Source organism: Methylobacterium sp. OAE515, from assembly GCF_041806315.1.
Lineage (GTDB): Bacteria > Pseudomonadota > Alphaproteobacteria > Rhizobiales > Beijerinckiaceae > Methylobacterium > Methylobacterium tardum.
Genome location: NZ_JBGMUV010000002.1, coordinates 171,243 through 224,397, shown reverse-complemented (window position 1 = coordinate 224,397; position 53,155 = coordinate 171,243). Strand labels below are relative to the sequence as shown.

42 protein-coding genes, 9 pseudogenes and 1 other annotated feature (1 of these 52 running past the window's edge) are annotated in these 53,155 nt (G+C 62.4%); of the genes and pseudogenes, 25 read left to right on the top strand and 26 right to left on the bottom strand.

Features of this window, described 5'->3' with window-relative positions:
• The first annotated feature begins 526 nt into the window (after positions 1-526).
• Complete coding sequence (locus tag ABIE45_RS31310; RefSeq protein WP_373622938.1) at positions 527-1,798, top strand: OprO/OprP family phosphate-selective porin; 1,272 nt, start codon at positions 527-529, stop codon at positions 1,796-1,798.
• Between the two features lie 68 nt (positions 1,799-1,866).
• On the opposite strand, the pseudogene ABIE45_RS31305 reads toward ABIE45_RS31310, so the two are convergent.
• The 3 genes and pseudogenes from ABIE45_RS31305 to ABIE45_RS31295 form a co-directional block, all read right to left on the bottom strand.
• Positions 1,867-2,161, bottom strand: a pseudogene (locus ABIE45_RS31305) (transposase); the annotation flags it as partial.
• A 54-nt stretch (positions 2,162-2,215) separates the two neighbouring features.
• A protein-coding gene (locus ABIE45_RS31300) for an IS630 family transposase (protein ID WP_373622937.1) occupies positions 2,216-3,162 on the bottom strand; the annotation gives its coding sequence in 2 pieces (ribosomal slippage) (positions 2,216-2,814 and positions 2,814-3,162; 948 coding nt in all).
• A 569-nt stretch (positions 3,163-3,731) separates the two neighbouring features.
• Positions 3,732-4,298, bottom strand: a complete 567-nt coding sequence (locus ABIE45_RS31295) for a helix-turn-helix transcriptional regulator (RefSeq protein ID WP_192711629.1) — start codon at positions 4,296-4,298, stop codon at positions 3,732-3,734.
• A 734-nt stretch (positions 4,299-5,032) separates the two neighbouring features.
• Between ABIE45_RS31295 and ABIE45_RS31290 the strand changes: the two genes are divergently transcribed.
• Positions 5,033-5,764 carry a winged helix-turn-helix domain-containing protein gene (locus ABIE45_RS31290; protein WP_192711628.1) on the top strand — a complete coding sequence of 244 codons (732 nt, stop codon included), beginning with the start codon at positions 5,033-5,035 and terminating at the stop codon, positions 5,762-5,764.
• Positions 5,765-5,831: 67 nt separating this feature from the next.
• Here the strand turns inward: ABIE45_RS31290 and ABIE45_RS31285 are convergent.
• A pseudogene (locus tag ABIE45_RS31285) lies at positions 5,832-6,104 on the bottom strand (IS5/IS1182 family transposase); the annotation flags it as partial.
• Positions 6,105-6,318: 214 nt separating this feature from the next.
• A complete protein-coding gene (locus tag ABIE45_RS31280) occupies positions 6,319-7,260 on the bottom strand; it encodes a LysR family transcriptional regulator (protein WP_373622936.1) in 942 nt (313 codons plus the stop codon).
• 36 nt (positions 7,261-7,296) lie between these two features.
• Here ABIE45_RS31280 and ABIE45_RS31275 point away from each other — a divergent pair, with 36 nt between their 5' ends.
• Both ABIE45_RS31275 and ABIE45_RS31270 read left to right on the top strand, forming a co-directional pair.
• A complete protein-coding gene (locus ABIE45_RS31275; RefSeq protein WP_192711627.1) occupies positions 7,297-8,007 on the top strand; it encodes an SDR family oxidoreductase in 711 nt (236 codons plus the stop codon).
• Positions 8,008-8,059: 52 nt separating this feature from the next.
• Positions 8,060-8,323, top strand: a complete 264-nt coding sequence (locus ABIE45_RS31270; protein ID WP_192711626.1) for a 4-oxalocrotonate tautomerase family protein — start codon at positions 8,060-8,062, stop codon at positions 8,321-8,323.
• Between the two features lie 113 nt (positions 8,324-8,436).
• Here ABIE45_RS31270 and ABIE45_RS31265 read toward each other — a convergent pair.
• Positions 8,437-8,670: pseudogene (locus ABIE45_RS31265) on the bottom strand (IS5/IS1182 family transposase); the annotation flags it as partial.
• A 1,202-nt stretch (positions 8,671-9,872) separates the two neighbouring features.
• Positions 9,873-11,110 (bottom strand): IS3 family transposase gene (locus ABIE45_RS31260; protein ID WP_192711625.1). Its coding sequence is split into 2 segments (ribosomal slippage): positions 9,873-10,750 and positions 10,750-11,110, totalling 1,239 coding nucleotides; the frame shifts between segments, so codons are not numbered across the junction.
• A gap of 20 nt (positions 11,111-11,130) precedes the next feature.
• Here ABIE45_RS31260 and ABIE45_RS31255 point away from each other — a divergent pair.
• Complete coding sequence (locus ABIE45_RS31255; RefSeq protein ID WP_192711624.1) at positions 11,131-11,676, top strand: ParA family protein; 546 nt, start codon at positions 11,131-11,133, stop codon at positions 11,674-11,676.
• Between the two features lie 15 nt (positions 11,677-11,691).
• Here ABIE45_RS31255 and ABIE45_RS31250 read toward each other — a convergent pair whose 3' ends face one another.
• Entirely contained in the window at positions 11,692-12,504 is an 813-nt protein-coding gene (locus tag ABIE45_RS31250; RefSeq protein WP_192711632.1) for an IS5 family transposase, read from the bottom strand.
• A 228-nt stretch (positions 12,505-12,732) separates the two neighbouring features.
• Here ABIE45_RS31250 and ABIE45_RS31245 point away from each other — a divergent pair, with 228 nt between their 5' ends.
• Both ABIE45_RS31245 and ABIE45_RS31240 read left to right on the top strand, forming a co-directional pair.
• On the top strand, positions 12,733-13,101 hold the full coding sequence (locus ABIE45_RS31245) for a stability/partitioning determinant (protein ID WP_192711623.1): 369 nt from the start codon (positions 12,733-12,735) through the stop codon (positions 13,099-13,101).
• Positions 13,102-13,651: 550 nt separating this feature from the next.
• Positions 13,652-14,880 (top strand): IS3 family transposase gene (locus tag ABIE45_RS31240; RefSeq protein WP_192711622.1). Its coding sequence is split into 2 segments (ribosomal slippage): positions 13,652-13,940 and positions 13,940-14,880, totalling 1,230 coding nucleotides; the frame shifts between segments, so codons are not numbered across the junction.
• Positions 13,933-14,049: a sequence feature (AL1L pseudoknot), on the top strand. (Overlaps the previous gene by 117 nt.)
• On the opposite strand, the gene ABIE45_RS31235 is transcribed toward ABIE45_RS31240, so the two are convergent.
• Positions 14,844-15,119 carry a hypothetical protein gene (locus ABIE45_RS31235; protein WP_192711621.1) on the bottom strand — a complete coding sequence of 92 codons (276 nt, stop codon included), beginning with the start codon at positions 15,117-15,119 and terminating at the stop codon, positions 14,844-14,846. The two genes, ABIE45_RS31240 and ABIE45_RS31235, sit on opposite strands and share 37 nt — an antisense overlap.
• Positions 15,120-15,165: 46 nt before the next feature.
• Between ABIE45_RS31235 and ABIE45_RS31230 the strand changes: the two genes are divergently transcribed.
• The 8 genes and pseudogenes from ABIE45_RS31230 to ABIE45_RS31195 all read left to right on the top strand — a co-directional run.
• A complete protein-coding gene (locus ABIE45_RS31230) occupies positions 15,166-16,503 on the top strand; it encodes a HEAT repeat domain-containing protein (protein ID WP_192711620.1) in 1,338 nt (445 codons plus the stop codon).
• Positions 16,500-17,291, top strand: coding sequence for a hypothetical protein (locus ABIE45_RS31225; RefSeq protein WP_373622935.1), 792 nt, complete (start codon positions 16,500-16,502; stop codon positions 17,289-17,291). The genes ABIE45_RS31230 and ABIE45_RS31225 overlap by 4 nt, the downstream gene beginning before the upstream one ends.
• Positions 17,284-18,207 (top strand): hypothetical protein, encoded by a 924-nt coding sequence (locus ABIE45_RS31220; protein ID WP_373622934.1) that lies wholly within the window; start codon positions 17,284-17,286, stop codon positions 18,205-18,207. Before ABIE45_RS31225 ends, ABIE45_RS31220 begins: the two co-directional genes overlap by 8 nt.
• Before the next feature lie 116 nt (positions 18,208-18,323).
• Positions 18,324-18,761, top strand: coding sequence for a hypothetical protein (locus tag ABIE45_RS31215; RefSeq protein ID WP_192711619.1), 438 nt, complete (start codon positions 18,324-18,326; stop codon positions 18,759-18,761).
• Between the two features lie 245 nt (positions 18,762-19,006).
• Positions 19,007-19,489, top strand: coding sequence for a hypothetical protein (locus ABIE45_RS31210; protein ID WP_192711618.1), 483 nt, complete (start codon positions 19,007-19,009; stop codon positions 19,487-19,489).
• Between the two features lie 215 nt (positions 19,490-19,704).
• Positions 19,705-19,965: pseudogene (locus ABIE45_RS31205) on the top strand (transposase); the annotation flags it as partial.
• A gap of 62 nt (positions 19,966-20,027) precedes the next feature.
• Positions 20,028-21,211, top strand: a protein-coding gene (locus tag ABIE45_RS31200; RefSeq protein WP_373622916.1) for an IS3 family transposase whose coding sequence is annotated in 2 segments (ribosomal slippage) — positions 20,028-20,325 and positions 20,325-21,211 — 1,185 coding nt in all. Because the reading frame shifts where the segments join, the coding sequence is not laid out codon by codon here.
• 45 nt (positions 21,212-21,256) lie between these two features.
• Positions 21,257-22,149: pseudogene (locus ABIE45_RS31195) on the top strand (IS3 family transposase); the annotation flags it as partial.
• A gap of 181 nt (positions 22,150-22,330) precedes the next feature.
• On the opposite strand, the gene ABIE45_RS31190 reads toward ABIE45_RS31195, so the two are convergent.
• Both ABIE45_RS31190 and ABIE45_RS31185 read right to left on the bottom strand, forming a co-directional pair.
• Complete coding sequence (locus ABIE45_RS31190; RefSeq protein WP_210332098.1) at positions 22,331-22,798, bottom strand: hypothetical protein; 468 nt, start codon at positions 22,796-22,798, stop codon at positions 22,331-22,333.
• Positions 22,799-22,900: 102 nt separating this feature from the next.
• Positions 22,901-23,482, bottom strand: a complete 582-nt coding sequence (locus tag ABIE45_RS31185; RefSeq protein WP_192711641.1) for a recombinase family protein — start codon at positions 23,480-23,482, stop codon at positions 22,901-22,903.
• Positions 23,483-24,010: 528 nt separating this feature from the next.
• Between ABIE45_RS31185 and ABIE45_RS31180 the strand changes: the two genes are divergently transcribed.
• From ABIE45_RS31180 to ABIE45_RS31170, 3 genes and pseudogenes are all read left to right on the top strand, one after another.
• Positions 24,011-24,538, top strand: coding sequence for a DUF3291 domain-containing protein (locus ABIE45_RS31180; protein WP_192711640.1), 528 nt, complete (start codon positions 24,011-24,013; stop codon positions 24,536-24,538).
• Between the two features lie 235 nt (positions 24,539-24,773).
• Entirely contained in the window at positions 24,774-25,526 is a 753-nt protein-coding gene (locus ABIE45_RS31175) for an IS6 family transposase (protein ID WP_192711639.1), read from the top strand.
• Positions 25,527-25,767: 241 nt separating this feature from the next.
• Positions 25,768-26,941 (top strand): annotated as a pseudogene (locus ABIE45_RS31170) (IS701 family transposase); the annotation flags it as partial.
• Positions 26,942-27,484: 543 nt separating this feature from the next.
• On the opposite strand, the gene ABIE45_RS31165 reads toward ABIE45_RS31170, so the two are convergent.
• The 3 genes from ABIE45_RS31165 to ABIE45_RS31155 all read right to left on the bottom strand — a co-directional run bounded on the left by ABIE45_RS31165 (position 27,485) and on the right by ABIE45_RS31155 (position 32,571).
• Entirely contained in the window at positions 27,485-28,792 is a 1,308-nt protein-coding gene (locus ABIE45_RS31165) for an MFS transporter (protein WP_192711638.1), read from the bottom strand.
• A gap of 156 nt (positions 28,793-28,948) precedes the next feature.
• Entirely contained in the window at positions 28,949-31,732 is a 2,784-nt protein-coding gene (locus tag ABIE45_RS31160; RefSeq protein WP_373622933.1) for a molybdopterin-dependent oxidoreductase, read from the bottom strand.
• Positions 31,732-32,571, bottom strand: a complete 840-nt coding sequence (locus ABIE45_RS31155) for an FAD binding domain-containing protein (protein WP_192711637.1) — start codon at positions 32,569-32,571, stop codon at positions 31,732-31,734. The genes ABIE45_RS31160 and ABIE45_RS31155 overlap by 1 nt, the downstream gene beginning before the upstream one ends.
• Before the next feature lie 968 nt (positions 32,572-33,539).
• Between ABIE45_RS31155 and ABIE45_RS31150 the strand changes: the two are divergent.
• Positions 33,540-34,140, top strand: a pseudogene (locus ABIE45_RS31150) (IS701 family transposase); the annotation flags it as partial.
• A 79-nt stretch (positions 34,141-34,219) separates the two neighbouring features.
• Here ABIE45_RS31150 and ABIE45_RS31145 read toward each other — a convergent pair.
• Positions 34,220-35,116 carry a helix-turn-helix domain-containing protein gene (locus ABIE45_RS31145; protein WP_192711636.1) on the bottom strand — a complete coding sequence of 299 codons (897 nt, stop codon included), beginning with the start codon at positions 35,114-35,116 and terminating at the stop codon, positions 34,220-34,222.
• Between the two features lie 225 nt (positions 35,117-35,341).
• Here ABIE45_RS31145 and ABIE45_RS31140 point away from each other — a divergent pair, with 225 nt between their 5' ends.
• Entirely contained in the window at positions 35,342-36,499 is a 1,158-nt protein-coding gene (locus ABIE45_RS31140) for an MFS transporter (RefSeq protein WP_192711635.1), read from the top strand.
• A gap of 217 nt (positions 36,500-36,716) precedes the next feature.
• Here ABIE45_RS31140 and ABIE45_RS31135 read toward each other — a convergent pair.
• Positions 36,717-36,830: pseudogene (locus tag ABIE45_RS31135) on the bottom strand (transposase); the annotation flags it as partial.
• Between the two features lie 110 nt (positions 36,831-36,940).
• A protein-coding gene (locus ABIE45_RS31130) for an IS5 family transposase (RefSeq protein WP_373622932.1) occupies positions 36,941-37,746 on the bottom strand; the annotation gives its coding sequence in 2 pieces (ribosomal slippage) (positions 36,941-37,416 and positions 37,416-37,746; 807 coding nt in all).
• A gap of 520 nt (positions 37,747-38,266) precedes the next feature.
• Here ABIE45_RS31130 and ABIE45_RS31125 point away from each other — a divergent pair.
• The 3 genes from ABIE45_RS31125 to ABIE45_RS31115 are packed head-to-tail and all read left to right on the top strand — an operon-like array spanning position 38,267 to position 42,967.
• On the top strand, positions 38,267-39,550 hold the full coding sequence (locus tag ABIE45_RS31125; protein WP_192711413.1) for a flagellar hook-basal body complex protein: 1,284 nt from the start codon (positions 38,267-38,269) through the stop codon (positions 39,548-39,550).
• A gap of 34 nt (positions 39,551-39,584) precedes the next feature.
• Positions 39,585-41,420 (top strand): flagellar hook-associated protein FlgK, encoded by a 1,836-nt coding sequence (gene flgK / locus ABIE45_RS31120; RefSeq protein ID WP_192711381.1) that lies wholly within the window; start codon positions 39,585-39,587, stop codon positions 41,418-41,420.
• A gap of 2 nt (positions 41,421-41,422) precedes the next feature.
• On the top strand, positions 41,423-42,967 hold the full coding sequence (locus ABIE45_RS31115; RefSeq protein ID WP_192711382.1) for a flagellin: 1,545 nt from the start codon (positions 41,423-41,425) through the stop codon (positions 42,965-42,967).
• Positions 42,968-43,716: 749 nt separating this feature from the next.
• On the opposite strand, the pseudogene ABIE45_RS31110 reads toward ABIE45_RS31115, so the two are convergent.
• The 9 genes and pseudogenes from ABIE45_RS31110 to ABIE45_RS31070 form a co-directional block, all read right to left on the bottom strand.
• Positions 43,717-44,931: pseudogene (locus tag ABIE45_RS31110) on the bottom strand (ABC transporter substrate-binding protein).
• A gap of 145 nt (positions 44,932-45,076) precedes the next feature.
• Positions 45,077-45,373, bottom strand: a complete 297-nt coding sequence (locus tag ABIE45_RS31105) for a YciI family protein (RefSeq protein ID WP_192711383.1) — start codon at positions 45,371-45,373, stop codon at positions 45,077-45,079.
• A 13-nt stretch (positions 45,374-45,386) separates the two neighbouring features.
• Entirely contained in the window at positions 45,387-45,671 is a 285-nt protein-coding gene (gene catC / locus ABIE45_RS31100; protein WP_192711384.1) for a muconolactone Delta-isomerase, read from the bottom strand.
• A 163-nt stretch (positions 45,672-45,834) separates the two neighbouring features.
• Complete coding sequence (locus tag ABIE45_RS31095) at positions 45,835-47,469, bottom strand: GMC family oxidoreductase N-terminal domain-containing protein (protein WP_192711385.1); 1,635 nt, start codon at positions 47,467-47,469, stop codon at positions 45,835-45,837.
• Between the two features lie 21 nt (positions 47,470-47,490).
• Positions 47,491-48,300, bottom strand: coding sequence for a shikimate dehydrogenase (locus tag ABIE45_RS31090; RefSeq protein ID WP_192711386.1), 810 nt, complete (start codon positions 48,298-48,300; stop codon positions 47,491-47,493).
• Positions 48,301-48,342: 42 nt separating this feature from the next.
• Positions 48,343-49,068: an SDR family NAD(P)-dependent oxidoreductase gene (locus ABIE45_RS31085; RefSeq protein ID WP_192711387.1), complete on the bottom strand. Its 726-nt coding sequence runs from the start codon at positions 49,066-49,068 to the stop codon at positions 48,343-48,345.
• A 34-nt stretch (positions 49,069-49,102) separates the two neighbouring features.
• A complete protein-coding gene (locus tag ABIE45_RS31080; protein ID WP_192711388.1) occupies positions 49,103-50,122 on the bottom strand; it encodes a GntR family transcriptional regulator in 1,020 nt (339 codons plus the stop codon).
• 62 nt (positions 50,123-50,184) lie between these two features.
• Positions 50,185-51,723, bottom strand: coding sequence for an altronate dehydratase family protein (locus tag ABIE45_RS31075; RefSeq protein ID WP_192711389.1), 1,539 nt, complete (start codon positions 51,721-51,723; stop codon positions 50,185-50,187).
• 100 nt (positions 51,724-51,823) lie between these two features.
• Positions 51,824-51,979: a hypothetical protein gene (locus ABIE45_RS31070; RefSeq protein ID WP_192711390.1), complete on the bottom strand. Its 156-nt coding sequence runs from the start codon at positions 51,977-51,979 to the stop codon at positions 51,824-51,826.
• Between the two features lie 11 nt (positions 51,980-51,990).
• Between ABIE45_RS31070 and ABIE45_RS31065 the strand changes: the two genes are divergently transcribed.
• Together ABIE45_RS31065 and ABIE45_RS31060 are read left to right on the top strand one after the other, a co-directional pair.
• Positions 51,991-52,674: an amino acid ABC transporter permease gene (locus ABIE45_RS31065; RefSeq protein WP_192711391.1), complete on the top strand. Its 684-nt coding sequence runs from the start codon at positions 51,991-51,993 to the stop codon at positions 52,672-52,674.
• Between the two features lie 10 nt (positions 52,675-52,684).
• Positions 52,685-53,155 carry the 5' portion of an amino acid ABC transporter permease gene (locus ABIE45_RS31060; protein WP_192711392.1) on the top strand. Its footprint extends 204 nt past the window's final position, so only the first 471 of its 675 coding nucleotides appear in the window; it begins with the start codon at positions 52,685-52,687; its stop codon lies beyond the right edge, outside the window.

Here is a 53,155-nt window from a genome sequence, read left to right as displayed (position 1 = left end):
TTCGCCGCTGCACGGGCCAAAGCCGATGCCATCGTCCGCAGCATGCTCATGGTCGTTGCAAACATTCAGGTCCGCGGACAGGAAATAAACGATTACATCGCAGCTGAGTTGCATGTTGGCCATGTCTGCACCTCTCGCGGCATTCGATGTAGCGCAATCAAGGCTCGGCAAGTGCTAGGGCGGTCCGTCCCGTATTGCGAGGATCGGCCGTGCTAGCGAACGAGCCCCTCTTTCAACACTGCCGAGCAAGTCAATGCGTTTCGCAAAAAGCCAATTCTACAAGGCTCACGGCTCGTTAGCCACGATAGCCCGGCCTGCCGCTCAGACAGGAAGTCCGCTCACGAACCTCGACGCCTTTGCCCTTGATCTGTACGTGGACTGTTACTTTCAAGCCACCGCGAGCCGGGCAAAGCAGCTACACGACTGATGAGAGATGACTTCGCGGATGCGAAGCTAGATAGTCCGTCACACGCTTCCCTGGTCGAATATTAACATGTACTATATATTTCTTAGCAACTGCAGCCGGTTGACCCCTGCAACGATCGGCCTTGCTGGGTTGGTAGGCTCCGTCCATCCTGGATTGGCGGCGGAGATTGAAGCACCTGCCCCTTCGCTGCCGCACTTCGCACAGGTCGATCTTGGCATATCGGGCGTGACTCTCGACGAGAGAGGTATCACGGTGACGTCGCCGGACGATGCAGTTCGGCTCCGCGTCGGCGGGCGGCTGCAGCTCGATCCCGCTATCGGCGGTACCAGACCGCGCTTAGCCAATGGGTTCGGCTCCAACATCGAAGTCCGGCGCGCTTGGGTTGAGACTTACCTCTCCGCCAACAACGTTATCGATCTCGCCTTTCAATACGACCTCAACACCGACCGCACACCGATCAACGATGCAGCTATCGCCTATCACGGCATTGATGGGCTGGTGATTTCGCTAGGTAATTTCAAGGAGCCGTTCAGCCTTCAGCAGCTGATCAGCGACAACAATACGACCTTTGTTGAGCGTGCCCTGCCTGACGCACTTGTCCCGGCTCGCAACACAGGCTTCGCTATCGCAACCTACGGTGATCGCTGGACACTGACCGGGGGGGTGTTCGCGGGTAACATAAACACTGGGATTGAACTCGGCGGCGTTGCTGGAACTATGCGGGCAACCTATGCACCAATTTTGAACGACACTGAAGTCTTGCACTTCGGTGTCGCCGGTAGCTTCCGCTCCTACGATGAAACCGGCCGCGGTCTCTCTTTCTCCACTAAGCCCGAGGCCTTCGTTTTCCAAAGCTCGCTCATCAATACGAGCACAATCCGTGATGCGGCCAATCTAGCGCGACTTGGGGCCGAGGTGGCTTATCAAAATGGGCCACTCCGCATTCAAGGAGAGTACATCCGAGCCGACGTCGGGCGGAGCGACGGCCTCGCGAGGGCAAGCTTCGGGAGTGGCTACCTCGAGGGCGCCTGGATCATCAATGGAAAGGGGCGCCGATACACAGTTAATACCAATTACGGCGCAGATCTGGCGATCTTCAAGGGCGTTCAAGTCGGCGAAGCGGAACGGGTGACTCGAGGCGGCGTGGGCGTGTTCGAACTGGCAGCCCGCTATAGCATGCTGAACCTCAGTGACGGCAGCGTAAGGGGCGGGGTCGAGCATGACTGGACCGCCGGCTTGAATTGGTATCCAGACAGGAACATCCGTCTCATGGCCGACTACATCCTTGCGAAGGTCGACGGCTCGCCGCCCGCTAGTCACAGAAACATCAAGGCGAACATTGCTGAATTCCGACTACAACTCTATTGGTAAGCAAGGTAAAATCCTGGCAAACCTAAATGAAAGCCACAAAAGGACGTTTACGGTTCTGCTTCCAAAATTTATTCGTCAAGACCATTTTCGATTTGATCGAGATCGTATTCTGCGACCGCAAAGAAATTGGCACTATCATCTGACGTGATGGTGTCGACGAGCCGACCGATGGCTGCTCACAATCCCTCGATGGTACGCTCGGCTGCCTTGCGCAGGAGCGCCTAGAGCTTTGAGAAGGCCATCTCGATCGGCTTGAAGTCGGACGAGGAGGGCGGAAGGAAGAGCAGCCCGGGCGCCGGCTGCCTCGATGGCCGCACGCACGGCCGACGGTTTGTGGCCGCCAAGGCCGTCTATGACGACAACGCGCTGGAAGCGAGTTCGGGCACGAGCGCGCTCTCGACCTAGAGCGGCATCCGATCAGATTGCATCGTATCCTGCAGCGGCAAGGTAGGCTCGACATTCAGCTGGCGCTAAGCGGGTTAGGCTGCGGTGTATGGTGTCCCAGAGGTCTGGGATGGTTCGCGCCGCGGCGCAGCGCAGCAACGCCTTCAGCTTCGCAAAGGCCATCTCGATCAGGTTGAAGTCGGGCGAGTAGGCCGGGAGGTAGAGCAGCCGGGCTCCCACCGCCTCGATCCGCTCGCGGACGCCGCTGACCTTGTGAGCCGGCAGGTTGTCCATGACGACCGTGTCGCCGGGCTGGAGCGTTGGAGCGAGCACGTCGGCCACGTAGGTGCGGAAGGCCTGTCCGTTCATGGCACCGTCCAGCAGCCAGGGTGCGGTGATGCCGCTGGTGCGCAGACCCGCCGTGACGGTGGTTGTTTTCCAATGGCCCTGCGGCACGCTCATCCGGCAGCGTTCGCCCCGTGGAGCGCGCCCGTAGCGCCGGGCCATGGCGGTGTTGACTGCGGTCTCGTCGATGAACACGAGGCGATCCGGGTCGAGGTCGAGTTGGCCCTCGAACCACGCCTCGCGCGCAGCTCTCACGTCCTCCCGGTCCTGCTCGGCCGCGTGGCCTGTCGTTTTTTTCGCGAGATGCCGTGGCGCTTGAAGAAGCGCGAGAGGCTACTCTGAGCCACGCAGATGCCGTGCTCGGCCAGAGCCGCATGGAGTTCGTGCAGGTAGATGCCGGGCTGCGCCTCGTAGAGGGAGACGATCAGGTCCGCCTGGGCCTCGATCTGGTGCGAGCGCTGATCGCCGCCCATCGGCTTGGGCGCGACGTGGCCCTCACGGGTGAAGCGCTCACACCACCGACTGGCGCTCGCCAGGCTGACCCCAAAGCGTTCGGCAGCTTTGTGCCGGGAGGCGCCGGCCGCGATGGCACCGACCACGCGCTGACGCAGATCGACGGACAGGGCTGAGGACATCGGCGCTCTCCTTCGCCGACCAACCCTTCACCTCGCCAGGCGTTTCATCACGCTCGGATGGTGCTCTAAGTCCGGAAAACGTCGCGGTTGATCTGCCTGTTCGTGTCTTCCAGTCCCAAGACCACGGGTCCGCGTTGCGCGAATGCGTCGATGCGGAGCCGATGCGAAGCCGTAGCAAGATATGGCGGCCATTGCGTGGGCACCTCGCGGCTCTTCGAAGATACCGCGAATGTTCCCGAACCGCCACTCCTGCATGCGGCCCGTGATGCGAAGGACCCTCGTCAACGTGCGCCGCTCCGGCGCGAGGCTAGCCCCATCTGCACGTGTCACCATGAGCAATGCACGAACGAACGGCTCACTGCGAGAGCACACCTTTTCCGCATCAGAAAGGGGACTTGCGCCTCCTCGGGCACCGATATGTCCATCGCCCCGTCCCGACCCGATCGGGAGCGGCTCTAAGAGCGTTTGGAAGCCACGACGGCCGGCTTTGCTCGCCAATGACCGTTACAAATGGCAAGGTCACTCGGGCCGCCGTCTGATACCAATCCGCCGCGCTAAGACTTGGGCATTCACGGAGGCGGGTCGTCGGCAATTTCATCCCAGAAGTCCCGGCATGCCTCAGCCAGTCTTATCCCGAGCCGCAGAGGTGCCATCCGACGTGTCCGGTCAATACGCTTACCGTTCGCGACCTCGATTGAGGCGTAAGTTTCTAAACGGCTGCGATATAAATTCGCCTGCTTACGCGCAAGCGCCGACAATTCTTGCTCCGTCATGAACTCACCGAAGAAGAGCTGTAACACTGCCATATCGTGCATTTCAAAAATATCGTCCGGCGGCACCTGCAACCAAGTCACGAGCGTTTTTCGTCCAGCTTCTGTCAATGCGTAGCGTTTCCGGCGACGTCCGCCATATTCGTCTTCCCGTGAAAGCAGCCCAGCTTTTGCCAGCCGTTCCGGCTCTCCATAAAGCTGCGAATGCGGAAACGGCCAGAAGTAGCTGACTGAGCGTTCCGCCGCTTTTTTCAGATCGTATGGGGTCGAAGGGCCCCGCAGGCCGATCATCCCAAGCACGAGGCATGAGACGGGACCAAGGCGCAGCTCGACGCCAACTTTGTTCACGGATTCGTCAGCAGACATAGTTCGAATCAGACCGTATGTTTCGGATCTAAGGGCGAGGCTGGCTAGACATGGCAGAAGCCATTCAACGGACGCTGCGCTACAAGGGTTTAGCACATGAAAACGCGGGTTTGGCCAACCACGGCCATAGCCTACACCGGTCGACCGATCGAAGCCGTCCTCGACCGAACGGTAGGTGAAGCACCTCGAGCAGCAGCTGAATTTTGGCCAGATTGCCGAGCGCTTATCGACGTGAGCCCTTCCGAAAGCGCCAGCCAGCGATTGAAGTTCGCCGATTTACCGGAACAAGCCGTGCGCTGCTCGCCCGATTTGCGCCGGGCGACCACGTCGCCATTGGGCAGCCTATGGACCTGAGTGTATCTTCCTCATGTTCGGCGCAGAGCTAGGAGATCTTATTCTTATTCCCGCAAATTCAGTCAACCCAGAAGAATAAATCGGCGCTTCCTTTCGATTTTTAGTGTGAGCGCGATCCCAATTCCCTGCATGAAAGAAACTTAACTACCAGATCCGCGGTTTCGCAGCCAAAATAGTCAGATTTAATATAAGCGGACACTCAATAATTAGTCCCCAATGAGTAAAGACCTTCAGAATGATTTAGCTTTCAATTAACGCGATATTTTGGCCGAAATTCAATCAGTATAAGTCCTATTTTTTTAGATTTGACACAGAACTGAACCCAGCCTGAGTTTTGATGCGTGGTACGGCAAACGACCCAACAAATTCCTGGAAGGACCATGAAGCTTTTGCTCATTGATGAAGATCTCGACATCCGGCAACAAGTGGCAAAGCATTTTGCTGATTACGATGTCGATTTGGTTGCAGTAGCGGACACAGCCACCGCCCGCAGAGTGTCATCAGGACTTGTGCTAGATTTAATAGTTTTGGATCTTACTTCAGCGTCTCGTTGCAAACTCGATGTGGTAATTAAAACTCTGCGGGATTTCAAGCTTCCGGTCATAGTGACCAATCGCTACCATGTTGATGAAGACGAAAAGATTTCGACTCTGGAGGCTGGAGCTGACGACTTTATAATAAAACCATACAGTCCAAGAGAATTATTGGCGCGCATTCGCGTCATTCTCCGGCGATCTGCAAGCGCGAAATACGATCTTAATACTGCAATTACAGCAGATAACAAAAAACGGCGATACAGCTATTTCGGGGAATGGAAGTTAGATCGACTCAGGCGCCGCGTGATCGGATCTACCGGCAATGAAGTTTCTTTGAGTAGCAGAGAATATACTCTTCTTCTGGCCTTTCTAGATGCGCCGCAGCGGCCTCTTAGTCGAGAAACTCTGATTCAGTGGACCCGCGTTCACGAGGATGTATCTGACCGCAGTATTGATGTAACAGTCCTAAGGCTCAGACGCAAGTTTCAGCTGTTTTCAAGTAGTACAAATGTTATCAAGACTGAATGGGGCGCCGGATATATTTTCTTATTGGCGGTCACTCACGAATCGCGATAAATAGAGTTTCAAAAAAGTTTATTCGCATTGGAAAAAGCCGGAGAGTCCGTCCGAGAAGTCAGGTGGATTAGGCGAGGCGTCTGACAAGGATCATGACGGTTGCGGCATGGAGGAAAGCATTGGCGGAGGCGAGGGTCGCTTTCGGATCCTTCTAGAGGCGTCGGTTGCGGCTGATCTATCCAAAGAACCGTTCAACGACTCAACGGCCGGGATGAACAGCATAGCGGACCTGATCCGGCGGTTTACGTACGATCTCGACGGCGTTGACCATCGCAATTGCTGGCTTGTCGCGGGCATAGCCCGCGTTGGCGAAAGCTTTGATGATGAACGGGAAGGTCCGTGCCATTCAGCTCCCACAGGTCGTCCACGCGCATGTTGCCGCACACATTAGTCGGCAGAAGCGGTTCGATCGCCGCTCACGCCGCATTTGTCAAATCAAATCGCACCATCAAGACCTTCCTGCTCAGAGTCCTAAAGATATCGCGGCTCAACTATGCCAGCCGTTATTGTTTAGCGACTAGTCCGTGCCTACGCGTCGAGGCTTCAAGAGGGGTTCATAGAAACAGACTACGATCTTGCTCAAACATATTGGTTAATTCATCGCCGACGGTGCGGATCCGCGGGTCCTTTCTGTCGCGACTGCGCGTGAGCAGGAAGACATCCTTGCTCGGCGGTACAGGCCCGAACGCGGTGATGCGCAAGAGCGGGTCGTTACGCCCGATGTAGTGGGGAAGAAGCACAAGCCCGGCACCCGAGCGCGCGGCGATTGATTGTGCGAATTGATCGTGCGCTCGGAAGGCTATACGCGCGCGTGGGAAATGGTGCGTCATCCAGGCCGCCTCGGGCAAATACGCATCTGCCTCATCGAACCCGATGAAAACCGGATTGCGGCCCGTCTCGACCAAACGGCAGGCTTCCTCCGTGCCGTAGAAGCCGTAGCCGACGGTCGTGAGGGGACGCGCGACCACGTCGCCATCGACTGGTCGTCCGAAGCGGACCGCGAGGTCCGCCTGATGGCGCTCCAGGCTGACGGAGCGATGGTTGGCCGCCAGGTCGATATTGAGCCTGGGATAGCGGGAGGCCAACGTAGCGAGGCGCGGGGCGAGGAAGCCGTTCGACATCGCAGGCGATGCGTTGATCCGCACCAGACCGCTCAGGCCTCCATCCACGGCGCCGCGAGCGAGGATCTCGGCCGCCTGTTCCATGTCGCTGGCCGCTTCAAGCGCGTGCGTACCCACCGGCGTCAGGACATACCCCTCGGACCGTCGCTCGACGAGCTTCTCGCCCAGGCTCTCTTCGAGGGAGCGGAGCCTCCGTGAAACCGTCCCGTGGTTCACGCAGAGCGTTCGGGCCGCCGCGGACAAGCTGCCATGCCGCGCGAGCGCCAGGAAAACTCGCACGTCTTGCCAATCGAGTTCTGTGCGTTTTTTATCAGCCATTGATCGAAAATAGCGAATTCTTTGGCTGACGTCAGCGCCGTACATGCTGGCGGGCAAGGCGGCCCCGCACTCGGCCACCGAGGAAATACAGCCATGTCGGACGTCAAGAAGGTTGCCATCGTCACCGGGGCCTCGCAGGGGCTCGGCGAGGGCATCGTGCAGGGCTTCCGGGCTCGCGGTTACGGCGTCGTCGCGACGTCGCGCTCGATCCAGCCCTCGACCGAGCCGGACCTGGTGACGGTCGCCGGCGACATCGGCGACCCCGAGACGGGCAAGCGGCTGGTTGCGGCGGCGCTGGAGAGGTTCGGCCGCGTGGACACCCTGGTGAACAACGCAGGCATCTTCATCGGCAAGCCGTTCACCGAGTACACCGAGGAGGACTACCGGCTGAAGCTGAGAACCAACCTCGACGGCTTCTTCTTCACGACCCAGCAGGTCATCCCGGTGATGCTCCAGCAGGGCAGCGGCCACGTCGTGCAGATCACGGCGTCAACGGCTGAATTCGCCAGTTCGCTTTCGCCCGCTTTCATCGCCATGCTGACCAAGGGCGGGATGAACTCGGCCACGAAGAGCTTGGCCATCGAGTATGTCAAGCGCGGCATCCGCGTGAACGCGGTCGCACCCGGTGTCATCATGACGCCGATGCACTCGCCGGAGAACTACGATGCCTTGGCCGCCTTCCATCCCATGAACAAGGTGGGCGCGATTGAGGACATCGTTCGCGCCGTGCTCTATCTTGAGGACGCTGCCTTCACCACCGGCGAGATCCTCCACGTCGACGGCGGTCTGATCGCCGGCCGCTGATCCATGCAGGGGGAGCGCACCTGGCGCCCCCCCGTTTGTCTTGGAGAGCCACATGCCAATCGTGAATGTTCTCGTGACCCGCGAAGGGACCAGTCCGGGCGCAGACCGCACCACAGATGAGCAGAAAGCCGCCGTCTACAAGGGCATCGCGGACTTGCTTTTTGACGTAATGGGCAAGCCGCGCGAGGATACGACCGTCATCTTCCACGAGCACGAGATCGGGGACCTTGGGCAAGGCGGTCTGCCCCTGCGCGACTACCGTGCATCCAGAGCGGCATCCAATCAGACTGCGTTGCAGCCAGCAGCAGCTAGATAGGCTCTCTAATCCGTCGGCGCGAAGGAGTTCGTGCTCTGCCGTGTGACGCCCGGAGGCCCCGGATGGTCCGCGCCACCGTGCCGCGCAGACAACCTTTCAGCCTCTTAGAGCGCCTAACAAAGCCATCGTTCGATGAAGCGCCAGATGATGAGGGCTGCGGCCAGCGTCGAGAAGGCGAGATGGATGTCGGCCCGTCGCTCGTAGCGAATGGCGAGGCGACGGAACTGGGCGAACCACGCCAGGGTCCGATCGACGACCCATCTGTGCCGTCCCAGCCGCTGGCTGCTCTCGATCCCGCGCCGGGCGATGCGGTGCTGGATGCGACGGCGGGTCAGCGCCTGACGACAGCGGCCTGGCAGATGCTGTGTTATCCTGAGCGGCTTGGATATCGCCCGACTTAGAGGTTCCTGGCGCGGCCAGAGTAAGCCGCCGAGCAGTTGGCGCCTCGGTGCGTGTCTCGATCAGGCCAGACAGCACCTCGGCCTCGGCCTCAGTGACCCTCCCCTCCCCATAAGCGCGCCAGAGCAGCGCCGTCACCTGGGGCAAGGTGAGTTGGGTGGCCGCTTCGATCGCGCGGCGGATCTCCTCTGCAAACACGTGTCTCGGCCCTTATCCACAGGGCCACAGGGGGACGTTCGGCGGCGCAGGCTGTGCGCTCCGTTCAAGACAAGCCGGTATCGTCGCGGGAATTGGCGTTCCCGCTTGACGCCAGGGGCGTCTTCATGGCTTGTGAGGGAGTGTCAGCGGCCTCACAGGCCATTTCGATTTTCGACGGGCTCCTCGTTTGGCGACGGGGGGCCCGTTGGCTTTTCAGGGTCCTACTGCGGCGGTTGCTCTCCTGAATGGCCGGCTCACGACTCGCCGAGGCGAGCATGGCTGGGACTACCCATGTCGGCCGGGCGACACGGCTAAGTCAAAGTTGCGGGTGGCTGATGACGTTCTTCTTGCCGTCCCGAGCCACCCCATATTTTGACAGCCGCCTCACGTCGTTCGATGAACGTACCGCGCATGCCGCTCTGCAAGACGAGGATATGCGGCTAGTGGGGACTAATGCCACGACGGCCTTGGAGTTGGTGCATAGCGTCTCCGCCAAAAGCTCCCCCCGATTGAGCCGAGGGACAGGCCTCGTTCACCTTATAGAACGGACGGCCAAGATTTTTGACGCTTCCTAGGAACCAGACAGCTTCCTGACAGCTGTCTGGTTCCCGTAGTCGAACCTTGGGCAGCCCTCCGATTGGTGTTCAGCCAAACACACCAGAGGGGTCAGACAGCTTTCCGAAAGCCATCAGCTATCCGACAGCTTTCTGGTGCCAAACAGGCGTTGCTAGGTTAACGTGATGCTTACCGCTTAGCTGGCAGCTTCCCGGAACCGGATAGCTTTCCGACAGCTTCCCGGCACCTAACAGCCGTCCGGTAGCTTCCCGAAGCCAGACAGCTTCCAACGAGGTGTCTACGCCTGTCATCACATTCTCATCGCCCAAGGGGGGTGCCGGCAAAACTACAGCTGCTGGAGTGCACCCTGTTTGCCCGGACAGGCAGCGGGGTGGGTTTAGGCAGTCCGGCTGAGGAACTCTCGGGGTGAGAGCATGCGCAGGCTGGAGTGCGGGTGGATCGTGTTGTAGTCCTCGAACCAAGCCGGCAGAAGCCGCATCACGGTCTCGGCGTCGGCCAAGATCGCCAAGCGGGCATAGTCGCGCTTGAGCGTCTTCACGAACGCCTCCGCGATGCCGTTGCTCTGCGGCGAGCGCACCGGGGTGAACAGCAGCCGTAGACCAAGCGCGGCGGCCGTCTGCGCTGTCTCCTTGGCGATGTAAGCGGCGCCGTTGTCGGACAGCCACTCGACCGGGTGCGGGGTCTTCGTCGCGCCGAACCGGCGCTCGCAGCAGGCGATCATCAGGTTGCAGACCATCTCGGCCGAGACGCCTGCCGTGATCGCGGACCATGCCATGATCTCGCGGTCGCAAGCGTCGATGGCGAACAGCACGCGGACGATCGCACCGTCCCGGCAGCGCAGTTCGAGGTGGTCCGAGCACCAGCGCACGTTCGAGCGCAACGCCACTACGATGCCGTCATGGGTTCGGCCGGGACGGCGGGCGGTGTGTGGCGCGAGGGTGAGCCCATTCGCCCGCAGGATGCGCAGCACCCGCTTGGCATTGACGCTCGCCTCGCCGCGCGAGTGCAGCACACGGTTCACCAGCGCGGTGACGCGGCGATAGCCGTAACTCGGGCGGGCATCGACGACCGTGCGGATCGTCGGCAACAGCAGCGCATCCTCGGGCTTGCGGTAGGGACCGCGCGGCTGGGCGGGGCGGCTTAGGCGCTCGGCCAGGTGGGAGCGGGCCACACCGAGCGTGTCGGCGACCGCCTTCACCGCGAACCGCCCGTCGAACCGCTCCAGGAGGTGAGCGGCGAGGTCGGTTTTTTTGCGCGCGCGAGGTCGAGCGCCTCCTTCAGGATCTCGACCTCCATTGTCTTGCGCCCGAGCAGGCGTTCGAGGTCGCGCACGCGCCGCTCCAGCTCGCGAACCCGGCTGGTTCCGACGACCTCCTCGTCGGCGTGCACGGCCTGATGGCCGCCCTCCAGCATGCGCCGCTTCCACGAGAACAGCAGGCTGGGCGAAATGCCATAGCGGCGGGCGACGAACGACACGGACGAGCCGGGCTGCTGACTCTCCTCAACGAGGCGGATCTTCTCGGTGGTGGACCAGCGACGGCGACGCTGAACGCCGGTCAGGATCTCGCCGTGCACCGGCGGGGTGGTCGGATCGGATGACATAGCCTTACCCATAGGCCAACGCCTATGCCTTCGTGAGCTATGCTGCCTGTCCGGTCAAAACGGGGTGCGGTTCAGCTGCCTGCATCCTCGCAGGCATGCTGGCGGAGCAGGGGGCGACCGTCACCATCATCGACGCCGATCCCAATCAGTTCGTTCAGGAGTGGGCGCAGCTGCCGGGTCTGCCCGCCAGCCTTCAGGTTGTGGGCGGCGCGACGGAAGAGACAATCATGGATAAAATTGAGGAGGCGGCCAGCATCACCGCATTCGTGATCGTAGATCTGGAGGGCTTAGCTAGCCTCATGGTCAGCCACGCAATTTCGATGTCTGATCTAGTAGTAATCCCCGTGCAGGGCTCGCAGTTCGATGCCTCGCAGGCTGCTCGTCAGATTGGGCTTATAAAGCGCACGGAGAAGCGCGGGGGGAAGGCCATTCCCTACACGGTGTTGATCTCACGCACGAACCCCGCGATCATGCCCCACACCCTCAAGCATATCTTGCAGAGCTTTGACGAGCGCGCGATCCCGGTACTGAAAACCCGTTTGTGCGACCGCGAGGCCTATAGGGCCATGTTCTCTTAGAGTCCGTCCGAGAAGTCAGGTTGATCGGGCGAGGCGTCGGACGAGGATCATGACGGCTGCGGCGTAGAGGAAGGCTCGTGCGGAGGCGAGTGTCGCTTCCGGATCCTTCCAGAGGCGTCGGTTGCGGCTGATCCAGGCGAAGAACCTCTCAACGACCCACCGGCGTGGATGAACAGCAAAGCCAACCTGATCCGGCGGCTTGCGCACGATGTCGACGGCGATGTTCGTCGCGCTCGCTGGCTTGTCGCCGGCATAGCCGGCGTCGGCGAAGGCCTTGGCGATGAACGGGAAGGTCCGGCGCGACAGGCGCAGGACCGGAACGGCTCCGTCCCGGTCCTGTACGTCGGCAGGCTGCGGATCGAGGACGAGCGCACGCCCGTCCGTGTCGACCAGCGCCTGGCGCTTGCGGCCTTTGACCTTCTTGCCAGCGTCGTAGCCGCGCGGCCCGCCGCTATCCATCGTTTTGACGGTCTGGCTGTCGAGCACTGCTGCAGACGGCGAGGCTTCCCGTCCGACACGCTCGCGATCAGCCATGACGAGGTGGTGGTTGATCCGGCAGAACAAGCCGGTGTCGCGCCAGCGGCTGAAGTAGCCGAACGTCGTCGAACGCGGCGGCAGATCCTTGGGGATCAACCGCCAGGAGATCCCACCTCTCAGAACGCAGAAGATGGCGTTCAGGACCTTCCGTGTCGTCCAGAGCGGAGGCCGACCACAGGGCGCCGGCCTCGGCATCAGTGGCGCGATCACCGCCCACTCGGCGTCGGTCAGGTCGGTTTCATAGCGAAGGCCCGTGCGGCTATGCTGCCGCCGGGTGGTCGGGGTCCACATGGCGCTTCCAAGGTCAGGCTTCAGCACCCGCCTGGAATCATCGCCATCCCGGCCACTCAACCCCGCCTCAGACCCTTATCGGACGGGCTCTTATGGTGGCACGCTGCAGGGCCTAGCAAGTAAGGGAGTCGCCAACACGACCGTAGCAATCAACAACGCGGCGGAGTTTGCCGCGGAGGTGGTGCAGTGCCTGCGCGACAGGCGCGAGCAGGCCAAGGAGGTTGCTTGATGCCCAGCCAGACCAAGCCGGAACGCACCGATCCGCTCGGAAAGCTCGACCTCGGCGGACTGGACGACTTCAGGCCCACACCGCGCGCAGCCCAGCAGCCAAAGCCGCCAGTCGAGGCAATCCGTGCCGTCTCTGAAGCGGAGGGCTTCCCCAGCCGTCAGTCCGCCCCACGCGAAAAGGTGAAGGCGACACCGGCCAAGGTCGAACAGCGCCGCTACCGCACCGGCCGCAACAAACAGCTCAGCCTCAAGGTGACGGAAGAGACCGCCCAACGCTTCACTCGCCTCGCCGACGAGCAGCGTTTGGTGCTCGGCGAGCTGCTTGAAAGGGCACTGGATGCTTATGAGGAGATCCGCAAGAAGGGGTGATCTCGCCAAAACCTGTTGGGCATCAAATAGCAAGCTAAAAGAAACCAGACAGCTTTCAGAAAGCCGTCGGTTCGTCACTCTTCGCATAAGGGCAGGTTACGGAGTGGCCCAGAGCGCCCTGGGCAGGCCTCCTTCCAAGTCGTCGATGCGGCAGAGGTCTATCACCTGGACAGGTAGATTTCCGCCAGTCCGCTTTCAGGCGGCAACAAGAGCGGACGTTGCCGCGCCCGCCCACGTGTCCAAGCAGACATCATTCGACACTGATCATACCCGCCCGATAGCACACGGTGATCGTTCGAGAACCGTGCCGGTCGAACAGTGTCCACGCCGGATCGCCCTCCGCCGTCATGAACGACGCCACGCGCAGGTCGCCTCCCAGCTATAGCACCACCTCCGGTGGGCGGCCGAACGTCGAGAGATCTTCGACCGTTCGGCCGGCGAGACGGGCAAAGGCCGGGGGCCACAGATCCTCGTCACTCCAACTGCCGCAGGCGATCGACTGAACCGCCCCGGGTTTTCAGGAGGCTCCAACTCTTGAGAGACTGGAGCCATGACGAAGCATACCCCACCCTTCTCCCCCGAGGTCCGCGAGCGCGCGGTCCGGCTGGTGCGGGAGCACGAGAGCGAGCACGGCTCGCAATGGTCTGCGATCCAGTCGATTGCCGCCAAGATCGGCTGCTCGGGTGAGACGCTGCGCAACTGGATCCGGCAGGCCGAGCGGAACCGAGGTGTGCGGCCCGGCCCCACGAGCGAAGAGCGCGAGCGGATCAAGGTGCTGGAGTGGGAGGTTCGCGAACTGCGGCAGGCCAATGAGATCCTGAGGAAGGCATCGGCGTATTTTGCCCAGGCGGAGCTCGACCGCCGGTTCAAGCCGTGATCGCCTTCATCGACGATCACCGCGCGCTCTACGGGGTCGAGCCGATCTGCAGGGTGCTGCCGATCGCCCCGTCGACGTACCACGCCCATGCCGCGCGGCGGCTCGATTCCGGAAGGCTGCCGGCTCGGGCCAAGCGGGACGCAACGCTCGCGGCCGAGATCCGGCGTGTGCACGCGGCCAATTTCGGCGTCTACGGGGTCCGGAAAGTCTGGCGGCAGCTCGCCCGCGAGGGGATCGCAGTGGCACGCTGCACGGTAGCCCGACTGATGCGAGCGATGGGCTTGGCCGGCGTCGTCCGGGGGCGCAGGGTCCGTACGACCGCTCCCGATCCGGCGGCGGCTTGCCCGCTCGATCGGGTCAATCGGCAGTTCAAGGCCGAATGCCCGAACCGGCTATGGGTCGCGGATTTTACCTACGTCGCCACATGGGGCGGATTCGTCTACGTGGCCTTCGTGATCGACGTGTTCGCCCGCAGGATCGTGGGCTGGCGCGTGTCCCGATCGGCCCGGGCGGACTTTGTGCTCGATGCTCTGGAGCAGGCCCTGCACGAGCGCCACCCCTCCGCCGGCAGCGGCTTGGTCTGCCATTCCGACCGAGGGTCGCAATACGTGAGTATCCGGTACACCGAGCGCCTCGCCGAGGCGGGCATCGAGCCCTCCGTCGGCAGCGTCGGCGACAGCTACGATAATGCCCTCGCCGAGACGGTGATCGGCTTGTTCAAAGCGGAGGTGATCCATCGGCGCGGGCCGTGGCGCTCGTTCGAGGCTGTCGAGTACGCCACCCTCGAATGGGTCGACTGGTTCAACTACCGTCGGCTGCTCGAACCGATCGGTAACGTGCCTCCCGCCGAGGCAGAAGCGCGCTACTATGCCCAGGCCGAGGTCCAAGCCTTGGCCGCTTGACCCAAACCAAACGGCCTCCGGAAAACTCGGGGCGGTTCAGACCGCCCGTCCTCAATCCGCCAACTCCACTCGACCATCAGGCCGATCTCTCCCCTCGGCTCGCCGGGGTAGCCGTTGCGGCGCGTCGTCGGCGTGAGTGCGCCAAGCTCGATGAATAGCACCGAGCCGTGCCCGCGCCAGACATGCGCGATGGTCAGCCCACAAGCCGCCGCGCGGAAATGCTCGATCCAGTCGGTCATATTGGCCTACCATCGCACGGGTCGTGCGCACATGGAGGCTCAGCCTGTGAGGCAGACGGAGATCGACGACCCAGACGCGCTGTTCGCGCGCGCCGTCGCTACCCTCGACAAAGTGGACACGTCCGCGGTCGGCGAGCCGCACGACGAACCGGCCTCAGACGCTATCGGCAAGCTCCAGCGCACCGGCAGCCGAGCGGTGCTCGAAATGTGCGCGGCGCGCTGCGCCAGCCCTGACCCGCGCGAACGGCGGGTGGCCGCGGCCGTGCTCGGCCAGTTGGGGATGCGCGATCGGCAGGCGAGCACCGTGTTTCGCGAGGAGCACTTCCGGGCTCTGCACACCTTGCTCTTGGCCGAAGTCACTGGTCCGTTCGACACGCGCGTGCTGGCCGCCGCCTGCATCGCGCTCGGTCACCTGCACGACCCGCGCGTCATCTCGTCCGTCGCCGCGCTGCGTGCGCATCCGGAGCCGGACGTGCGCTTCGCAGTCGCGCTTAGCTTGTCAGGCTACGATAGCGACGAGGCGGTCACTACCCTCATGGCGCTGTCGGCTGACGCCGAGGCGCAGGTGCGAGACTGGGCAACGTTCGGCCTGGCTCAGCAGATCGACCGCGACACCCCCGCCATCCGCGCCGCACTCGCCGCACGCCTAACCGATCCCGACCCTGATACTCGCCAAGAGGCGTTCACTGGCCTCGCCGCGCGCGGCGAAGTGATGATGGTGCAGCGCTTCAGCATACTGCCCGAACTAACGGTCGAGGCGTCCTTTCTCCGCCCGTCGCAGATTGGCAGCGAGCTGTGGTGCTGCGAGTACCGGCTGCGCTGGCCCGACTTTGAAGCGCGGTTGCGGGCCTACGGGCTCGATGGGTTGCGGGCGCTTCTACTGGCGATGGCTCTTGCTGATCGAACCGTGCGCGCCGAAGCAGCGATCAGGAGGGACAGCGAACTGTTGCCGTCGCAGACAACTGCCTCCACCTGGATCGACTGGCCCGCTGCAGATGCTCTGCACCTCGGTCAGACCGGCGCTGACCATCTCCGCGCTCAGCTCCTGGACCGACCGGATCGCGACGATCTGCTGGACCGCATCGTCCTGGCCGAGTGCGGGCCGCGGTTCCTGAAGGTGGCGCGCGTCGCCCAGGCAGCCCTGGAGGCGATCGGCCACAGGTCGCGATCAGTGCGCTTACATGGCGATATGGGCGATGGCGGCCCGGACGCCCTTCTTGAGGCTGTCCTCGCGTGCCTCGCGAGGCTCGTTGTGCTCGGTGTTCTGGAGGTTCGCGGGGACCCGGCCCTGCCAAGGTATAGCGAGGTCCGGCTTCTGCTCGCCGAGCGCGGCGCGTCCCCTATCCGCGTCGGACCGGACGGTACGAGGATTGCCACGCCATGATCGTCGAGCGCCACGTCAGCCCGGACAGCGTGCTGACCTTCGTCGTCGAGCGTCTTGATGACGGTGTGATCCTGCTCGGGTTCGAGGGAGGCGAGTGGCACACTTACCCGAGCCTGCTGGACCGCGAAGACGGGGCCACCGACGAGGCCGCCATGATGGCGTACATCGGCCGTCTGCTGCGCGGTGTCGCCGTCGTCGGGGTCCGGCGCAAGGGCGGCGCGATCGTGGACGCCCGGATCATGGATCACCCCGCATTCGAGGTGGAGGCGCTCGCCGAGGGGGAGACGCTGGAGATGCGCCACTGGGACGGCCGCCCATGGTCGCCTACCTGGGCACAAGGGGACGCGAACATCTACGCCGAGGTGCCGGGCGGCCCCGAACTCGTCAGGCATTTCGGGCGGGTGCCGAGCTTCCACGACGGCGAGATCCTCGGCCTGCGCCTCGACCGCGACGGCCCGAGCACGCTGCGCGTCCACGGTTGGATCAACACGGGTGGGGTCGGGCTAGACGGCGCACTCGCGCTCAAACGCCACGCCGTCGTGACCTTCACCCTGCGCGGCGTCATGGACCTGCGCCTCGACGGCTTCAGCCGTCAGAACATCATCGGCGGCCTGATCCTGCGTCGTGCGCTCGATCGGCCGGAGCGACGATACCACCTCGCGCTCGACCCCGCCCCGGAAGACATCGAGATCGAACTCGTGCCCTGCTATGGGCTCGACGGGCTGATCCGCGCCCGCTCGGTCGCGATCACCTTCGAGGCCGGCGGGCCGGGCGGGCGCGATGCTTGACGCGGCCGACGATGACGGGCTGGCGTTGCACGTCGGGCGCGTGCTGCGCAGCGTGTGGGACCCGGTCGGCCTGGGCCCTCGCGGACCGGCGGACGAGTACGATGCCTACGTGCCCGATCTCATAGCCCTGACGCGCAACACCGCCGTGTTCGAGGACGAGCTCGTCGCGCACCTCGAACAGATCGAGGTCGAGATGATGCGTCTGTCGCTCCCTCCAGCCAAGCGGACGCGGGCTGCCCGCGCTCTCCTCGGCCTGCGCGATGCGCACCTGCGTCGGGCCGGCAGGCTTGTCGAGCAATGGTGCAGTCCGGATGGCCTGCGCTGCGCCTGGGTCTTGGAGACCCCCGGCGGTCTGTACACCTATGGGGAGGGCATTCTTCGACATGAGGACGACGAGAATGGCCCGTGGTCGCGGTGGGATGATGCGGGCCAGGGCCAATCCGGACTGTTCGATACGACTGAAGCCGCTGGCCGGGAGGCGCACTCCGTGATTGCCTGGCTGCGCGAGAGTGATCTCGCGGCCTCCGCGTCTGTCGCCCTGCCGTGGGATGCAATCGTCGGTTGGCGCACGCCGGAGCCGCAGGAGCAGGCTGTGCTCGACCGGCTGCTCGCCATCGACTTTCCAGGCCGGGATGGGCTCGCCGAGCAGGTTCGGACCGCCTTGGTTCGCCGAATCGACGACGAGGGCAGCCTGCGGTTCCAGGTTGAGGGCGCACCCGCCGCGGTCACTGGGCGTGTCCCGGTCGAAGGCCGCTACCGGGACGGCGCCGACCCAGGTGGGCCGGGAGTCAACCTCCTGCTGCACGTCGTCGGCGGCCGGCTGCACGAGTTGGAGGTGTTCAAGGACGATGGCGCGCACATCCTCATCGATCCGTTCAAGGTACCGCTGTGCCGGATCGCGGTGTCTACGAATTGAGGTCCGTTTCTACCCCAAGCGGCCATCCCACTTTCGACCCTGGACCGCCATCCTGCATTCAACCCGTTGCAGAGCCTAGCCTATCGCATGATGCTCGATCAAAGTGATGAGGGGCTATGAGGTCGGATCGTCGCGATGCCGAAGACGACAGCGAGCCGCAAATTGCATTTTTCGCTATGACGCTTTACGGCTTGCTTGCAAGCCTCTCAGTCTCGGTGTCTCCAATGCCAGCCAAAGCGGGGACATTTGAAAGTATAAATTATCCGGCCATCGTCAGAAAAGGAAATATATGCGATACGTTAGATCTGAATTTTGTTGATATAAAATACCCAGGAATTTCTGGAAATGTCATAAAATATTTGGAACCGGATTACATTTCCGGAGAACATTTCAACAATGACGATTGGGTCCTAATAGATACAGGGATGGGTCGATTTTATGCACATGTAGGAGACGTGAGATTGCTTGCAAGATTTGGCTGCGAAATGTCGATTGCAAGTTATTCTGCTGGTCAGGTCTGCCCCCGGAGGCGCACACCATCCCCAAGACCATAGGATTTGGGCATCGAGGTCAGAGGGAGCAGGTTCAGATGTTGCCCCCTAATCATCCGCGCCTGCAAGATCAGACAAGCTCGAAGAGGATACTCGCAAGATCCGAGAGGGGGCGCTAACATGTCAGCATCGGCGATGCCGGTCGCCTGAGGTACTTCGCAGAAATCCCCGCCGCCGCTAAGAGCTATGCTCGTGTTGCCGAGCCAGTCTGGGCTTTTCCGGTGCTGACAGGGGCGGTAGATGCCCTGATGCCTGTCCTGACCGACCGTCAAAGGATCGAACTCGCAGTTCCCGCCTACCTCCTCTACGCCCTCACGGGGGCGCCGGACGTGTTCGTTCCAGCTGATCCGGACCTCGTCGCGAGAGCCGAGGCGGATATCGCTGAACTGCGCGCCAACCTACGGACTGCCTGCCTGGAGCCGTTTGCGGACCTGCCGCCTTCCAAAAGGCAGGCGCTCATACGCCGCCTTGAGCGCCTCAAGCGGGTCGTGATCGTAGACTGGCACGAGCGTCCGGCACTGAACCTCATGCTGATGCTCTGGTGCTTCCTCAAGGATCTCACCGATCGTGAGGTTCTGATCTTGTGGGAGGGCTCGGCGATGGATCAGGCGACGCGGAAACTAATGCCGATGTGTGAGCATGGCTTTGAGGAGCAAGAGGACGGAGTTGCAGCCCAGGAGCAGGCACGTGCGCTGCTCAGGCGCCTCCAGGCGGAGGGACTATACCGCTGATCTCTAGCACGCACTCGCAGCCGCAGCCGTTTCCGACCCATGCCGGGCATACGGAGAGACGTAAGGGCTTCCCGAAAGCAGCCCTGACTGACGTTGACCCAGCCGTGATCGTGGGGCTGAAGAAACTCAGCGAGTGGGGCTGAAGGCAGTGACCTGACCGGCTGGTCTTGGACCGGGCTGATTGAGAGGATCAGCCTGGACCAGAGGAGTTGGGGATGAAGCGAGGACAGAGGCCGAGCGCGGAACAGGTCGTGCTGATGCTGCGCCAGATCGAGGTGCAGACGGCACAAGGCAAAAGCATCGCAGTCGCCTGCAAAGAAGCGGACGTCTCCGAGCAGAGTGACTCACGCTGGCGTAAGGAGTACGGCGGCCTGAAGGTTGATCAGGCTAAGAAGATGAAAGATCTGGAGCGCGAGAACGCTCGGCTTCGTCGGCTTGTGGCTGATCTATCGTCAGAGAAGCAGGTCCTGGCGGACTGATCCTCCCTCGGCTTCGCGGACACCTCTGATACGCTCATGCTGAGTGGGGAAGGTGTCGGATGGCGAAGACGAGACGAGAGTTCACGCCCGAGTTCAAACGCGAAGCGGTCGCCCTTCTGGAGAGCAGCGGCCGGCCGCAGATGCAGGTCGCGGCCGAGCTCGGGATCCAGCCCTCGATGCTGAGGCAGTGGCGCGCCACGCTGAACGGGGCCTCACCCGGGCCGCGGTCTGCTGGATCGACGGGCGCCTCGCCACCAAGCCCGATCGCATCGCCGTCCGATCAGGCCGCCGAGATCGCCCGGCTGCGGCGTGAGCTCGACCGCACGCGCATGGAGCGCGACGTGCTAAAAAAAGCCATCGGCATCTTCGCGGAGATGCCCAAGTGACCTTCGCCTTCATCGAGCAGCATGCGCGGACCTGGCCGGTGCGTCTCATGTGCCGCGTGCTCGGAGTCTCACCCAGCGGCTTCTACGGCTGGCGGTCGCGGCCTGAGAGCGCCCGCTCGGCCTCCAACCGCCAGCTCCTGGACGACGTCCAGCGCATCCATGCCGCCCATCATCGGCGCTACGGTGCGCCGCGCGTGCATGCCGCCCTGCGGGCCGAGGGCCGGACTGTCAGCCGCGGGCGGGTGGAGCGCCTCATGCGCCAACACGGCATTCGTGCGCTGGCGGGGCGTCGGTTCCGGCCCTGCACGACCGACAGCCGCCACGATCTCCCGATCGCCCCAAACCTCCTGAAGCAGGACTTCTCGGCCGCGCGGCCAAATACGGTCTGGTTGGCCGACATCACCTACCTGCCAACCGGCGAGGGCTGGCTGTACCTGGCCGCCGTCCTCGATCTGGCCACGCGCAAGATCGTCGGCTGGTCGATGCGCGATCATATGCGGGCCGAGCTGAGCGTGGCTGCGCTGATGATGGCCGCCCAGCGGCAGCGGCCGGCCGCTGGGTTGATCTGCCACTCGGATCGCGGCAGCCAGTACGCGGCCGAGGCCTACCGGAAGCAGCTCGCCGGTATGGGGGCGAAGCCGTCGATGAGCCGCACAGCTTGCTGCTACGACAACGCCCCGATGGAGAGCTTCTTCCACACGCTCAAGGTCGAGCTCGTCCATCAGCGACGATGGGCGACCCGGGATGAAGCGCGGCGCGATCTGTTCGCTTACATCGAGGGCTACTACAATCGGCAACGCATCCATTCGGCACTCGGCTATCTCACGCCCGAGCAGGCCGAACGGACCGCGAGCTAATCTCCCCGTGTCCGCGAAATCAGGGGAGGATCAGGACGTCGCCTCGGGAAACTTGTAGCCCCCGAGCGACGCCGGCACGCGGTCGACGGCATTCGGGAGAAGTACGGCCTCTCGGAACGTCACGCCTGCCGGATCGTCGGCCAGCACCGCGGCACGCAGCGCACCGTGCCCACCGTGCCGGCCGACGAGGATGGGCTGACCCGAGCCATCGTTGCCTTGGCCTCCGAGTATGGGCGCTATGGCTACCGACGCGTCACCGCGCTGCTGCAGACAGACGGCTGGCGGTTGGGCAAGGACCGGGTTCAGCGGATCTGGCGTCGCGAGGGGCTGAAGGTCCCCAGCCGACATAAACCCCGCAGCCGCCTATGGCTGAACGACGGCTCGTGCGTGCGGCTGCGGCCACTCCACCGCAACCACGTCTGGAGCTTCGACTTCGTGCAGGCCCAGACGCACGACGGCCGGAGCCTGCGCATCCTGACGCTGATCGATGAGCACAGCCGGGCGTGCCTCGCCTTGAAGGTGGCGCAGCGCATCAACAGCCTGGGTGTGATCGAGGCCCTAGCAGAGGCGATGTGCCTGCACGGCATCCCGGAGAATATCCGCTGCGACAACGGCCCTGAACCGAAGGACCACGCAGCGAAATGATCTCGAAGGCGCTGCGCAAGTGGGTCACTAAGGCCGGCTCGCAGATCCAGTACATCGCACCCGGCTCGCCGTGGGAGAACGGGTACTGTGAGAGCTTCAACGGCAAGCTGCGCGACGAGTGCCTGAGGCAGGAGATCTTCTACTCACTCAAGGAGGCACAGATCGTGGTCGGCCTCTGGCAGAACACGTACAACCGCGTCCGGCCGCATTCGTCGCTGGGCTACCGACCACCCGCGCCTGTCAGCTTCCCGGATCTGGCCTTCCGGCTACCCATGGGCGCAACCATGCAGTAACCTCGCAACTGGCCCGGTCCAAAATACCGGTCAGGTCAGTTTCCACCCATAGCCGCCATCGCGCCCGCCTCGGATCCGGTTGCTCGTAGCTCATGCATCCGGTGCAACGGCGGGGTCGGTCCAATAGGGCTTGCTCTAACGGAACGGTAGCGGCTGGAACGGTCACGCTCCGGGTCGACCATCAGGTGCCGGTTTGCGTGAATAGCTCGAGCTGACCAGGCACGACGCGACCACGTGAGCGCGGTGCCGAGCCAGAGGCCTTCGCTCGCAGTATCGGCAGAACAGGCAGGGCGACGCCCGGCTTGCCGTACAGCACCGCCCCGACAATCCGGCACCCATCGCCGCGGTGGAACACGTTCACCGTATGCGGCCCCGCCCGCAGGATCTCCTGCATCAGCGGCTCGTCGAGGCTAAGGTCGGACAAGGTCGCGAGCAGGCAGGTAAGGCCCGCCACCTCCACGGCAAACGACTGGAACTCCACGGCCCGCTGTCGCCAGACCTGAGAGACGGTGCCGACGCTGGTTTCCGGAAATGGGTTCGGCGCCGGCTGCGTTGCGGCCTGGTCGACGAAGGCGGCGATCAAATGCCGATCGGCGATGTGGTCGGCGGCAAGCAAGGAGGCGGTGAGCTGACGGGGGCTGATCGGCATGGTGCTCCGGCTATCAGGCTTAGGGTCAGGCAGAGGCGCCTGCGGGCTGCCAGCTGACCCTGTCAGCAGAAGCAGGATGGCGGGCTCCGACAGGCCGGGTGCTCAGCTCTTTGCGGCCACGCTGTTGGAACGGGCACGGGGGAAGTAGCTGTAGAAGGTGTCACGATTGACGCCGAGCCGCTTGGCGATCTCAGCGACGCTGATCGTGCCGGCCGCCAGCATCGCCCGGGCCGCCTCCAGGTCCGCCTCCTTCAGCTTCCTGGGCCGGCCGCCTTTGCGACCGCGGGCGAGCGCGGCCTTCAGGCCTTCCATCGTGCGCTCGCGGTTGAGGTCGAGGAAGTACTCGGCCATGGCGCCATGCATCTGCAGGGCGAAGCGGCCGTGGGCGGTGGCAGAGTCGAACTGCTCGGTGAGGGAGCGGAAGTGCACCTCCTTCACGCGCAGGCCATCGATGGTGCGCATCATCTCCACCAGCGAGCGGCCGAGGCGGTCGAGCTTCCAGACGACGAGCACGTCCTCTGGGCGGAGGAAGGCGAGCGCCGCCTCGAAGGCGGGGCGCTTGGTGCCGGCCTTGCCGGACTTCTTTTCCTCGAACAGGCGCTCACAACCAGCCTTGGTCAGCGCGTCGCGCTGGAGGTCGAGGTTCTGGTCCTGGGTTGAGACGCGGGCATATCCGACGAGCATGTCCGGACAGTGCCAAAAGTAGGTTTTATCGGCAATAGAAAAGCCGACACATTTCTCCGACAAAAACGAGGCTGTTTTAGCCCACGCGTCGGAGCATCCTCGGCGCTGTCGGGAAACCGATTGATTTCCAGACATACAGCGCGATAGGACGAACGTCCGAGAAGGGTGGGAAACGGCCGGTCCGCTTCCGGGCGGCCAAGGCATCGAAGCGGACACGGCCGTGGGGACCGCTCTCGACCCATTTCGGGCATCTCGAAGATCGCGTGAGCTTCTCACAAGCGGACATATGGAAATTGCTGCTGGAAATCGGCGCGAGCGGCAATCAGCTTCAGGTGTGCGGCTCATAACGATAGGGTCGCCTACATGATCTAGCCGAAATTCAAAGGTGCGACTGCGATCCCATTTCGATTGTAACGCGAATGGTCGTTCGCCGAAATAGATCGGCAACGTAGTTGGCACAGTGTTGGCCTGAAGCATTTGATGCACAGAAGCTGCGCTGATGCTGGGCCACTTAGAATTAAATGAGCTATGGCAAAATTGGCGTTATATACCTTTGGTGTCTTGAGGGACCTATATCATTCGGATGCGCTGAGGGATTTTTCGGGATCTGTATCTTCGATCTTAGCGACCCTAGCAGTGTCTGAAGGATTTATTGCTCACGCAGGTCAGGCGCGGCCTGACCTGCGTGGAGCAGCAGAGGTTGGAGAAGATTATGGCCCCTGGGGCCCCTATACGACACCACGCTTCTTTGATCAGGCGAGGAGAACAAGCGGCGCCAGCATAATCCAGACACTATCACTTTGGCGGGATCTAAAATCGGCTCACAGTTTTTCCTACGGCGGATTACATCGTGCGGCTCTGAAGCGTCGATCAGAGTGGTTCGAGCACTCACAGTGGCCGGGTTACGTGCTTTGGTGGGTTTCAGAAGAGGCCTTTCCGACTTGGTCTGAAGGCGTTCGTCTGCTGGAAACGTTAGCAGACGAAGGTTCTACCGCATCCGGTTTTGATTTCGCGCACTTATACGACAGGGAAGGTCGTCCGCAAGCCAAGATCTGATCGTTGCATTGGAACAAGGTATAATTCATTTTGATGTAGCCTCAAAAAACAAAGTTGGCGTTCTGGGCTCTCGCGATTTGGCTTGATCAGGCCAAGGCTGCAATGTCAGCTTCGAAGCCCTCCCACCCGGGAGCGGACCGTCTCAAAACGGGCCTGTCGCAAACGCGATCGCGCCGGTGTTTACCCTGCATTGACTATATGACCCGCAAGGCGCCTCCCGTTTCGGAGGCTGCCCATGATCCTGTCCACGATCGCCGCCAAGCTGAAGCAGCGCGCCAAGGCTGACTTCCAGGGCTGGCACTTCGAGGCAACGCTCATCGTCCAAGCGGTCTCCTGGTACCTGCGCTACCCGCTGAGCTACCGCGACATCGAGGAGCTGTTCCTGGAACGTGGCTTGGAGGTCGACCACTCCACCATCAACCGGTGGGTGCTGGCCTACGCGCCGTTGATCGAGAAGCGGCTACGCCAATTCCGCAAGCCGCACAGCGGCTCGATCCGCATCGACGAGACTTACATCAAGGTCCGCGGCGCGTGGCGGTATCTGTATCGGGCCATCGACAAGCACGGCGAGGCGGTCGACTTCCAGCTCACCGCCCAGCGCGATCTCGACGCCGCCAAGCGGTTCTTTCGCAAGGTGCTCTCGGCCGAGCCGCTGCTCGCCCCAGATCGGATCGGCACGGATGGCGCCGGTCCCTACCCATCGGCCATCGCCCAGAGCCGCGAGGCAGGTCTGCTACCCCGCACGCCGGTGCACCACGTCACCAAGCACCTGCTGCAGGGCATCGAGAGCGACCACTTCCGGGTGAAGCGGGCAATGCCAAGGGTGGGTGGCTTCCGCTCGTTCCACACGGCGCGCCGCACGATCTGCGGCTTCGAAGCGATGCTCTGGCTGCGCAAGGGCTTCGGCTTCTCAGGCACGTGGACCGTGTGCGAGCAGAACCGGCTGCTCGGGGTCTGCTTCGGACTTCAAAAGGTTAACGAAATCTGAAGCCGAGACGTTCCTCGCTTGTCGTGCGGCCTACGGCACGGCTTGCGACAGGCCCCCCTTGAGCACCCCGGCAATCTGCTGCTCAAGCAACATGCTGCCGCTCCCGGTCAAACGGCCAGGATGTAGAACGATAGCGGATGTCGGTCCGTCCAACTTGGGCCTGGACCGACTGCCATTCACTATTAGCATTACAGTTGCAGAGTGACGCTCCTATCTGAGAGGTTTCGGATCGGAGAGCGCGATGTCCTCAGCCTCGCTCGAGTCCACGCTGGAGCTCTGGTCCATGACGCTGCGGCAGGCCAAGCAGCGCATCCGCCCGCTGTTTGCCGCCCCGAGTGTCGCTGCCTCGGCCAACGCCTTCTTGGACGGCCTGCTCGGCGGTGAGCGGCGCAAGACCGGCTGGATGCGCGCCGAGGCTGCCGGAGACCCGGGTCCCTGGCGCCAGCAGGCCATCCTCGGTCGCACGCACTGGGATGCGGAAGCGCTGCGCGACGTGGTGCGCGACGAGGTCGTCGAGACGCTCGCCTCACCCGACGCGGTTCTCGTGGTCGACGAGACCGGTTTTCTCAAACAGGGCAAAGCCTCGTGCGGTGTGGGCCGGCAGTACACGGGCTCAGCCGGCAAGATCACCAACTGCCAGATCGGAGTGTTTGCCGCCTACGTCTCGGCTCAAGGCCACGCCTTCATCGATCGCCGCCTGTACCTACCCAAGGCCTGGACCGGGGATCCGGCCCGAAGGCAAGCGGCGCATGTGCCCGAGGCGATCACGTTTGCCACCAAGCCGCAGCTGGCGCTGGCCATGATCGAGCGGGCCATCCAGGCAGAGGTGCCGTTTGCCTGGGTGGCGGCCGACAGCATCTACGGCGTGGGTGAGATCGAGATGGCGCTGCGGCGGGCCTATAAGGGCTACGTGCTCGGCGTCACCGGTCAGCATCGCTTCTGGTCCTGGGACGCAAACCTCGACGTTGCGGGCACCGCCGCGGACATCGCTAAGAGCATCCCCGACCAGAACTGGCTGCGCCTCTCGGCTGGAGCCGGCAGCAAGGGAGCGCGCCTGTTCGACTGGGCCTATCTGCCGCTGGCCACACTCCGGGCCGACGCGCTCGACGCCGCGCTCGACCAGAGCTTGTGGACGCGCGGCCTGCTGGTGCGGCGCAGCCTGTCGGACGGGGCGCTCGCGTACTTCACCACCGGGTGCCCGGCCGGCACGCTGGTCGAGAAGCTGGCGATGGTGGAAGGCCGGCGCTCTCGCGATCGAGGACGCGTACGAGACCGCCAAGACGGAACTCGGATTGGCCCACAACGAGAGCCGCTCGTGGCACGGCTGGCACCGGCATGTCAGCTTGGTGATGCTGGCCTTCGCGATGCTGGCGCGGGTGCGCCGGCTGGCCAACGGGCCGCCCCCAAAACGACGCTCATCGCCAAGCTCGCAGGTGCCGTGGTCCATTCAGGAGATCCAACGGGTGGCGATGCGGCTGGCGCAGCGCCGCATTGAGCCCGCCTTCGTGCTCGCCTGGTCAGCTTGGCGGCGCGCCCACCAAGCTGCCGCTCAACAAGCGCATCGCAGAAGTAGAATGCAACAGTGATGCTAAGCGCGTCGCCCTGATCGCCGCCGCTCAAAAGCTGATCACGATCACAATGTCATTCTGAGGGCCGGAACGCTATGGCAAACCGATCGACCGACAAGACAGACGCTCAATCCAATCGGTCCAAGTACCGATCCGGTCATTGAAGCTTAGCTCGTCCGCAACTTTGGAACGCAGCAGAGCGTCATGCAGCAAGATCTCACAAAGGAATTTTGCCTCATGCGGATCGTTGAAGGCAGCGCACCTGCGTGACAGATCGCAAAACAATCGCCCTCGATCAGGTTTATCCAATATGTCCTAGGCTAACAAGACAATCATGATCTGTCATTTAGATGCAGACCAGCTAGTAAAAAACTACCGGACTATTGCCTTTCATCTATTCGCAGGTTTCGACGGAAAAGCAAAAACAAGGCCGGCACTCAAGAAAAGGCAGCCCGCGAACAACCAGATAGCGGCGCTGCTACTGCCTGTCCACTGAAGGGCTAAACCAATCAGTGAGCTACCGATCAATCCCGCTATGTTCGCAACGGAGCAAGCTACTGCGAAGCCAGAGGCCGCTGCGGCGCCTCGAAGAAAGGTGGACGGTAAGCTAAATACCACCGGGACTGCTCCCGTGATCAGAGCGGAGGCAACGCTAAAAGTTATCACAAGCATCACGACATTGCCTGCGAAAAAAGTGCTCAATAATAAAGCAAAGCCGCCAAACATGAAAGGAATGATGATATGCCACCTACGTTCTTCCATATAGTCGGAGCTACTTCCGATGATGATCATCCCCGCTAATGTGGCGACGCTCGGAATAGCGACGAGAAGGCCGATCTCAACGGGACTCACGACACCGGCATTTCGGATGAACGTGGGCAGCCAGAAAGCGATTGCGTAAGTGCATAACAGCAGGGAAAAATCTACGCCGCCAAGCATCCAAACTCTTAAATCAAGGATGCCATCGAAAATATTCGACTTCATCGATTCCAGTTCTTCCTTGTCCGACTGCAACGACCGAGAAAGAAGAAGCTTTTCATCATCTGTAAGCCATGCCGCAACGTGCGGTGAATCGGGAAGAACGACGACGACGGCTATGCCAAGAATTAGTGTCGGAACACCTTCCAGAAGGAATAGCCACTGCCAGCCGTGAAGTCCGCCGAAATTATGAAAATGCTCGATGATCCAACCGGATAGCGGTCCGCCGACGATACTTGAGAGGGGAACACCGATCATGAACAAGCTGAATGCTCGCGATCTCCAGTTCGAAGGGAACCATCCAGTGAGGTAGAAGAGAATTCCAGGAAGGAAGCCCGCCTCGGCGGCGCCAAGCAAAACACGCACTGCATAAAACTGCCATTTGTCTGTTACAAAAGCTGTCGCACCCGAAAGAAAGCCCCAACTAATCATTATCCTCGCAATCCAGATCTTCGCTCCTAGACGTTCAAGAAGGACGTTGCTGGGAACTTCGATCAAGATGTAGCCAATAAAAAAGAGCCCCGCGCCCAAGCCGTAGGCCTCCTCGCTCAGGTTGAGATCCGAGGACATTTGCAACTTAGCGAAGCCGATGTTGATCCTGTCCAGGTAGGCAAATAGATAGCATATCCCTAGAAATGGTATCAATCGCCATAATATCCGGTAGTATAAAATCGTTTCTTTGCGAGAGAAACTCGAATAGGTTTTTGATCCCGTCTTCACTAAAGCGTTCCTCTTTCAGCTAATGAGCCGCATTGTACGATTTTGCCGCCTTCGACGGTCCAATCATCTAGCCGGCTGCGACAGCCGCATCTCTGAGGGGAGACGTATGGTATTCAAGTCGATGACAGTACAGGTCCGCTCGGATATCGCGTTGCTCTAAAATTCCTGAAATTTCTCATCGCACTTCAAAATGTTGGCCTTGATATTATTTCGTAAAAAGGCTGGAGAGACTGGAAGCTCAGTCACCCTCACACCTGTCGCATCGCGTATGGCATTGAGGATCGCCGGAGCGGTTGGTATGAGCGCCGGCTCGCCGACACCTTTCGCACCGACCGAACTTAATGGCTCCCTATCCTCGACGATATAAACGTCGATAGGCGGCACGTCCTCAATGGTAGGTATGAGGTAGTCAGCAAAGCTCTCCGTTTCTCCCGGAATGAATTTTTCCATCAGTGCCATGCCTAGACCCTGCGCTACGCCTCCGTGGATTTGACCTTCAACCATCATAGGATTTACCGCTCGTCCAACGTCTGCCGCAGCTGCGATGTGCACAACATTCGTGGTGCCGAGATCAAGGTCTACCTCAACAACAGCGATCTGCGCCGAAAAGCTATAGGTTGCATAAGGATCGCCTTTCCCGTTGTCGTCCAGCGGAGTTGTTGGTGGATCAAATGTGCCTTCTCCTAGAAGGACGTCGCCATTTGAATTTACGCGCGGCAATTGCGAGAGATCGATCAAGTGCATGACGTCGTCGTCTTCAATAATTATCTTTTTATTTTTAATCATGAAGGCAGACGAATTACTTGCATTCACTAGACGAAATACTTGTCTAAGCAGATCCTCGGCCGCCAGAGAAACTGCAGTCCCAGAAATGAACGTTTGTCGCGAAGCAGATGTTTTTCCGGCATCTGCGGTCAAGTCAGTGTCTCCCGTTACCAATCGGATTGATGAAAGAGGAAGATGAAGTGCGTCTGCGCAGATCTGAGAAAGAACAGTATTCGAGCCTTGTCCGATCTCTAATGCCCCGCTATACAATGTTACCTCACCCGCATCGTTAACGCCAATACGCATTGTGGACGGATTAGATTGAGCGGTATTCCCAATCCCATACCAACCGCATGCGATTCCAATCCCTCGACGATGGCGAACGTTCTCGCTGTTGAAAATCTTCACCTCAGATGTTGATTTTTCCCAAAATGAACGTAATACGTCGAGACACGAACGAATGCCAACACTAGCCGTCAACGTCTGCCCCGTTGAGGTTTGGCACCCCGCTTCGAGAACATTTCGATATCGAAATTCGAAGGGACAAAGATTCAGCTGGAGTGCTAATTCATCCATTGCGGACTCTAGAGCGACTGCTGCTTGTGGTACGCCGAATCCGCGGAAGGCACCAGCAGGTGTATCGTTCGTGTAAACCGCCCGGGCTGTACAATCCACGACTGGAACGCGATATGGACCCATTGCGTGAATCGGAACGCGTCCGGCGACTGTAGGTCCCCATGACGCGTAGGCACCGGTGTTAAAGTCGCCAAAGAATTTTACTGCAGTAAGTATACCATTCCGCGTCGATCCTACAGAAACTTCCATTTTAGCTGGGTGACGCTTAGTGGTTGACGTAAATGTCTCTTTTCTAGTGTACGTGCATCGCACTGGTCGATTTAGACGCCATGCGGCTACTGCAATCATCGGTTGAACAGATAGATCGACCTTCCCACCAAAGCCGCCGCCTACAGCACTTGGAATGATCCTGATTTTCTCGGGAGGAAGTCCCATTATTAAAGCGATCTCATCTCGATCCATATACGGACTTTGTGTCGTCGCAAAGATTTCAAGACGATCTTGTCTCCTAACCGCAAATCCGGCTTCTGTCTCAAGATAAGCATGCTCGACGAAGGAGGTCGTAAATAGATTCGAATATCGTTCCTCGGAAGTAGCCAGTGCCTCGTCCACGTTACCGGTCGAAACGCAACCTTCCACCAGTATATTGTTTGGAGAATTTGAATGGAGTTGCGGCATGTCGGGCGAAATACCAGCTTCTACGCCGTGAATCGCGGTAAGTTCGATCCAGGATATTGGAATTTCGGTATCTTTGATGCGCGCGATTGTAGCTTCGTCTCCCACAATTGCGCAGATGGCTTCCCCGCGAAAGCGAACATAGCCGTCGGCGAAAACAGGTTGATCTTTTCCTGTCGGATATACTCCAAACGCATTTTGTCCCGGGATGTCGGCTGCCGTTAAAACAAGGCTTAGGCCGGGATAGCGTTTGTAGAGACCAGACAAATCGTCGATGGTGAAACGGGCGTGATGATAAGTTGACCGAATGGCTCTTAAGAACAAACCGCCGCTCGGGTGCACATCGGCCGCGTATAATTCACTTCCCGAAATTTTTCGGATCCCATCGACGTTAGGGCTTCGTGACCCCACGTTAACTGCGCAGCTTTTTTGGTCCGATTGTGCCGGAGAGGAGCCGTTAAGCGACTGAATTGCTTCGATAATTTTTCTGTAGCCCGTACACCTGCACAATACGCCACTTAGAGCGCCGCGAATTTGTTGCTCAGTCGGCCGAGAACACCGGTTCAGCAAATCTTGAGCGGCAATGAGCATGCCGGGCGTACAAAATCCGCACTGGACAGCTCCGTAATCATGAAATGCTTGTTGTAGTCTGGTTAGGATAACTTTATCCCCAGCGTAATTATTTAATCCCTCGACTGTCACAATTTCACCTTCGGCGGCTTGGCCGAGACACATGAGACACGAATAAACTGTATTTCCATTAAAAGATATCGTACATGCGCCACATTGACCGTCGCCGCACCCAATCTTGGTACCAATCAAGCCAAGTTCGTCTCTAAGCGCGTCGGTTAGGCGCTTCTCAGGAGGACAATTGAAGGTCACAGACTCGCCATTTACGACGAACGAGATTGAATGGTCCATCATTATAGACTCGTGAGCAATCGGGTCAGGAGGGTCTTAAGAACACCATTTTGTTCTCGTGGCATTTGCGGGTACTTCCTGTCAGACTTGACAAGATCGAAATCAAATTTCATCAATTGCTCTCTGATTTGTGTGCCAATACGGAGACCGCGGATGCTGTCTTCTAATTTATTTAATCTAAATGGTTGCGATCCAATGCCGCCAATTGCAATGCGGGCTGAGTGAACGATTGAATTCGGTTGGAATTCTAGAACTGCGGCGGCGTTGATTAGCGACTGGCTGAAGGACTTACGTAGTGCAAAACGCATAAATCCGCTGCGCGTTGGATGAGTAGGATCGGGAATGATTAGCGCAGTGACTAACTCAGTCGCACGTCTCGTGGTTCTACCTTCTCCTTTCAGAAAATCCACAACGGTTACGGTCCGGGTCTCTTCACTTGATTGTAGTTCGACAAGGGTATTTAGTGTGAGATGGTTCGGAGTACCGTCTGCAGCTGCGGAGGCTTCGCAGAGATTGCCGATTACCGTTCCCCTATTTCTGATCTGTGGACTGCCGACCCGTTCCGCCGCGCTTTTCAATCCATACATATGCTGAGGTAGGTGCCTGGCTGCGAGCACATCCGACCATGTCGTCAACATCGGGATTCGCCATCCCTGCGAGGTTCTAGTGATCAAACGGGAATCTAGCAGACCGCTTATGTCAACCAGTTGTTTATTTTCAATATGCCCGATTCTTCCAGCATTGATGGCTGTACCTCCGGCCACAACTTTAGTTTGAGTGCAAGACATTAGATCCAATGCAGCAGCTATGCTTTTGGGCCGATGATAGGTGGATGCCTTCATGATTTGGGTTCCTGGATCGATATATACTCGGGTGGAGCTTTGTGAATACGATCTAAAGCAATTTATGCCGGTTCCGGATATATGGAGAACCGTTCTATCGCGCGGAGATCAATACAGATCAACTTTCTTCTAAATCATCCAGTCAAGTTTGCTCTCGGTCGGACCAGAGAGGTTTAGCGTCCGATATAAGCATGCAAAGCATTCAGGAGAGGCTTGGTATTGAAGGGGGGCTCATTGGACAATGTTCTTGACTCTCAAAAAGTGGGTCTGATTCTATTTTTGATCGTTGCGACTGCTCTATAGTAGGGAATCGACACACTCTGAGCTGTCGGTTGGTGCTAAAGCATTTGAGGCTGCGAAATTTAGGTCGTGACATAACTTTGCATGATGCTGGGTAGCAGCATTTAGGCAGCATTCCCGCCACGTGGACTTCGTCACCTGAACTGTTCTCTGATAATCTGTGGCGACGATTGTGAAATCTAGTCCGCATGATGAACATTGGGTGTGGATAAATTTCACTCTCGCGCGTCCTTTTCGAGATTTTTTTGTCGGAGCGGATTAGATTTCTCTATCCACGCAGGTTGCCGTATTATCGGCATTAGAGTTGGACGAGGTTTTTGTTTCCTTTTCAGCTACATCGTTCACTCATCCGTATTATTTTTTCGAGTCTTTAGTTGGCGCGGCTTCTGTTTTGTGTAAGCCGTAAAATGCGCACATCTAGCCCGAGGTTGATGTATTGCATGTTCGTATCGATCGTTAGGTAGATGATATTTCGGGTCTATGTCGGAAAGCGGCGATTTGATTACGGCTGTAATAATTCTGCGCTATGTCCGCAGGCGGCACTCCTAAGACAGAATGTTGGCTGTCACGAACAGTGGATGACCCACGTCGCAGCGACGGGCGGCTTCGTTTAGGTCGCGATCATCCTGGATGGCTAGAGTCGCTCCCGCTCGCCAACGAGTCGGGCGCGCAAGCCTGTGCCGGACCAGGAGCCGCAGGACGCCGAGGCGGTTCTGGCAGATCTCGCTTGGCGGCGCGTGCCCTGGCGCCAGGGCACGAGAGGCAAGCTCACGGCTCGGTTCGCCATGATCCGGGTGCGGGTGGGCGATGGTCCGGTCTGGGGCAACAACCGCCATCTGCCGGGCGCGGAGGTCTGGCTCGTGGGGGAGTGGCGCACGTCAGGCGACCGCAAGTACTACCTGTCCAACCTGCCGCCCCGGACGACCCGGCGGGCGCTGGCCGGCACGATCAAGGCACGCTGGGTGTGCGAGCAGGCCCACCAGCAGATGAAGGAGGAACTCGGCCTCGACCATTTCGAGGGCCGCTCCTGGACGGGGCTGCATCGGCACGCGCTGATGACGTGCATCGCCTACGCCTACCTGCAGCACCTGCGTCTGTCCGAGCATCGTCGGACGGAGCGGGGAAAAAAATGACGGCCCGCTTGCCGGGTCCGCCGCCGCCACCGAGCCTGCCCGCCGTGCGGCAGGCCATTCTCGGACAGCTATTTGCCGCTCTAATCCCGCCCGTCCGATGTCCGCACTGTCAGAGCTGCTTCAGGCTACCATCTGACCTCAAGGTGCCCAGGTAGTGCTAGTCAATCCGGCTAGGCATGTGCGAAAATCCCAGTTTCTGCACGTCGCACTGTTGATCAGTCTAGTGATCCCTTCACGAGAGCGCTCGGCGTGATTCCCATAACTTGCCGGAAGGCATGCCCAAATGCGGCCACGCTGGAAAAGCCAAGCTGAACCGCCACCTGCTTGACCGTCAAGCGCCCCCCGCCTAGCGCTTCGACCCCCGCCAGGATGCGGGCGCGCTGGCGCCACTCCTTGAAGGTCAAGTCCGTTTCAGCCGGAAACAGCCGCGAGACCGTGCGTAGGGACGTGCCGGCCGTTCGGGCTAGATCATCGAGTGACTGTCGGCCTGCCGGATCAGCCAGCACAAGTTCGGCCACCCGCCGCGCGCGCGGCTCCGTCGGCATCGGGATGAACGTCGCGGCGTCTTCCGCCTCAGCCAACTCGTAGAGCGCTAAGTCCTGTAGCAGCGCCCGCCGAGGCGTATCCAGAGCTGCGTCGAATGAGGCCAGGATCACCTCGCGCAGAAGGGGCCGCACGATCACCACGAACGCGCGGCTCAGCCGCAGCGCATCCGCGTGGCCGTCGAATTGCGCCGGGTCGATGAGCAGAGCCCGCATTTCGATGTCGCTCAGAGCATCGACGGCATGCTCCAGGCGTGGCGGCAGCCACACCGCCCGCGTAGGCGGGACCAACCAACGGCCCGTGGGTGTCGTCACCTGCATGACGCCCTGCGCGGCAAACAGCAGTTGCGCCTCGCGGTGCATGTGCTCGCCGATCCGCTTGCCGCGCGGGTAGGACCGCGCCAGCACGCCAAGTGTGCCACCGCTGCTCGTCGGAGAAAAGAAATGGGTGGTAGCTTTTGGCGCCTTGGCGATGATCGTTGGCCTCACACCGATGAGCAGCCACGCTAGCTTGTCGGCTCGGCCTGGTAAACCCTTCGCATCATGCCGGACCGCGTGGAGCCTTGTCATGCCGAACATCCTACTCGCCACAGCCGCCCTCCTGGCCGTCACAATGATCGACGAGACACTGCATCACAGGACGACCGCCTAGCCGGCCGCCGCCACGACGGAGGCCGCTAGTCCGGCACCCGCCACGCACTACGACGGAACGGGCTTGGGCTCGTCGGGCGGAGCCAAGTACCGCTTTGGTGGCCCGGACGATGGATTTAAAGATTTCTAATCGGACGTGAACTCATGAATAAATCGCGAACTGTAATCGGTTACATCAACGCAGCCCACTTCATTGATCACTACGCTATGCTGATCTTCGCGGCGGCGGTCATCGTCCTGGCGCCCATCTACAGCATGGGCTACTCGGAGCTGCTGCCATACGCCACGCCCGGCTTCGTCGCCTTTGGCGCGGGCTCGCTCGCCACTGGTTGGCTCGGCGACCGCTGGAGCCGCCGCCACATGATGGTGATCTTCTTCTTCGGCATCGGGGCATCGCTCATCGCCGTAGCCCTGACGCAGACGCCCGTGCAGCTTGGAGCTGCCCTGCTCGCGGTCGGCCTGTTCGCAGCGATCTACCATCCGGTCGGAACCGCCATGCTAGTCTCGTACGCAGACAAGCTCGGCCGAGAGATCGGCATCAACGGCGTGTGGGGCAACCTCGGTGTCGCTTCGTCGGCCCTCGTCACCGGCCTCGTCTGCCAGTATCTCGGCTGGCGCTGGGCTTTCTTCCTCCCCGGGGCGGCCACGATCGCGCTCGGGGTCATGTTCATGAGCCGTGTGCAGCATGAGGTACGCAGCGGTGCCAAGGGTGGCGGCTCGGCGCGGATCGCCAAGGGGGCGATGCGGCGTGTGATTGTCGCGCTCGTGGTGACCATCATCGCGTCCTCGACCACCTTCAACGCAATCACCGTGGCGCTACCCAAGCTGTTCGCCGAGCGCCTGTCCGACCTGACCACCAGCCCGGCGCTGATTGGCGTCATCGCGGCGGGCACTTACGTGTTCGGGGCACTGGCCCAGTACGTCATCGGCCGCTTACTCGACCGGCACTCCCTCAAAGCGGTGTTCCTGCCCTTGTCTGTGCTGCTCGCGCCGCTATTGTTCTTCGGAGCGCAGCTCGGCAGTTGGCGGCTGATCCTCGTGTCCATCGGCATCTTCATCGGCACCTTCGGGCAGGTAACGATCAACGATGCCATGGTGGGCAAGTACACAAGCGACGAGTGGCGGGCGCGGGCCTTCGCAGCTCGCTACTGCCTCGGCTTCACGGCGGCCGGCGTCTCGGTGGGTCTTGTGGCTTGGCTACACGACAAGGGCGGCTTCACCTTGATGCTGCAAACCTTCGGCGTGCTCTGCGTGCTGGTCGTAGTCGGGGCACTAATCTTCCCGGGCGAGAGACTGGTGTAGAAGCCCGTGGCGCAAGCAGCCGAGTGAGCAGCAAGCACTTCATGTTGAACGGCCAAAGGTCCGTGCAGAGGTCCTGATCTATGCACGGTGACGGCTTTAGCTCGCTAACAGATACACCGGTCAGTCTCTTACAAACATATCCAAACCGTACCGGCCAGATCGGCTGCTCCAGAGGCAAGACTCTCGGAAGGGCTGTATTTGGTCGGATGCGGCTGTGAAGCCCGACACCGAGATCGGCGACGACCGCGCGGCGGGACCGCCCGCCTGTCTGCGCTAATCGCACCGCCTCAGCGCGAAACTCAGGGGTAAAGGTCTGCTTCCGGTCTGCCATCGGAACCCTCCTCCTTCAGGAAATGAGCTCTCCACCTTATACGGCGCAAGTCCGATGGCGACCGACCGGCGGATGCGATCGGCGAACTCGACAGACGGCTCTAAGAGCGCCTAACAGAACCGTTTGATCTGGTTGAGTGTGATGAGGCTGGCAGCGAGGCTGGTGAAGGCCTCGTAGATGTCTGCACGTCGCTCGTAGCGCACCGGCAGCCGACGAAAGCGATTGAACCAAGCGTGCGTGCGCTCCACCACCCATCGGTGCCGGCCCAGTCTCTCGCTGCTCTCGATGCTGCGGCGTGCGATGCGCGGTACAATCCCGCGTGCCCGGCACTCGTGTCGGCGCGGTCGAGCGTCGTAGGCTTTGTCGGCGTGCAGTTTGTCCGGGCGGTGTCGCGGCCGGCCCCGCCGACCGTTGCGCACGGGTGGGATGGCATCGAGGGTCGGTGCCATCATCACGCTGTCGTGCCGGTTGGCCCCACTCAGGCAGACGCCGAGCGGCGTACCGCGCGCGTCGGTGACGAGGTGGCGCGTCTGGCCCGCCTTGCCCCGGTCCGTCGGGTTCGGGCCGGTGGCAGAGCCCCTTTTTTGGCCGGGACAGAGGCGCTGTCCAGGCTCGCTCGGCTCCAGTCGATCTGACCCGCCCCGTGCAGGCGCTCCAAGAGCACTTGATGCAGGCGCGCCCACACGCCGGCCGCCTGCCAGTCCCGTAAGCGGCGCCAGCAACTCATCCCGCAGCCGCAGCCCATCTCCGCAGGCAGCATCTCCCACGGAACGCCTGAGCGCAGCACGAACAGAATGCCGGTCAACGCAGCTCGGTTCTCGATCGGCCGTCGGCCACCTTTCGGACGTGGGCGGGGCGGCGGCAGAAGCGGCGCAATCTCGGTCCAGAGATCATCGGGCAGAAGCGGACGAGCCATCACCACCAACGCCCGCCCACGCAATCCGTGCCCGTTCCGTTAGGCGCTTTAAGAGGCGCGCACCTGCGGCGTCGCGGCGTTAGAGACCTTCGCGGCTGGCTTGGCGCAGAACGGGACGGCAGTTCGGGAGGCGCTGACGACGTCCTGGAGCAACCCCGAGTGCAGGATCGCGATCTCGTCCGTCGACGCGTTCCCCTGACCACGACCTCTCTCGAATGAGGCCGCGAAACGCCGCGGTTCTTGACGAAAACCAAAGACATAGAGCGCTCAAAGAGGTCAAGCGCCTGGTCCATCAAGGCGTGAGATCTTGGAGCGGAAGCAGGAGCAATCGAGAGTCGCGTAAATTTGAGACCGCTCGCACTTTCAGGGCAAGCACTGCAGAAACTGCCTAGACTGGGAAATTTATTCCCTGCAACTGGCACGAACGCCCGGCCACCACTTGCTATCTTATTCAGAAGATTAAGTTATTTTCTGGCCCGATGTGTGCTTGATGCTGGAGGAACGTTGGTCGAGTATCGCCATGGATCTTTTCACCGCCCTTCAAACATCTGTCTCCGGACTGCAGGCGCAGTCCTATGCCATCAGCAACATCTCTGGGAACATCGCGAACTCCCAGACGACCGGCTACAAGCGCGTCGACACAAGCTTCATCGACATGATGGCGGAGACGACGCAGAAGCGGGAGGTCGCCGGCTCGGTTCTGGCGCAATCGCAGCTGACCAACACCATCGCCGGCAACGTCGTCGCGTCGAGCGTGCCGACCAACATGTCGATCGATGGGACCGGTTTCTTCACGGTGGCGCAGAAGACCGGCGACGCCAACGGGGCCGCGACCTTCAGCGGGACCAATGCCTATACGCGTCGCGGCGACTTCGCCCCGACTGTCGACGGTCACCTTAAGAACGGTGCGGGCGGGTACCTCACCGGCAACAATCTCGACCCTGTGACCGGTCAGGTCGTCAATTCAGGGCCGATCGTGATCGGCAATCCTGTCCTGCCGGCTAAAGAGACAACGACCATCACCTACTCAGGCAATCTCCCAGCGACGCCGACAGTAAGCCCCTCGGCCGATCCAGCTGGCAGCATCGCCGGCCCATCGCTGACAGCGTACACGTCGTCCGGTGCGCCTGTTACCGTCAACACGCGTTGGATTCAGACGCCGCCAGCCGCAGGCGCGACGAGCACGTCCTGGAGCCTTGTCTACAACAGTAGCGCCACGGCCACGCCGACATGGACCGATTCTGGCACGACATTCGCATTCGATGCGACGGGTAAATTGACGTCACCGTCACCCAGCGCGACGACACCCAGCAAGACTACGGTGACACTCAGTCCTGCAAAAATATCCGGATACACGTTTAACAATCTCACATTGGATATATCAGGCGGCTTGACACAATATGCCGACGCCACCGGTGCTGCGACGACGAGTACGCTGAGCCAAGATGGCAATACCTCCGCCACGTTGACGAGTGTTGCGGTCGGCACCGACGGCAAAATCAACGGCACGTTCTCGAACGGGTCGGTGGTCGCGCTCGCCACCGCCGGGGTCGTGCAATTCGCCGATCCGGACGGTTTGAAGGCCGATTCGAACGGCAACTATCTTCAGACGGCCGATTCCGGTCCGCCGATCGCGGGCCTCAATGGCAGCACCATCACGGGAGCGAGCCTCGAGCAGTCCAACACGGATATCGCGACCGAATTCTCTAAGATGATCGTAACCCAGCAGGCCTACTCTGCGAACACGCGCGTCATGTCGACCGCCCAGACCATGATGTCGGACCTGCTCAACGTGATTCGATAATCTGTCTTCCGGAGGTCGCTGAGGAGGCTGTGAAGTGTCGCTGAACGCACTGTCCAACGCGACCGCCGGGCTCGCCGCAACTCAGGCGGCGATCAACGTCGTCTCGCAGAACGTCGCCAATGCGGGGACGGCTGGCTACGTCAAGCGGACGCTCACGTCCGTCGCCACCGGCACCAACAACCTGGGCGTCGCCTCCGGGGCGGTCACCCGCAGCTTCGATGCGGCGGCCCTGAAGCAGCTTCGGCTGGAAACCTCGGGCGCCGCCTACACGAGCACCAAATCCGGGATCATCTCCCAGCTCGATGCTCTGTACGGGACGCCCGGCAGCTCCACGGCGCTCGACGGCACGCTGAACACGTTCACCGAGTCGCTCCAGGAACTCGCCGCCAATCCGACCTCGGCGGCTGCCCGGACAACGGTGCTGAGCAACGCTTCGGCGCTCGCCAGCCAGATCAACGGAGCCGCCAATTCGGTGCAGAATCTACGCACCGGGATCGAGGCGCAGCTCGGTGCCGATACGCAATCGGCCAGCTCGCTCCTGTCCAGCATCGCGGACCTGAACAAGAAGATCCAGAATACCACGGACAGCACGTCCCTGGCCGACCTCCAGGACCAGCGCGATCAGGCGATCAACAACCTGTCGAGCTACATGGATGTCAAGACGACCGCGCAAAGCGATGGGACCGTGACGGTCCTGACCCAGTCGGGGGCGACGCTGGTGGATCGCGGCAATGCCGCATCGCTGAGCTTCGACGGAAAGGGGACACTGAGCGCGACGTCCTCCTACTCGGCCAACCCGCGCTCGGTCGGCACGATCACGGCCACGCTGCCGGGAGGTGGCAAGATCGACCTCGGCGAGCCCGGCGTGCTGCGCTCGGGCAGTTTGGCGGCCCAGATCGAGCTGCGCGATCAGACGCTGCCCCAGGCGCAGCAACAGCTCGACGACCTCGCCGCGGGGCTCGCGAGTTCGCTGACCGACAAGCAGGTCACCGCGACGCAGGCGACGCAGAACACGGGCACCGAGACCGCCACAATCGACCTCACAGGTTTTCAGGCCGGCAACACCCTGACAATCCCGGCCAACGCGAACAGCACCGGCCGGAACATCATCCTGGTGGCGTCCAACAACACGTCGCCCATCACAGCCAGCCAGACTGTCGATCCCAATGCACTCGTGGCGAAGATCCAACTCCCAGTGGATCAGACGCAGATCGACAAGGCTCTCAAACTTATTGACCCAAACCTCTCGGCGAGCGGTAGCGGCGCGAGTCTAATCATCACAAGCACGGCCGGCGTGCCTCCGGTCGCGGCGACAGCGCGCATCACCGTCCCAACTTCGGCGGATCCCACATCGGGCTATCCCCAGATCCCCCTGTTCGTCGATAGCGCGGGCAATGCCCTCTACACCGGCTCCCTCGACCCCGGCTCGCAGCTCACCGGCTTCGCGCAACGCATCACCGTCAACGGAAATCTATCGGGAAAGCCAGCGGCGCTGACGGCAACGAGCGCCACCGATATGACGGCATCCGGTGCGCGGGCTCAGCAGCTATTCTCTGCGCTTACCTCTACCCAGCAGACCTTCTCGGCGGCAAGCGGTATCGGCGGCGTCTCGGCTCCGCATAGCACCACAGTGATCGGCTTCGCGCAGGACATCATCTCGACGCAGGGGGCCGCCTCGGCGAATGCGACAGCGCTCGACGACATGCAGCAGACCGCGCTCTCCACAGCGCAGGGCCGGTTCGCGGCCGGGGCCGGGGTCAACATCGACCAGGAGATGTCGAACCTGATCGCCCTGCAGAACGCATACGGCGCCAACGCCCGGGTGCTGACCGCGGCCCGCGACATGCTCAACCAACTGCTGCAGATCTGATCATGACGACGATCAAGCCCTTTGCTGCCGGTTCCTACCTCACAAACCGAACCACCTCGCAGCTGACGACGCTGAAGAGCCAGCTCAACGATCTGTCGACCCAGCTCTCGAGCGGGCTGACCGCGCAGACCTATGGCGGCCTGGGCTCCGGGCGGTCCACGGCGCTCGCGGCCCAGGCGACCCTCAGCGCACTCACCGGCTACGCCGCCGGCATCACCGCCGCGCAGACCCGGACGAACGTCGCGGTGACGAGCCTAACGCAGGTGGCGACGCTGGGCATCGATGCGCGCAACACGTTGAACAACGGCCTGCAGAGCACGCCGGTGAACGCGACTGCCGCGAAGGCCAACGCGTTGAACAACCTTCAGGCGGCTCTCGATACCCTGAATCAGTCGGTGGCGGGCAATTACTTGTTCGGCGGCGAAGACAGCTCGACGCAGCCGGTCCTCGACGCGAATACGATCCTGAACGGGACGAAGAACCCTGACGGCTCCACCGACCAGATGGGCCTGACGGAGTTTGTGTCGAGCCAAGTCAAGGCTGACCTCGGTGCGAATGGTAACGGTCGATTGACCCAAACCTACCTCGCATCAAATCCGACCGAGATCACACTTGCAGATGACCCGAGTTCCCGGGCGAAGCCGCAATCCGGGTTCGCGATCACCAGCGTTTCCGCGGTGCCGACCCCGGGCGGCATCGCTGCAACCCGCGCGCTTGATTCGACCGGGACATCGGCCACCGTCACGATCGATGTCAATCAGCAGCCCGCCGCAGGCGACAGCTTGACGCTGACCCTGCAATTGCCCGACGGAACGCAGACCAAAGTGACACTGACGGCGGCGGCCAGCGGCACCACGCCCGCGTTCTCGAACACGGGCTTCGCGATCGGCGCGGACAAGGCTGAGACGGCAAACAATCTCAACGAGGCCCTGAAGAGCGCCCTGTCGGCATCCGCCAGCAGCACGCTGCCGGCGTACTCCACCGCTCAAGCGGCGAGCACCTTCTTCTCCGCTCCGAATACAACAACCACTGCCGCGAATACCGTCGTCTGGTACCAGGGCGAGAATGGGTCGAAGAACCCGCTCGACACCCAATCGGTGCAGGTCAGCGCGGGAAGCAGCGTTCAAATCGGTGTCCGCGCCAACCAGCCGGCGATCAGCAACGTGCTCACGGGCCTCGCGACCGTAGCTCTCGGTATGCCGAACTCATCGGATCCGAACGCGGCCGCGATATACAGCTTAATCAGCAGCCAAGCGCAGCCCCTTCTCTCGTCGGCCGATACCAGTCCCGGCACGACCCCGAGCGGCGCGCTTCCGAGCGTGCAGGACACGGTGACACAGCTCAGCCTGGCATCGACGCGCTTGTCGAACGCGGCGACGACCAACAAGGCCACCCAGAACACGCTTCAGAACACACTCGACGGCATCGAGCAGGCGCCCACCGAGGAAGTCGTCGCCAAATTATTGGACGTTCAGAATCGCCTGCAAGCTAGCTATCAGATCACCTCCTCGCTTTCGAAATTATCCCTTGTGAATTATATTGGCTAGCGAGAAACTGATAAACATGGCTATATTAGTCGTACACTGCGACTTGAACCGCTCCGATGTTAAATCGCACAAATCTCGACAAAGTGTGCTCACAAAAGAGATTGAAAAAGGTCGACGACCTGAGCAGATCAGCTCCAACGGTACGACGTTCTTTGTACAAACTCCCGAACGAGCTTTGGATTTTACGAAGAGACTCGTTGATAGATGTGGTATAAGCAAAGAGAAGGACCGGATTACTGTCGTCGATGTGAGTCAGGGCAAAGTCTACATCTCGGGCGACTTCGACGCCGAGATTAAAGCCAAGTTTCCCTTCCTTGTTGAGGAGTGGGGTGTCTAGTTTCCTTGACCTGACCGGTATTTCGGACCGAGCCGATTGAGAGGCTACTGCATGGTGGCGGCCATGGGAACCCATTTGCGCAGCGCCCTCGAGATCATTCCGGGGCCGTTATCGCAGCCGATGACAGGCGGCGCCGAAGTGCTGCTCATCGCCGAAGCCACACGGCCGCACCCAGCTCCGCCGCGTACGTACTGCTCGCCCTCCCCTCTCGTGTGGATTTTAGCGGCCTACGAAGGACGAGCGGATGTTTGCTTGATTGACCCGAACGAGGGCCTGCGACTCCATTGCGCGTAGAGTAACACAGAATAATAATAGATCTTACGGCAATGCAGACGAACAAATGCGAACACCGGGATTGGAGAAACCGATCAAATTGATCGCGGCTCAACCCATGTCTTCTTGAGGATGCGCATCACTCCTCCACCAACTTGCAGGTGCTTTCGGAAAGGGGCTGGAACGCTTGCTCACCGGGAATGGTCTTCAGGATTCTGTAGAAATCCCACGGTCCTTTCGATTCCGCCGGCGCCTTCACTTGGGCGAGGTACATGTCGTGCACCATGCGTCCGTCTGGGCGCAGCTTGGCGTTTCGCGCGAAGAAGTCCTGGATCGGCAATTCGCGCATCTTGGCCATGACCCGCAGGCCGTCGTCGGTCCCTGCGGCTTCTGCGGCCTTCAGGAAGTGGAGCACGGCCGAATAGTCTCCGGCCTGTACCATGGTCGGCATCCGGCCGCCCGTCTGCTCGCCGAAGCGCCGGGCGAAGGCGCGCGTCTGCTCGTCCATGTCTCAGTAGAAACCTGTCGTCAGGATCATGCCCTGAGCCGCCGGCAGACCGACGGAGTAGATGTCGGTCAGGAAGATGTTGAGACCACCCAGCCTCTACCCGCCCTGCAGAATCCCGAACTCGCTCGCCTGCTTGATAGTGTTGATCGTATCCGCGCCGGCATTGGCCATGCCGATGATCTTCGCGCCCGAGGCCTGGGCCTGCAGCAGGTAGGATGAGAAGTCGGGATTGGGGAACGGGTGCTTGACCGACCCGAGCACCGTGCCGCCCTTGGCCTTGACGACGCGGGTGACCTGCGCCTCCAGGTCGTGCCCGAAGGTGTAGTCGGCCGTTATGAAGAAACACGTATTCTTCGGATCGTCGGCCAGAGCGGAAGCCGTCCCGGCCGCGAGGGAATAGGTATCCCAGGTCCAGTGGGCGCCCGTGGGCGAACAGGCGGCGCTGGTCAGCGCCAGGGACCCGGCACCGGAGTTGATGTCGATCTTCCCCTTGCTGCGCGCGACCTCGCGCACGGCCAGGCCGGCGACCGAGGAGTTCGTGTCGAAGATCGCGTCGACGCCTTCGGTATCGAACCAGCGGCGCGCGATCGACGAGGCGATGTCCGCCTTGTTCTGGTGATCCGCGAAGATCAGCTCGACCTGTCGGCCGTTGATCGGCCGGCCGAAATCCTCGACCGCGAGTTGCGCAGCTGTCACGGATCCTCGACCCGCAAGATCCGAGTAGCCGCCGGACATGTCGGTCAGAATGCCGATCTTGATGCCGCCGTCGGCATATTGGGCCGAGGCCGGCACGATGGAGAGGGCGGCGGCAAGCGCGGCGGCCGCCACTAGGATACGACGGATCATTCTTTCCTCCCTGCCCTAATTGCTTGCGCTGCGCGTTCTCCGCGCCGGCCGGCGAGCGTGAGCGACGCCCCCGCGTGGCGCCGACCGGCGGCGCAGTGCTGCCACCGGTCGCCATCGCCCAGGCGGTGGACGGCCTCTCTCGCCCTCAGAGATAGCTTCGGCCGTCGAGGTAGGCCCTGCGCCAGCGCCTGATCTCGACGCGCTCGAACAGGCCGACCTTGAAGAATGGGTCCGCCTGGATGAGCGCCTCGGCGTCCGCGCGGGTGTCGACATCGACGACGTACAGGCCGCCGCCGGCGTCGCTTCCGTCGTCGTTCAGCTTCGCGCCGCAGGCCAGGAGCCGGTCCTTGATCCGGTCGAGGTAGACGAGATGCTCCGCACGATTCGCCTTGCGGATGTCCAAGCTTCCAGCCTTGTCGGAGGTCTCGATCATGTACGGCATGGGATTTAGCCTGTCAGTTGGCTGCGATGGCGGAGGGATGCTGTGCGAGCGGCGTGACGCTCAGCGACATGTACGGGTAGAGCGGCAGCGAACTCAGGCTGTCGTGAAGCTCGTCGTTGCCGCCAACATCGAACACGCTGTAGTTGGCGTATTGTCCGGCGACGCGCCATAGGTGCCGCCACTTGCCCTCATGCTGCAGCGTCTGCGCGTAGGCCTTTTCCTCGGCCTTGAGGCGATCCGCCTCCGCCTTTGGCAGAGTGGCCGGAAGATTGACCTGCATGTGGACCATGTAGAGCATGACATCGATCCTGTACTGCGGGCGAGTGTAAACTTTCTGACGTGAGATGGTCTGCCGTGCCCGGGGCCGGCTGAAGACGAGACCGGATCGGAGACACCGCGGTGCCGTCGCGGACGCGCGCTGTGCTGTGTCTTCCCGGTGGACCCGCGATGGAGGGCTTTCCTCAGGCATCGGCGCGGATCAGGTCGGCCGCCTTCTCGGCGATCATGAACACGGCCGCCTGGGTGTTCCCGGAGACGATGCGCGGCATGATCGAGGCGTCCGCCAAGCGCAGGCCGGTCACGCCGCGCACTTGCAGGTTCGGATCCGTGACCGACCCGGGATCGCCGCCCATGCGGCACGTTCCGCAGATATGGTAGATCGTCTGGCCGTCGCGGCGGGCGAAATCGAGCCAGTCCGCATCCGTCCGGCAGTCCGGGCCCGGGTTGAGTTCGGCCCCGCGAAAGCGGTCCATCGGTGCCTGCTCGACGATGGTCCGCGCGATCCTCATGCCCTCGACCATGGCCCGGCGATCCGCCTCGGTGGCGAGGAAGTTCGGGCGGATGGCGGGAGGCTTCAGCGGATCGGGCGAGGCGGCGTGGATCGTGCCGCGCGATTCCGGCCGCAACTGCGTGACGCCGATCGTCATGCCCGGCAGGCGATCAAGCTTGCGCTCGGCGGCGTTGGCGTAGCTCGCGTGCATGAAGAAGTACTGCACGTCGGGCCCGTCAAGCCCCGGCCGCGTGCGCACGAAGCCGTGGGCGAGGCCGGTCCCGAGCGACAGGATGCCCTGCCGGGTAGCGAGATAGCGCGCCGCCGCGAACCCAAGGCGCAGGCCGCGGGTCTGCTCGTTCAGCGTCACCGGCAGGCGCACGCGCCAGTTCATGCGCGTGCAGTAATGGTCCATGTAGTTGGCTCCAATCCCGGGGAGCGCGCACCGCACCGTCACGCCCAGCCCGGCGAGGATCGCCGGATCGCCGAGGCCGGACAGTTCCAGGATCTGCGGTGTCTGAGCCGCGCCCGCTGCGAGGATCACCTCCCCGCGGCAGCGGAACAGCCGCTCGCGCCCGCCGACCAACGCGGCGACGCCGCTCGCCCGCTCCCGATCGAAGGTCAGCCGCAGGACGTGCGCGTCCGTCACGACGGCGAGGTTGGCGCGTCCGAGCGCCGGCCTCAGGTAGGCGTCGGCGGCGCTGACCCGCCGCCCGTGCCGCTGGTTGACCTGGTAGTAGCCGAAGCCGTCCTGGCTCTCCGCGTTGTAATCGGGATTGCGCGGATGCCCGGCCGCTTGCGCGGCGGCGATAAAGGCGTCCGCGATGGCCGGCCGCTCGGCGACTTCGGTGAGCGGCAGCGGGCCGCCGCGGGCGCGCAGCGGATCGGCCGCCCCGTCGTAATCCTCAAGCCTGCGGAAGTAGGGCAGCACGTCGGCGAAGCCCCAGCCGCGGCACCCGGACTGAGCCCACGCATCGTAGTCCTGCGGCTGCCCGCGCACGTAGATCATGCCGTTGATCAGCGTCGACCCGCCGAGGCCCTTCCCCCGCGGAACCGCAATCACCCGGCCGCCGGTTGCCTCCTCGGGTTCGGTCCGGAAGCGCCAGTTGTAGGACGGGTGCTGGAGCAGGCGGCTGAACCCGGCCGGGATCGCGACCCAGGGGCTGCGCGCCCGTCCCCCCGCTTCGAGGAGCAGCACCCGGCGCGTCCCGGACTCGGTCAGCCGGTTGGCCAGGACGCAGCCCGCCGTGCCGCCGCCGACGATCACGTAGTCGAAGTCACCCGCCGCGACGGCGTCGGTATCGATCGGTTCCAAGGTCTGCGCCACGGTTCGCCCCAAGATCCGGCCTCAGAGTGCGCCCATGTGGCGGGCCATCAGGGCGATCTGGCACTCCAGCATCGGCAGGCCCTTCTGGATGCGGCAGCCCGCGGCCAGCGCCGCGGCGAGCAGGGGCGTCGTCTCCGGATCCATGATCGCTTCGGCGACGAACTGGCCGTCGTGGAGGGCGCTGAGATCGAAGGGCGCGGCGTCCTGCGGACGCATCCCGAGCGACGTGCCGTTGACGAGGAGGTCGTGCTCCGCCTGGGCGCCCTCGGCGGCGACCGCCAGCGTGGGATAGGCAGCGCGCAGGCGCTCCGCCAGCGCCCGGGCGCGGTCGGCGGTGCGGTTCAGGATCGTCAGGCGCGCGACGCCCGCCTCGGCAAGCGCGAAGGCGATGGCGCTCGCTGCGCCGCCGGCCCCCTTCAGCGCCGCGCTCCGGCCGCGGGGCTCCAGGCCCGAGGCGCGCAGCGCCTCGACGAACCCGACCCCGTCCAGCATCGTGCCGACCATGCGCCCGTCGGCCTCCCGCCGTACGCAGTTGACCGCCCCGATCTGCTCGGCCTCGCGAGTGAGCGCGTCGCACAGGCCCGTCATTGCCGTCTTGTGCGGGACCGTGGCGATGAAGCCGCCGAAATTGCGCAGGTGCCTCAGCCCGTCCATCACCGTGGCCAAGCCGTCCGCCGGCACGTGAAGCGGGACGAGCACGCCGTCGATCCTGTGGCGGGCGAACAGCGCGCCCATCACCTCGGGGGCCTTCACGTGGTAGATCGGGTCTGCCAGGATTCCGTAGACCCGGGTCCGCCCGGTGATCCCGACCGCGGTGCGTGCGCTGTTCATGGCCGTCCTTCCGTCCATCTGTTGTCCTGACCGGCTCCGGCTTCACGTCATGTAGAGGCCGCCGGCGACGTCGACGGTCTGGCCGGTGACGAAGCTGGCTTCGGCGGAGGTCAGGTAGAAGGCGAGATCCGCGACCTCCTCGGCAGCGCCGAGGCGGCCCATCGGGGTCTCGATCCGGCCCGGGGCGATCGCGTTGACGCGGATGCCGAACGGCCCGAGCTCGGCGGCGAGGTGCTTGGTGAGGCCGATCAGCCCGGCCTTCGACGCCGCGTAGTGGCAGGCGACGATCGGCGAGTAGGTCTTTCCCGCCACCGACGACAGGTTGACGATCCAGCCGCGCCCGGCCGCGCACATCGCCGGCGACAGCGCCCGAACGGTGTTGAACGAGCCCGTCAGATTGACCGCGACGACGCGGTTCCACTCGGCTGGATCCATCTCCCAGACGCGGTGGGCCGCCCCATCGTGCTTGGGGGAGATGCCGGCATTGTTGATCACCGTGTCGAACGGGCCGCCCAGCGCCGCGGCGGCCTCGGACAGGGCCGCCTCGGTCGCCGGGTAATCGGCGACATCGAACTGCAACGGCACGGCGCGACCGCCCGCGGCCTCGATGGCTGCGACCGTGGCCGCGACGTCCTCCGGGTTCACGTCGGCGACGCCGACCAGGGCCGCGCGCCGGCCGAAGCCCTCCACGATCGCCCGACCGATCCCGCGGCCGGCATGGCTCGGCCGGCGAGCGATCGCGTCCGGATTCGTATATCGCTCGGTCATCCCAGATCCTCGGATAGGCGCGCGGCACGTGGTCCTATCGATCTACGGGCGTGCCATCATTCCGAAGATGGCCGGACGAATACGACGAGCCAGGGATGATATACGGAGACTTCACGTCAGGCTGTCCGAGCTGGAAGACCTTCAGGCGCTTGAGCGCCTTCGCCTTGGACGAGACGAGGTGTTCGCTCAGGGCGCGGCAGGCGGTCTCGTGATCCCCCGCCCGGACGGCATTGAGCACGTGGAGATGCTCGTCCATGAATGGGTCGATGCCTGGTCTATCGGGTAAGGCATTCTGGATGTGCTTGCCGACGACGAGGAGGCATCGCGTCCGGCGCAGGGCCTCGGCCATCTCCGTGTTCGGGCTGTGGGCAAGACAGGCGACGTGCAGGTCGTTCTCGAGGACGTCGAGCCCGGCGATGTCGGGGTCAGGCATCGCGCGGGCCGCTTCGACGAGACGCGCTTCCATCGCGGCGACGGCCAAAGCGGGGATGCGCCCGATCGCGGCGCGGAGCAGCGGCGGTTCGAGGATGAGGCGCAGGTCGTAGAGATGCTCGACTCGCGTGCTGTCGAGGGGAATGACCTGCCATTGACCATTCCCCTCCTTCGTCACGAGCCCGACGCCCTGCGCACGCAGGAGCAGGTTACGGGCGACGGTGCGGCCCACGCTGAGATGTCGGGCGAGCGCCAGCTCGTTGACGCGGAAGCGACCGAGGAGGGAGGCGAGGATTACGTCGCGCTCGAGCGCGTAATAGAACGGCTCCCAGCCCTCGCCCGGGCCGAGTTCCCCGTCGAGCTCGATCAGGTCCGGCGTGACGGCGAGGCGCCGGTCCGGAGCGGCACCGCCGACGGCGACACCTCGGCCGTCGAAGCGGTGGACAAGGCCCGCTTCCTCCAGGGCCGCGAAGGCCTGTCGGACGGGCGAGCGACTCGCCTTGAACATCCCGGCGATTGCGCTCTCCACCAGCACGCAGCCTGGGGCCAGCCGGCCAGCCTCGATGGCGCCGCGCAACGCGTCGCCGATCAGCGCATAGGCTGGACGGCGGCGCGCAGCCACGACCCGCCCCGGCCGTGCGGTGCGGGTCCGGGATCCGCGCCCGCGGACGCTGCCTGCCTCGCTCACGTCACGGCGCCGAGCGGCCAGGGCACGAACTCGTTGTCGCCGTAGTCGTAGCCTTCGCTCAGCGAGCGCTCGCCCGAGGCGACCGCGATGATCCGCTCGAAGATCCGCTCCCCCGCCGCCTCGATCGTATCCTGCCCGGTGACGATGCCGCCGCAGTCGATGTCCATGTCCTCCTCCATGTGGGCGTACATCTCGGAGTTGGTGGCGATCTTGATGCAAGGTGCCGGCTTGAAACCCGAGACGGAACCCCGGCCGGTGGTGAAACAGATGACGTTGCAGCCGCCTGCGACCTGGCCCGTCACCGCGACGGGATCGTAGCCGGGCGTATCCATGAAGACGAACCCGCTGCGGTCGATAGGCTCGGCGTACTCGTAGACCGCCGTGAGCGGCATAGTCCCGCCCTTGGCCACCGCCCCGAGGGACTTTTCCAAGATCGTGGTGAGCCCCCCGGCCTTGTTGCCGTGAGAGGGATTGTTATTCAGCTCCGCCCCGTGCCGCTCGGTGTAGTCGCGCCACCACGCGATCCGGGCAACGAGTTTCTCGGCCACCGCCCGGTCGACGGCGCGGCGAGTAAGGAGGTGCTCGGCACCGTAGATCTCCGGCGTCTCCGACAGCACCGCCGTGCCGCCGTGCCGCACCAGCAGGTCCGCGGCGTGGCCGAGTGCGGGGTTCGCCGAAATGCCCGAGTAGCCGTCCGAGCCGCCGCACTGGAGGGCGAGCTTGATTCCCGACACCGGCACGGTCTCGCGCTCGACCGCGTTCACCGCGTCGAGCATTCCGCGGATCGCCTCGGCCGCCGCCTCCACCGTCTTGCGGGTGCCGCCTATCCCCTGGATCGTCATGGTGCGCAGGAACGGCCCCTCCGACAGGCGCGACTCCTCCATCAGCTTGCCGATATGGTTCGTCTCGCAGCCGAGGCCGATTATCAGGATGCCCCCGAAGTTCGGGTTACGGGCGTAGCCGGAGAGGGTGCGCGCCAGGAACCGGTAGCCCTCGGTGGCCGTGTTGATGGCGCAGCCGCCACCATGGGTGAGCGCCACGACCCCGTCGACGTTCGGGTGGCCGGCGAGACCGGTGCGGTTCATGAGGTCGGCGGCCGCCTTGGCGACGGTGGCCGAGCAATTCACGGAGGTCAGAATGCCGATGTAATTGCGCGTGCCGATTTCGCCGTTCGGCCGGCGGTAGCCCTGGAAGGTGCGCCGCTCGGCTTCGGGGAGCAGCGGCGTCGGCCGGGCATCGGCGCAGAAATCGTGAGCGACGGCGCCGTCGCGCATCTCCATGTTGTGAAGATGAACGTGCTCGCCGGAGGCGATGTCCTGGCGGGCATATCCGATGAGCTGACCGTACTTCGTGACCGGCGCTCCGACAGGGATGGGCGCCACCGCCACCTTGTGACCACGCGGGACGCCTTCGCCCCGCGCCTCGACCCCGAATCCCGTGTCGGCGCCCGGATCCAGGCGCGTGCGGGCGACGGCGACGTTGTCGGCGGGGTTCAGGCGGATGGCGGGCGCGGGGCCATCGAGGGCGATCGTCATGGGATCCTCCGGACCGCAGCGGCCAGGACGAAGCCCGGGGGATGCGCGGCGGGTATTTGGCTATTGCGTGCAATGTACCATCATGGTAGCCGTCACGAAGTCAAGAGCGCCCGCAGGCGTCACCGTCCGAGGAAACAAAATCGTTCTGCCGCGATGTCGGCAGGCGAACGCCATCCATCGGCACAAACCAGCATTTCACCGCGACGATGCGCAGCATCGCCTGGGGGAAGACGATGCGTTTTTGCTGTTCACGCACGAGCTGCGCGTATGTCGTATGATCTCGACTTCGCGTTCCTGAACGAATACGGCCCAGATCTCGTGCGCGGCGTCTGGCTGACGCTCGGCATGACCGCGGCCTCGATCCTTCCGGGCTTCGTGCTGGGTACCCTCTGCGCAGTCGGGCGCCTCTACGGGCCACCCTGTCTGCGGCGAGCCGCGATCATCTACGTCGAGGCAATCCGCAACACGCCGCTGGTGATCCAGGTCTTCTGGCTGTTCTTCGGTCTTGCCGTGCTGCAGGTTCGGATCGGCGCCTTCCCGGCGGCGGTGATCGCCCTCGTCATCAACGTCGGCGCCTACACCGCCGAGATCATGCGCGCCGGCTTCGAGACGATCCCGAAGGGGCAAGTCGAGGCGGCGTCGTGCCTCGCGCTGACCCGGAGGCAGGTGATCTGGGGCGTACAATTTCCCCAGGCGGTGGAGCGGGTCTATCCGGCGCTGGTGAGCCAGTTCGTGCTGATGATGCTCGCCACCTCGATCATGTCGCAGATCTCGGCTGAGGAACTGACCGGCGCTGCCTATCAGATCCAGGCGTTCACCTTCCGGGGCTTCGAAGTCTACCTCGTCATCGCGGGGATCTACGTTGTGATGGCCGCCGCTCTGCGCCTCGTCCTGCTCGGCTGCGCCACCGTGGCCTTTCCGCGGCGCCGCCGCCTCGGCACCCCCCTGTGAGGCGGCCGGCATGACCGAAACGACCCTCCTCGGCATCACCTGGGATCAGCTCCTTTTCATCTTGCGCGGCGCCGGCTGGACCCTGGTCCTCTCCCTGCTCGGCTTCATCGGCGGCACGTTGATCGGCCTGCCGGTGGCGCTGGCCCGGGCCGCGCGGAAGAAGGGAGCAGGCTCGCGGCTGCTGCGGCATGGGGCGGGCGTCTACGTCACGCTCGTCCAGGGCATACCCCTGCCGGTGATCATGTTCGTCGTCTATTTTGGGGTCAGCATCGGCGGGTTCGAGGTGCCGGCCCTCGTCGCGGCGGGAATCGCCATGACCCTGTGGTCGGCAGCCTACCTCGGAGAGATCTGGCGGGGCTGCATTCAGGCGGTGCCGCGGACGCAATGGGAAGCGGCCGAGTGCCTCGCACTCACACCGGCCCAGCGCTTCGCCCACGTCATCCTCCCCCAGGCCGTGCGGGTCGCGGTCCCGCCGACCGTC

What these genes read in the sequence shown, in the direction of transcription:
- ABIE45_RS31245 (WP_192711623.1), top strand. Translation starts at nt 12,733, where the DNA reads ATGCCCAGCCAGACCAAGCCGGAACGCACCGATCCGCTCGGAAAGCTC.
- ABIE45_RS31145 (WP_192711636.1), bottom strand. Translation starts at nt 35,116, where the DNA reads ATGACAAGGCTCCACGCGGTCCGGCATGATGCGAAGGGTTTACCAGGC.
- ABIE45_RS31190 (WP_210332098.1), bottom strand. Translation starts at nt 22,798, where the DNA reads ATGCCGATCAGCCCCCGTCAGCTCACCGCCTCCTTGCTTGCCGCCGAC.
- ABIE45_RS31115 (WP_192711382.1), top strand. Translation starts at nt 41,423, where the DNA reads ATGACGACGATCAAGCCCTTTGCTGCCGGTTCCTACCTCACAAACCGA.
- ABIE45_RS31065 (WP_192711391.1), top strand. Translation starts at nt 51,991, where the DNA reads ATGTCGTATGATCTCGACTTCGCGTTCCTGAACGAATACGGCCCAGAT.
- ABIE45_RS31125 (WP_192711413.1), top strand. Translation starts at nt 38,267, where the DNA reads ATGGATCTTTTCACCGCCCTTCAAACATCTGTCTCCGGACTGCAGGCG.
- ABIE45_RS31215 (WP_192711619.1), top strand. Translation starts at nt 18,324, where the DNA reads ATGAGGTCGGATCGTCGCGATGCCGAAGACGACAGCGAGCCGCAAATT.
- ABIE45_RS31235 (WP_192711621.1), bottom strand. Translation starts at nt 15,119, where the DNA reads ATGACCGACTGGATCGAGCATTTCCGCGCGGCGGCTTGTGGGCTGACC.
- ABIE45_RS31180 (WP_192711640.1), top strand. Translation starts at nt 24,011, where the DNA reads ATGGCAAAATTGGCGTTATATACCTTTGGTGTCTTGAGGGACCTATAT.
- catC (WP_192711384.1), bottom strand. Translation starts at nt 45,671, where the DNA reads ATGCTCTACATGGTCCACATGCAGGTCAATCTTCCGGCCACTCTGCCA.
- ABIE45_RS31090 (WP_192711386.1), bottom strand. Translation starts at nt 48,300, where the DNA reads ATGAACAGCGCACGCACCGCGGTCGGGATCACCGGGCGGACCCGGGTC.
- ABIE45_RS31075 (WP_192711389.1), bottom strand. Translation starts at nt 51,723, where the DNA reads ATGACGATCGCCCTCGATGGCCCCGCGCCCGCCATCCGCCTGAACCCC.
- ABIE45_RS31225 (WP_373622935.1), top strand. Translation starts at nt 16,500, where the DNA reads ATGATCGTCGAGCGCCACGTCAGCCCGGACAGCGTGCTGACCTTCGTC.
- ABIE45_RS31270 (WP_192711626.1), top strand. Translation starts at nt 8,060, where the DNA reads ATGCCAATCGTGAATGTTCTCGTGACCCGCGAAGGGACCAGTCCGGGC.
- ABIE45_RS31160 (WP_373622933.1), bottom strand. Translation starts at nt 31,732, where the DNA reads ATGATGGACCATTCAATCTCGTTCGTCGTAAATGGCGAGTCTGTGACC.
- ABIE45_RS31295 (WP_192711629.1), bottom strand. Translation starts at nt 4,298, where the DNA reads ATGTCTGCTGACGAATCCGTGAACAAAGTTGGCGTCGAGCTGCGCCTT.
- ABIE45_RS31220 (WP_373622934.1), top strand. Translation starts at nt 17,284, where the DNA reads ATGCTTGACGCGGCCGACGATGACGGGCTGGCGTTGCACGTCGGGCGC.
- ABIE45_RS31155 (WP_192711637.1), bottom strand. Translation starts at nt 32,571, where the DNA reads ATGAAGGCATCCACCTATCATCGGCCCAAAAGCATAGCTGCTGCATTG.
- ABIE45_RS31105 (WP_192711383.1), bottom strand. Translation starts at nt 45,373, where the DNA reads ATGCCGTACATGATCGAGACCTCCGACAAGGCTGGAAGCTTGGACATC.
- ABIE45_RS31275 (WP_192711627.1), top strand. Translation starts at nt 7,297, where the DNA reads ATGTCGGACGTCAAGAAGGTTGCCATCGTCACCGGGGCCTCGCAGGGG.
- ABIE45_RS31210 (WP_192711618.1), top strand. Translation starts at nt 19,007, where the DNA reads ATGCCTGTCCTGACCGACCGTCAAAGGATCGAACTCGCAGTTCCCGCC.
- ABIE45_RS31250 (WP_192711632.1), bottom strand. Translation starts at nt 12,504, where the DNA reads ATGTGGACCCCGACCACCCGGCGGCAGCATAGCCGCACGGGCCTTCGC.
- ABIE45_RS31185 (WP_192711641.1), bottom strand. Translation starts at nt 23,482, where the DNA reads ATGCTCGTCGGATATGCCCGCGTCTCAACCCAGGACCAGAACCTCGAC.
- ABIE45_RS31085 (WP_192711387.1), bottom strand. Translation starts at nt 49,068, where the DNA reads ATGACCGAGCGATATACGAATCCGGACGCGATCGCTCGCCGGCCGAGC.
- ABIE45_RS31140 (WP_192711635.1), top strand. Translation starts at nt 35,342, where the DNA reads ATGAATAAATCGCGAACTGTAATCGGTTACATCAACGCAGCCCACTTC.
- ABIE45_RS31290 (WP_192711628.1), top strand. Translation starts at nt 5,033, where the DNA reads ATGAAGCTTTTGCTCATTGATGAAGATCTCGACATCCGGCAACAAGTG.
- ABIE45_RS31175 (WP_192711639.1), top strand. Translation starts at nt 24,774, where the DNA reads ATGATCCTGTCCACGATCGCCGCCAAGCTGAAGCAGCGCGCCAAGGCT.